The sequence below is a fragment of the Exiguobacterium sp. s7 genome, from assembly GCF_018618195.1.
GTDB classification, from domain to species: domain Bacteria; phylum Bacillota; class Bacilli; order Exiguobacteriales; family Exiguobacteriaceae; genus Exiguobacterium; species Exiguobacterium mexicanum_A.
Genome location: NZ_JACSLO010000012.1, coordinates 1 through 57671, shown reverse-complemented (window position 1 = coordinate 57671; position 57671 = coordinate 1). Strand labels below are relative to the sequence as shown.

General features: G+C 54.5%; 51 protein-coding genes, 2 rRNA genes and 3 riboswitches (1 of these 56 running past the window's edge). Of the genes, 6 read left to right on the top strand and 47 right to left on the bottom strand.

The annotated features are described in order from the left end of the window. On the top strand, window positions 1-23 hold the 3' portion of the coding sequence (locus tag KNP79_RS12935) for a peptide ABC transporter substrate-binding protein (RefSeq protein WP_215192683.1). It extends 1609 nt beyond the left edge of the window; the window shows 23 of its 1632 coding nt (coding positions 1610-1632); the start codon falls outside the window, past its left edge; the stop codon is at window positions 21-23. A 109-nt stretch (window positions 24-132) separates the two neighbouring features. On the opposite strand, the gene KNP79_RS12930 is transcribed toward KNP79_RS12935, so the two are convergent. The 3 genes from KNP79_RS12930 to ade form a co-directional block, all read right to left on the bottom strand. Next, window positions 133-1725 (bottom strand): Na+/H+ antiporter NhaC family protein, encoded by a 1593-nt coding sequence (locus KNP79_RS12930; protein WP_215192681.1) that lies wholly within the window; start codon window positions 1723-1725, stop codon window positions 133-135. Between the two features lie 112 nt (window positions 1726-1837). Further along, window positions 1838-2012, bottom strand: a riboswitch (Lysine riboswitch). 57 nt (window positions 2013-2069) lie between these two features. Next, the gene (locus tag KNP79_RS12925) at window positions 2070-2354 is read right to left on the bottom strand and encodes a hypothetical protein (RefSeq protein WP_034781242.1); all 285 of its coding nucleotides are present in this window, start codon (window positions 2352-2354) and stop codon (window positions 2070-2072) included. Window positions 2355-2471: 117 nt separating this feature from the next. Further along, window positions 2472-4181, bottom strand: a complete 1710-nt coding sequence (gene ade, locus KNP79_RS12920; protein WP_215192679.1) for an adenine deaminase — start codon at window positions 4179-4181, stop codon at window positions 2472-2474. A 120-nt stretch (window positions 4182-4301) separates the two neighbouring features. On the opposite strand from ade, the gene KNP79_RS12915 reads away from it, so the two are divergent. Then, entirely contained in the window at window positions 4302-4838 is a 537-nt protein-coding gene (locus KNP79_RS12915) for a gamma carbonic anhydrase family protein (RefSeq protein ID WP_215192677.1), read from the top strand. Between the two features lie 434 nt (window positions 4839-5272). Here the strand turns inward: KNP79_RS12915 and KNP79_RS12910 are convergent, their stop codons facing one another. The 11 genes from KNP79_RS12910 to KNP79_RS12860 all read right to left on the bottom strand — a co-directional run bounded on the left by KNP79_RS12910 (window position 5273) and on the right by KNP79_RS12860 (window position 15762). After that, window positions 5273-5821 carry a nitroreductase family protein gene (locus tag KNP79_RS12910; RefSeq protein WP_034781247.1) on the bottom strand — a complete coding sequence of 183 codons (549 nt, stop codon included), beginning with the start codon at window positions 5819-5821 and terminating at the stop codon, window positions 5273-5275. 116 nt (window positions 5822-5937) lie between these two features. Further along, window positions 5938-7230, bottom strand: a complete 1293-nt coding sequence (gene lysA, locus KNP79_RS12905; RefSeq protein ID WP_251132966.1) for a diaminopimelate decarboxylase — start codon at window positions 7228-7230, stop codon at window positions 5938-5940. Next, the gene (gene alr / locus KNP79_RS12900) at window positions 7200-8288 is read right to left on the bottom strand and encodes an alanine racemase (RefSeq protein ID WP_215192675.1); all 1089 of its coding nucleotides are present in this window, start codon (window positions 8286-8288) and stop codon (window positions 7200-7202) included. The genes lysA and alr overlap by 31 nt, the downstream gene beginning before the upstream one ends. A 13-nt stretch (window positions 8289-8301) precedes the next feature. Continuing rightward, complete coding sequence (locus KNP79_RS12895) at window positions 8302-9228, bottom strand: branched-chain amino acid transaminase (RefSeq protein ID WP_034781253.1); 927 nt, start codon at window positions 9226-9228, stop codon at window positions 8302-8304. Window positions 9229-9274: 46 nt separating this feature from the next. Beyond that, entirely contained in the window at window positions 9275-9982 is a 708-nt protein-coding gene (gene dapD / locus KNP79_RS12890; protein WP_034781255.1) for a 2,3,4,5-tetrahydropyridine-2,6-dicarboxylate N-acetyltransferase, read from the bottom strand. Continuing rightward, entirely contained in the window at window positions 9960-10709 is a 750-nt protein-coding gene (gene dapB / locus KNP79_RS12885; protein WP_128123933.1) for a 4-hydroxy-tetrahydrodipicolinate reductase, read from the bottom strand. Before dapB ends, dapD begins: the two co-directional genes overlap by 23 nt. Next, window positions 10706-11587 carry a 4-hydroxy-tetrahydrodipicolinate synthase gene (dapA, locus tag KNP79_RS12880; protein ID WP_215192673.1) on the bottom strand — a complete coding sequence of 294 codons (882 nt, stop codon included), beginning with the start codon at window positions 11585-11587 and terminating at the stop codon, window positions 10706-10708. Before dapA ends, dapB begins: the two co-directional genes overlap by 4 nt. Before the next feature lie 12 nt (window positions 11588-11599). Continuing rightward, complete coding sequence (locus KNP79_RS12875) at window positions 11600-12595, bottom strand: aspartate-semialdehyde dehydrogenase (RefSeq protein ID WP_214712263.1); 996 nt, start codon at window positions 12593-12595, stop codon at window positions 11600-11602. A gap of 12 nt (window positions 12596-12607) precedes the next feature. After that, on the bottom strand, window positions 12608-13807 hold the full coding sequence (locus KNP79_RS12870) for an aspartate kinase (protein ID WP_214712264.1): 1200 nt from the start codon (window positions 13805-13807) through the stop codon (window positions 12608-12610). A 114-nt stretch (window positions 13808-13921) separates the two neighbouring features. After that, window positions 13922-14102, bottom strand: a riboswitch (Lysine riboswitch). A gap of 77 nt (window positions 14103-14179) precedes the next feature. Continuing rightward, window positions 14180-14608 carry a GNAT family N-acetyltransferase gene (locus KNP79_RS12865; protein WP_215192671.1) on the bottom strand — a complete coding sequence of 143 codons (429 nt, stop codon included), beginning with the start codon at window positions 14606-14608 and terminating at the stop codon, window positions 14180-14182. Continuing rightward, complete coding sequence (locus KNP79_RS12860) at window positions 14602-15762, bottom strand: alanyl-tRNA editing protein (RefSeq protein WP_214708863.1); 1161 nt, start codon at window positions 15760-15762, stop codon at window positions 14602-14604. The genes KNP79_RS12865 and KNP79_RS12860 overlap by 7 nt, the downstream gene beginning before the upstream one ends. 96 nt (window positions 15763-15858) lie before the next feature. Here KNP79_RS12860 and KNP79_RS12855 point away from each other — a divergent pair, with 96 nt between their 5' ends. Beyond that, window positions 15859-16587 carry a GntR family transcriptional regulator gene (locus KNP79_RS12855; RefSeq protein WP_215192669.1) on the top strand — a complete coding sequence of 243 codons (729 nt, stop codon included), beginning with the start codon at window positions 15859-15861 and terminating at the stop codon, window positions 16585-16587. Between the two features lie 33 nt (window positions 16588-16620). Here the strand turns inward: KNP79_RS12855 and KNP79_RS12850 are convergent, their stop codons facing one another. The 4 genes from KNP79_RS12850 to KNP79_RS12835 all read right to left on the bottom strand — a co-directional run bounded on the left by KNP79_RS12850 (window position 16621) and on the right by KNP79_RS12835 (window position 21325). Continuing rightward, window positions 16621-17724, bottom strand: coding sequence for an LCP family protein (locus tag KNP79_RS12850; protein WP_034781266.1), 1104 nt, complete (start codon window positions 17722-17724; stop codon window positions 16621-16623). A gap of 151 nt (window positions 17725-17875) precedes the next feature. Beyond that, complete coding sequence (gene nagB, locus KNP79_RS12845) at window positions 17876-18640, bottom strand: glucosamine-6-phosphate deaminase (RefSeq protein WP_138860005.1); 765 nt, start codon at window positions 18638-18640, stop codon at window positions 17876-17878. Further along, entirely contained in the window at window positions 18637-19782 is a 1146-nt protein-coding gene (gene nagA / locus KNP79_RS12840; RefSeq protein WP_215192667.1) for an N-acetylglucosamine-6-phosphate deacetylase, read from the bottom strand. Before nagA ends, nagB begins: the two co-directional genes overlap by 4 nt. 172 nt (window positions 19783-19954) lie before the next feature. Then, the gene (locus KNP79_RS12835) at window positions 19955-21325 is read right to left on the bottom strand and encodes an MATE family efflux transporter (protein WP_215192665.1); all 1371 of its coding nucleotides are present in this window, start codon (window positions 21323-21325) and stop codon (window positions 19955-19957) included. 37 nt (window positions 21326-21362) lie between these two features. On the opposite strand from KNP79_RS12835, the gene KNP79_RS12830 reads away from it, so the two are divergent. Then, window positions 21363-22136 (top strand): CHAD domain-containing protein, encoded by a 774-nt coding sequence (locus KNP79_RS12830; RefSeq protein ID WP_034781270.1) that lies wholly within the window; start codon window positions 21363-21365, stop codon window positions 22134-22136. On the opposite strand, the gene glsA is transcribed toward KNP79_RS12830, so the two are convergent. Next, window positions 22133-23074 carry a glutaminase A gene (gene glsA / locus KNP79_RS12825; protein WP_215192663.1) on the bottom strand — a complete coding sequence of 314 codons (942 nt, stop codon included), beginning with the start codon at window positions 23072-23074 and terminating at the stop codon, window positions 22133-22135. The two genes, KNP79_RS12830 and glsA, sit on opposite strands and share 4 nt — an antisense overlap. Before the next feature lie 58 nt (window positions 23075-23132). After that, window positions 23133-23306 carry a hypothetical protein gene (locus KNP79_RS12820; RefSeq protein WP_167491852.1) on the bottom strand — a complete coding sequence of 58 codons (174 nt, stop codon included), beginning with the start codon at window positions 23304-23306 and terminating at the stop codon, window positions 23133-23135. 112 nt (window positions 23307-23418) lie between these two features. Here KNP79_RS12820 and hemG point away from each other — a divergent pair, with 112 nt between their 5' ends. Next, window positions 23419-24783, top strand: coding sequence for a protoporphyrinogen oxidase (gene hemG / locus KNP79_RS12815; protein ID WP_215192661.1), 1365 nt, complete (start codon window positions 23419-23421; stop codon window positions 24781-24783). Then, complete coding sequence (locus KNP79_RS12810) at window positions 24780-25853, top strand: TIGR04053 family radical SAM/SPASM domain-containing protein (protein WP_034781277.1); 1074 nt, start codon at window positions 24780-24782, stop codon at window positions 25851-25853. Before hemG ends, KNP79_RS12810 begins: the two co-directional genes overlap by 4 nt. Before the next feature lie 38 nt (window positions 25854-25891). On the opposite strand, the gene clpB is transcribed toward KNP79_RS12810, so the two are convergent. The 27 genes from clpB to KNP79_RS12675 form a co-directional block, all read right to left on the bottom strand. Then, a complete protein-coding gene (gene clpB / locus KNP79_RS12805) occupies window positions 25892-28483 on the bottom strand; it encodes an ATP-dependent chaperone ClpB (protein ID WP_215192659.1) in 2592 nt (863 codons plus the stop codon). Window positions 28484-28501: 18 nt separating this feature from the next. Then, window positions 28502-29365: a DnaJ C-terminal domain-containing protein gene (locus KNP79_RS12800; RefSeq protein WP_215192657.1), complete on the bottom strand. Its 864-nt coding sequence runs from the start codon at window positions 29363-29365 to the stop codon at window positions 28502-28504. Between the two features lie 141 nt (window positions 29366-29506). Next, on the bottom strand, window positions 29507-30679 hold the full coding sequence (locus tag KNP79_RS12795) for a CamS family sex pheromone protein (RefSeq protein ID WP_034781285.1): 1173 nt from the start codon (window positions 30677-30679) through the stop codon (window positions 29507-29509). A gap of 142 nt (window positions 30680-30821) precedes the next feature. Further along, window positions 30822-32675, bottom strand: a complete 1854-nt coding sequence (locus tag KNP79_RS12790) for a DUF7507 domain-containing protein (protein ID WP_215192695.1) — start codon at window positions 32673-32675, stop codon at window positions 30822-30824. Window positions 32676-32915: 240 nt separating this feature from the next. Beyond that, window positions 32916-34910, bottom strand: coding sequence for an NAD-dependent DNA ligase LigA (gene ligA / locus KNP79_RS12785; protein WP_215192655.1), 1995 nt, complete (start codon window positions 34908-34910; stop codon window positions 32916-32918). Window positions 34911-34919: 9 nt separating this feature from the next. Next, a complete protein-coding gene (gene pcrA / locus KNP79_RS12780) occupies window positions 34920-37136 on the bottom strand; it encodes a DNA helicase PcrA (protein ID WP_214754291.1) in 2217 nt (738 codons plus the stop codon). Between the two features lie 38 nt (window positions 37137-37174). Further along, window positions 37175-37852 (bottom strand): heptaprenylglyceryl phosphate synthase, encoded by a 678-nt coding sequence (gene pcrB, locus KNP79_RS12775; RefSeq protein WP_214797637.1) that lies wholly within the window; start codon window positions 37850-37852, stop codon window positions 37175-37177. Between the two features lie 93 nt (window positions 37853-37945). Beyond that, entirely contained in the window at window positions 37946-38182 is a 237-nt protein-coding gene (locus KNP79_RS12770; RefSeq protein WP_215190647.1) for a hypothetical protein, read from the bottom strand. A 12-nt stretch (window positions 38183-38194) separates the two neighbouring features. After that, window positions 38195-39577 carry a TrkH family potassium uptake protein gene (locus KNP79_RS12765; protein WP_052090282.1) on the bottom strand — a complete coding sequence of 461 codons (1383 nt, stop codon included), beginning with the start codon at window positions 39575-39577 and terminating at the stop codon, window positions 38195-38197. 36 nt (window positions 39578-39613) lie between these two features. Continuing rightward, entirely contained in the window at window positions 39614-39919 is a 306-nt protein-coding gene (locus KNP79_RS12760) for a YerC/YecD family TrpR-related protein (protein WP_034781303.1), read from the bottom strand. Window positions 39920-39987: 68 nt separating this feature from the next. Beyond that, window positions 39988-41730, bottom strand: coding sequence for an adenine deaminase C-terminal domain-containing protein (locus tag KNP79_RS12755; RefSeq protein WP_215192653.1), 1743 nt, complete (start codon window positions 41728-41730; stop codon window positions 39988-39990). A 179-nt stretch (window positions 41731-41909) separates the two neighbouring features. Continuing rightward, window positions 41910-44195, bottom strand: coding sequence for a putative bifunctional diguanylate cyclase/phosphodiesterase (locus tag KNP79_RS12750; protein ID WP_371743434.1), 2286 nt, complete (start codon window positions 44193-44195; stop codon window positions 41910-41912). A 99-nt stretch (window positions 44196-44294) separates the two neighbouring features. Beyond that, window positions 44295-45548, bottom strand: coding sequence for a phosphoribosylamine--glycine ligase (gene purD / locus KNP79_RS12745; protein ID WP_215192649.1), 1254 nt, complete (start codon window positions 45546-45548; stop codon window positions 44295-44297). A gap of 13 nt (window positions 45549-45561) precedes the next feature. Next, window positions 45562-47082 carry a bifunctional phosphoribosylaminoimidazolecarboxamide formyltransferase/IMP cyclohydrolase gene (gene purH / locus KNP79_RS12740; protein WP_215192647.1) on the bottom strand — a complete coding sequence of 507 codons (1521 nt, stop codon included), beginning with the start codon at window positions 47080-47082 and terminating at the stop codon, window positions 45562-45564. Next, complete coding sequence (purN, locus tag KNP79_RS12735; RefSeq protein WP_214708824.1) at window positions 47079-47657, bottom strand: phosphoribosylglycinamide formyltransferase; 579 nt, start codon at window positions 47655-47657, stop codon at window positions 47079-47081. Before purN ends, purH begins: the two co-directional genes overlap by 4 nt. Further along, on the bottom strand, window positions 47654-48688 hold the full coding sequence (gene purM / locus KNP79_RS12730) for a phosphoribosylformylglycinamidine cyclo-ligase (RefSeq protein WP_034781315.1): 1035 nt from the start codon (window positions 48686-48688) through the stop codon (window positions 47654-47656). Before purM ends, purN begins: the two co-directional genes overlap by 4 nt. A gap of 12 nt (window positions 48689-48700) precedes the next feature. After that, window positions 48701-50110: an amidophosphoribosyltransferase gene (gene purF, locus KNP79_RS12725; RefSeq protein WP_034781318.1), complete on the bottom strand. Its 1410-nt coding sequence runs from the start codon at window positions 50108-50110 to the stop codon at window positions 48701-48703. Then, on the bottom strand, window positions 50086-52305 hold the full coding sequence (purL, locus tag KNP79_RS12720; RefSeq protein ID WP_034781321.1) for a phosphoribosylformylglycinamidine synthase subunit PurL: 2220 nt from the start codon (window positions 52303-52305) through the stop codon (window positions 50086-50088). The genes purF and purL overlap by 25 nt, the downstream gene beginning before the upstream one ends. Further along, on the bottom strand, window positions 52289-52969 hold the full coding sequence (gene purQ, locus KNP79_RS12715) for a phosphoribosylformylglycinamidine synthase subunit PurQ (protein ID WP_034781324.1): 681 nt from the start codon (window positions 52967-52969) through the stop codon (window positions 52289-52291). Before purQ ends, purL begins: the two co-directional genes overlap by 17 nt. Next, window positions 52966-53208, bottom strand: coding sequence for a phosphoribosylformylglycinamidine synthase subunit PurS (purS, locus tag KNP79_RS12710; protein WP_016509255.1), 243 nt, complete (start codon window positions 53206-53208; stop codon window positions 52966-52968). Before purS ends, purQ begins: the two co-directional genes overlap by 4 nt. Further along, window positions 53205-53909, bottom strand: coding sequence for a phosphoribosylaminoimidazolesuccinocarboxamide synthase (gene purC / locus KNP79_RS12705; RefSeq protein ID WP_215192645.1), 705 nt, complete (start codon window positions 53907-53909; stop codon window positions 53205-53207). The genes purS and purC overlap by 4 nt, the downstream gene beginning before the upstream one ends. Before the next feature lie 48 nt (window positions 53910-53957). Further along, window positions 53958-55250 carry an adenylosuccinate lyase gene (gene purB / locus KNP79_RS12700; RefSeq protein WP_034781330.1) on the bottom strand — a complete coding sequence of 431 codons (1293 nt, stop codon included), beginning with the start codon at window positions 55248-55250 and terminating at the stop codon, window positions 53958-53960. Beyond that, window positions 55247-56341 (bottom strand): 5-(carboxyamino)imidazole ribonucleotide synthase, encoded by a 1095-nt coding sequence (purK, locus tag KNP79_RS12695; protein ID WP_200881510.1) that lies wholly within the window; start codon window positions 56339-56341, stop codon window positions 55247-55249. Before purK ends, purB begins: the two co-directional genes overlap by 4 nt. After that, window positions 56341-56829, bottom strand: coding sequence for a 5-(carboxyamino)imidazole ribonucleotide mutase (gene purE / locus KNP79_RS12690; protein ID WP_152567786.1), 489 nt, complete (start codon window positions 56827-56829; stop codon window positions 56341-56343). Before purE ends, purK begins: the two co-directional genes overlap by 1 nt. A 69-nt stretch (window positions 56830-56898) precedes the next feature. Continuing rightward, window positions 56899-57000: riboswitch (purine riboswitch) on the bottom strand. A 140-nt stretch (window positions 57001-57140) separates the two neighbouring features. Continuing rightward, window positions 57141-57332, bottom strand: a complete 192-nt coding sequence (locus KNP79_RS12685; RefSeq protein ID WP_034781380.1) for an NETI motif-containing protein — start codon at window positions 57330-57332, stop codon at window positions 57141-57143. Between the two features lie 83 nt (window positions 57333-57415). After that, window positions 57416-57531: ribosomal RNA gene (gene rrf, locus KNP79_RS12680) — 5S ribosomal RNA — on the bottom strand. Between the two features lie 57 nt (window positions 57532-57588). After that, a 23S ribosomal RNA gene (locus tag KNP79_RS12675) occupies window positions 57589-57671 on the bottom strand; the annotation flags it as partial.

Sequence of the window (57671 nt, the reverse complement as noted above, 5' to 3'; positions counted from 1 at the left end):
TCAAGTGGTTGGACGTCAACTAATCAGCAAGCCCTGTCACTCCTGTGGCAGGGCTTGTTTGTGCATCGACACCTATGCCAATACAAAAAAGAGGCGTGCCACGAGCGGTGGCACGCCTTTAATCTAGATGAATTACGCTTCGCGTTCAGCGCGCATATCAGCTGGCACGCGTCCGCGTTTAGAAATGATTTGCGCGATGACAAGGGCCACGACGAACGTCGCGAATGCTGCGAAGAAGCCGATCCACATCGAGCCTGTGATCCCGAGGACCAAATACCCGACCGCTGACACACCAGCCGCAATCAATGCGTATGGAAGTTGTGTCAACACGTGGTCGATATGGTGCGATCCAGCACCCGTCGAACTGAGGATCGTCGTATCCGAAATCGGTGAGCAGTGGTCACCGAACACCGCACCAGCGAGCACCGCCGCGAGTGTCGGGAGCAACAGTTCCGGATCGACGGCCATAATCAAGTCTGCCCCGATTGGAAGCATGAGACCGAACGTCCCCCAGCTCGTCCCTGTCGAGAACGCCATCAGACCGGCGATCGCGAACAAGATGAGCGGCAAGTAAGATGCTGCAATCGAATCTGTAACGAAACTTGCCAAGTAATCACCCGTTCTCATATCTCCGATGACGGCAATGATCGTCCAGGCAAAGAGCAAGATGAGTACGGCGGGCCACATGGCACGGATACCGGCCCAAGTCGCATGACCGTAGTCTTTAGCTGGAATTTTACGACCAATCAAGAGCAAGAGCGCAACGAGCAAGCTGATGACGGCACCGGTCACAAGTGACCGTGTCACATCTGTCGACTCGAACGCACCGAGAAGCGAGAAGCTTTGACCATCGGCAGCAAGCGCTTGTCCGCCTGTGTACAACATGGCTGAAACAGTGGCAATGATCAACACGATGATTGGGACAATCAAGTCGCGGACTTTTCCGCCATCATGTTCGTTCAAGTCTTCACTCATCCCCATCGGTGCACCTTTCGATGTATCGTAGAGCTCCCCTTGGAGGGCACGGAGTTCATGTGTGCGCATCGGTCCGATGGCAAGTCCCGTGTAGGCGACATACGCCGTCAACATAAGTGCGAAGATGGCATAGAAGTTCATCGGGATGATTTGGATGAACGCTGAGAACGATGAGTAGCTATCAATCGAATACTTCGCCAGGATACCTGCGATGATGGCGATGATATAAGCTCCCCAACTCGAGAGCGGGCTGATGACGCAGACCGGTGCGGCAGTCGAGTCAATCATGTAGGCGAGTTTTGCACGTGATACTTTTTTACGGTCTGTGAGCGGTCGACTGATGTTCCCGACGGCTAAACTGTTAAAGTAATCGTCGATGAAAATTAAAATCCCAAGTCCGAACGAGACGAGACGAGCACCGCGGGCTGTCTTGACGTTTGAAGCGGCCCACTCTCCGAACGCGCGGGCGCCGCCCGACGTTTGGATGATCGATGACAAGATGCCAAGCAAGAGCAAGAACGCGATCAACAGCACGTTCCATTCATTGATGGCCCCATCCGCCCAAAATAGCGCAATGATGTTTGACCATAAATACTGAATCGATTCGAGCGGGTTGAAATTGTGAAGCAGTAGCACCCCTGCGATAATCCCGACACCGAGTGACGGAATGACTTTCCGTGTTGTGATGGCCATAATAATGGCGAGTAAAGCCGGTACGAGTGAGAGTACCGAAGTTGAATAATCTACCATGTGATTTCCTCCTCTTTTGTTAGAGATGAGGCCCCCCTATGCTTAAAAAAACGCAAAGCGAGGGCATCGGCAACAAAGCCGACACCCTCGCTGGATGTTCCGTCTTTCTTAGCCGACTTGGAGCGCTCCATACGTAAATATGTATGGCAGTCTGACGGGTATTTCCCGTCAGCCCAGCACAAAGTCAGAGACATGACTTTACACTTCGGCGATCTTGCCTTTCTGTAGTCTTCACCGTTGTCATCCTCGGACTACTTACTCATCAGCATCGCACCTCTACCTCATCGATAGCACGAATATTCATTTAAAGTTACGTCTAAATTATCATAGGTCATAGTGACTAATCAACAGTTTTTTTCATCTCGGATGATTTGTTTTAACACAGCGAGTGCAGCTTGATCGTCAGACTCGACCGCTTTAAAGAAATCACTAAAGAAATGATACAAGACGAATCGTTCGGCGTGTGACGATGTATGGTCTTTAATCGTCAGTAAGACGAGATGACGCAACCGCCGTTTCGTCCGCGTCTCGTCAGGCAATTCTTCACATCGATCCTGGAAGGCACGATATACAGAATTGATCAAATCCTCATGTTCATCATACGACCGGTTGTAAGCAACTTGTTCCATCTGTTATATCCCCCCTTTCCATTTGTACCGATGAAACTTGTCGTAACTATACCAACTTAACCAAGAGCGTTCAATCGTTTCGGGTCGTTCTTAACAAAAATCATACGTTAGACTGACTTACGACTCGATGAATGAGAACGTCGTCACATCGAATAGTCCCATATCGGTCAACTTCAAATCCGGGATGACCGGGAGCGCGAGGAACGACATCGTCAAATATGGATTGAAATGACGATGGGCGCCGACGACGTCGAGCGCATCGTTCAACTGTTCGAGCACGTCCGCCACTTCCGCATACGGACGTTTCGTCATGAGTCCTCCAATCTCGAGCGGCAAGACCGCCAGCACCTTCCCTTCTGACACCGCGACGACACCACCGCCCACTTTTTCAAGTGTTTCCGCAGCGAGCAACATGTCGTCCGGGCTCACCCCGGCGATGACGAGGTTGTGGCTATCATGGGCGACCGTCGCCGCGAGCGCGCCCCGCTTCAAGCCGAACCCTGTCACCGGGGCCAGGGCCATGTGACCCGTCCCGTGATGGCGTTCGATGACGGCGAGCGTGGCAATGTCTTGGGCGAGGTCGGCTCCGGACGCGTCAGGTGTGAAGACAAGACGCTGTCGCTTCGTCAAGAGACTGTTCGGCAATACTTGAATCACATCGACCGCTTCTTCTTTCACGGCTAAACGGAACGAGTCCGCCGTCAAATCGGGTAGTTTGAGTTCACCTTTCATCGGTTTCGGCACTTCAATCCCGTCGGCTTCGAACGTCGCCTTGCCTTCTTCGGCGACGACTTCCCCGTTCACGTAGACGGTTTCGATTTTTACCGATTGGACGTCTGACAAGATCACAAAGTTTGCTCGTTTGCCAGGAGCGATGGCACCCACATCTTTGAGTCCGTACGCCTCGGCCGCGTGCAGACTAGCGACGGCATAGGCCGTTTCTGGTTTGACACCTTGTTTGATTGCCATGCGAATGTTGTAGTCGATCCCGCCTTCGGCGACAAGGTCGTCCAAGTGTTTATCGTCCGTACAGAACAGGAAACGGTGAGCGTTGCTTTCCGTGATGGCCTGACTGACTTTCTCCACGTTCCGCGCGACCGACCCTTCTCGAATTTGAACATAAAAGCCGCGCCGGACCCGTTCGAGCGCTTCTTCGGCCGTCGTGCATTCGTGATCGGTCATGATCCCTGCCGTCCGGTATACGTTCAGCTGGTCCGGACCGAGGCCCGAAGCATGGCCGTCGACGACTTTCCCGACGTGTTCGGTTTGTGCGATTTTTTGAAGCATATCCTCACTTCCGGACTCGACAGACGGATAGTCCATCACCTCGCCGAGACCGTGGACGCCCGGGTCCCCTAAAAACGGCGCCAAGTCCTCGGCGTATAGCTTCGCCCCGGCGTGCTCGAACGGCGTCGCCGGCACACAGCTCGGGAGCATCATCCGCACGTCGAGCGGCAACCCTTTAGCGTCGGCGAGCATATACTCGATGCCGAGTGCCCCGTTCACGTTCGCAATCTCGTGCGGATCGGCGATGACCGTCGTCACCCCGAGCGGAAGCACCGCTTTGGCGAACTCGTGAGGGGGTACCATCGACGACTCGATATGGACATGCGCATCGATGAATGACGGTGCGAGCGTCCAAGACGGGTCATGGTATTCGGTCTCCCCTTCGTAGCCGTCCCCAATGGCCACAATATAGCCGGCGTCGATGGCGACGTCGGTGCGAATCGTCTCACGGCTGTAGACGTCGATGACCGCCACATCTTTAAAGACGACCGCTGCTTTCTTTTTTTTCGCCGCGATGTCGATCAAATGTTGTTTCTCCATCTGTGTGTCTCCTTTTTTCTACGTATTTTTACTATCTTAACAAGAATAATCTTTCCGGTGCAATTTCTTTTTCAACTTATGCGACAATGAAAGCATATCCGTTTGAAAGGGGTTACACATATGCAATACAAATTAGGAGAATTGATTCCACATGTTGATGAGACGGTGTTCATCGCACCAGGGGCGCACGTCATCGGCGATGTCACGATTGGCGCCCATTCCGGCGTCTGGTTCAATACGATCATCCGCGGCGATGAAGGACCGATTCAAATTGGTTCGTACGTGAATATTCAAGACGGATCGATGGTCCATCAATATGAAGGGTCCCCGACCATCATCCATGACCGGGTGTCGATTGGACACATGGCGATGATTCACGGATGCGAAATTGAAGAAGGGTGTCTCATCGGCATGCATGCGACCGTCCTCGACGGAGCCAAAATCGGCAAAGGTTCATTCATCGCAGCCGGTGCACTCGTCACACCGAACATGCAAATCCCGGAAGGCGTCATGGTCATGGGCGTGCCCGCCAAAGTCGTCCGTCCGCTCAATGACGAGGATCGCTTCATCATGGAACGGACCGTCAACAAATACGCGAAACGGGCTGAGCAGTACTTGACGACATGCGAGCCACTCACATCGACACAAAGTTTGTGAAAGCGTTTACAAGATTCATAAATTGTTAACGATTATCCCGATTTTTCTTCATGTTTCCTTTGTATACTGAGGATGTAGTCAAGCCGACGTGTCGAAAGGGGCCAATTGTAATGTATCCAAACCATGCCGAACTCATGTTAGACTTGTAACGCCTCGTCCGTTAACCCAAGCTATTGCCTGCATATCGAGGATTCGTTCGACGATACGCTGCAAGGAACACATCGAGAGGTTTGGGAACGATTGCAATCGGATAATACTAAAGAGGAAGAAACTAAAGTTAAGGGAACGTGAACAAAATGATTCCAACGAATGTCATTCAAGACTGGCTCGCAACCAAGTTAAAAAAATAAACTGAGCGCTCACATGAACGGCTCAGTCGCATTGACCTATAAATACTGGTCCGATCGTAGTCACCTACGCTCGGACCTTTTCGTTCACTCAAAAATCGTCAAGCAAGCGTCAATCGATTGACGTTGCTTCGTCGGCGGTACGTCTTCGTAACGACCGAGCTGGAGCAGTCCGACAAACGTCTCACCCTCAGCCCCAATCATCTCTTGAAGCCTGGCATCCTCAAAAATACCGCCCGTCCGCCAGACGAGGCCGATCTGTTGCTCACTACACAATAAATGAAAGTTTTGAATCATCGTCGCCGTCGCGAGTAGCGCATCTTTCTTCCCTTTGTCCGTCTCGAAATGCTTCGTCGTCACGTAGACGCAAGCTGCGGCGTTCCGGATGCGTCCCGCGATTTTCTCGCGCTTCGCCTCTGGTCCATCTTGAAACGCCGGTTCGAGCGCCTGAAGCAAGACGTCTTTTCCATCCCCGTTGAACAAATAAAGATTCCACGGTTCGACTTTGTTATGAAACGGTGCCTGATGCGCCGATGCCAACAACTCATAGAGTACTTTCGTCGCAATCGGTTCTTCAGTGAACATCCGAATCGTCCGCCGCGACTCAATCAACTGTTGTCCTGCTGTCTTTTCCATTGAAGTCACTTCCCCCTCTGTTATCTATTCCATCATAATTGAAAACATTTCTCATTTGAAGGAGAATGACTTCGACAAAAAGAACGCATCCCTGAGTCAGGAATGCGTTCGTTCTATCATGTCGATTGCCCGACGACCTCACAGGCGACCAAGTCCTCGAGCGTCTGTCTGCGGACGACGAGACGATGTGTCCCGTCTTTCACGAAGACGACGGCCGGGCGGAGCATCTGGTTATAGTTGCTCGCCATCGAGAAATTGTACGCTCCCGTCGCTTTGACGAGGAGGAGATCGCCAGCTTCGACCGGCGGGATGAGCGAACGGTTCGAGATGATGTCTCCCGACTCGCAACACGCCCCGACGATTTTTGCTTCAATCGTCTTCGGCTCATCCATCCGTGTCGCCACAATCACATCATACTCGGCATCATAGAGGGCGGGACGAATGTTATCCGTCATGCCTCCGTCGACCGAGACATACGTGCGGACACCGCTCACTTCTTTCACCGTCCCGACTTCATAGATCGTCGCACCGGCGTTGGCGACGAGCCAACGGCCTGGTTCGATCCCAATTTTCGGGAGCGGCAAGCCGAAGCGTTCCACTTCCGCGACGAGCGTGTCCATCACTTGCGTCATCGTATCGGCGAAGTCGAGCGGGTCGTCCGACTCGAGATAGGCGACACCGAAGCCGCCACCGATATTCAAGACGTCGGCCGTATATCCTGTCTCTTGACGGATCGTCTCGATGAAGTTGACCATCGTCTTGACGGTATTGATGAACAACGTCGGTTCTTGAATCTGCGAGCCGACGTGACAGTGGATGCCTTGCAAATGCAGACGTTCCGCCTGCAGCGTCGCCTTGATCGCTTCGAGATACGTGTCGTCGTGGGTCGGGAAGCCGAACTTCGTGTCGACCCCACCCGTCTGAATCGCCTCATGGGCGCCTCCGACGACTTGTGGGACGATGCGGAGCAGGACGTCGACGTCGACATCGTGTTCGACAGCGAGGCCCGACAACAGTCCGATTTCGCGCATATTGTCAATCGTGAAATGGGTGATGCCGTTCTCGAGTGCGAACGTGATGTCCTGCACCGTCTTGTTCGACCCGTGGACGTGAATCCGGTCAGCCGGGACACCTGCGTGGAGCGCGACGAACATCTCACCGCGTGAGACGACGTCGATGCTTAAGCCCGCTGCCATCACTTTGTCGTACACGGCCGCGATCGACATCGCTTTTGATGCGTAGAGCGCGTATGTGTTCGGATACTTGTCGAGGAACGCGTTCCGGACGAGGCCGAGGCGACGCTCGAGTTCAGGCTCGCTCATGATATAGAGCGGTGTCCCGTACGTCGCTTGAAGTTCACGGACGGACACGCCTTCGATCATACAAACTGATTGGTTGGTGGTGTACATACATTGCCTCCTTCAAAGCGATGCGGGACACGCCATGAGCGTGCGCATAATTGTTCTGAGTTATTGGCGTGCCCGGTACGGGTCACGTCATCGATTTTCGTGAGATGGCCGTACAGCTCCACACGGTCTCCGACTTGAATCGTGTCATCGACGCGCAAGAAACTGTGGCTCATGAAGATGTTGCTGATGAACGGATAGGCCCGTCCTTCGATGTGGGCCGGTAAGAAGCGCCGGGCTCGCATAAGTCCGTCGCCATAACCGACCGAGAGAACAGCGATGCGTTCATTCGTCTCGGCCGTGTAGCCCGTACCGTAACCGACGTGGGCACCGGCCTCGATGTCATGGACGGCGACGACTTCCGCATCCCAGTGAAACGCCGGGATGAGCCAATCGACCGGTTCGACCGAAGAGTAGCCATAAAGGAAGATTCCCACGCGCACATGGGTGCAATGCCCGAGGCGCGGATCCGCTTGTAGTGTCGCGGCGCTATTGGCCGCATGCACGATGTCGAACGAATGCCGTTCGATGAGACGATTCGACCAGTCGGCGAACCGTTCCACGTGCACACTGTGTTCGATTTCTGCGTTGTCGGCGTCAGCGAGCGGGAAATGAGTACATAACCCGACGAGGTCGAGCCCCTCGTCTTGGCAAAACGCGACGATGGCCAGCGCTTCTTTGAACGTCTTGGCACCGAATCGGTTCATCCCGACGTCGAGCTTTAAATGAAGGCGGACACCGTCCAACTGATCCCGTTGCGAGACGAGCCAGTCATAGGAACCGATGGCGACGTCAAGTTGGTCACGATGGACGGTTGCCCAGTCGTAAACCGGGTTCATGACGAGGACGCGCGCTTCCGGAGCTGATGCCCGGACCTCGCTCGCCTCGTCCAGCGTCGTCACCATGAAGTGACGCACCCCTTCTTCATACAGTGTCGTCACAACTGGCTCCATCCCTAAGTTATAGGCGTTGTTTTTCACGACGGCGAACACTGGTCGGCCAAGCGCTTCAATCCGACGTTTGTTTTCGCGAATCGCATTCAAGTCAATTGTGACTCCCATACAAAAAACTCCTTTATTCTTTGACTCCAGCTTTGACGAACGTGATCCAATCGCGGTGTGTCGGAATTTGACCCGTCACAGCCTCACGGTAACGCGCGAGCATGTTCGTCGCGACCGTCTGGACGCCGCCGCCGATTGAGATGTTGTCGATTTCGATGACGCTCGTCACTTCAGCCGCCGTCCCCGTTAAGAAGATTTCATCTGCGACATATAGTTCGTCACGTCCGATGTGGCGTTCGATGACCTCGAACCCTTCCTCACGGGCGAGTTCGATCACCGTTTGACGCGTGATGCCGTCGAGCACCGAGCAATCGAGTGACGGTGTGAAGATTTTGTTTCCTTTGACGAGGAAGATGTTGGCGACGCTCGCCTCGCTGACGTTTCCGTTCATGTCGAGGGCGATTGCTTCATCATATCCATCGCGCACCGCTTCTCCTTTAAGGAGTTGCGAGTTCATATAGTTCGCCGCCGCTTTCGCTTGCATCGGCATCATCGTCGAAGACACGCGACGATACGAGGCGACTTTCGCGCGAATCCCGACCGTCTTGCTGAAGTATTCGCCGAGCGGCCAGCACGAGATCGCGACGTGTACTTTCGTTTCCTGCGTCGGCATGAGTGCCTGCCAAGGTGTGCCGAGGAAAACGAATGGGCGGATGTAACAAGCCTCGAAGCCGTTGCGTTCGATCAATTCGATTGTCGCTTGTTCGAGCTCATCGACCGTGTACGGCAAGTCGACGTGATAGTATGCACACGAACGAACGAGTCGCTCCAAGTGTTCACGGAGTCGGAAGATGGCCGGGCCTTCCTCTGTGTGGTATGCCCGAATCCCTTCGAAGAACCCGCTACCGTAGTGAATCGCGTGCGTCATGATACTCGTGTTCGCGTCACTCGGCTCGATCCAAGCCCCGTCTTGCCACATCCATTGTCCATACTGTTCCATTGTTCAACTCTCCCATTCATTGTTTATATTTTCTGTCTATTATACGTTACAGGGAGCGTAAGTCATCAACAAGTTGTGTTTTTTCTGCGGTTTTTTCATCTTTTTGCTTAATGACACGGGCTGGTGTACCGGCGACGACGCTTCCTGCTGGGACGTCTTGCGTGACGACACTCCCTGCTGCGACGACTGCGTTTTCACCGACACGGACGCCTTCCAAGATGACGGCGTTCGCACCGACCATGACACCGTCTTCGATGATGACCGGGTCTTTTGAAGGTGGCTCAAGGACACCCGCCACGACAGCGCCGGCTCCAAGATGGACGTTCTTCCCGAGCGTTCCACGTGCACCGATGACCGCGTTCATGTCGACCATCGATCCGTCACCGATGACGGCACCGATATTGATGACGGCACCCATCATGACGACGACGTTATTGCCGATTTGAACGTGGTCCCGGATGAACGAACCTGGTTCGATGCGCGCGTTCAATTTCGTCGTGTCGAGCATCGGCACGGCGCTGTTCCGGCGGTCGTATTCGAGATGCGTATCTGTGATGACCGCTGCGTTCGCTTCAACGAAAGCGGCTGCGCGTTCGGCCGTCGTGAGGAATAATTTCGATTCGTCGGTCCCGAATGCTTTCGCCCCTTCGATGTCTAGACCGGCCAATTGACCGTTGACGTATAGTTTGACAGGCGTTTCTTTCTTGGCATCTTTAATGTATTGCGCGATTTCATAAGCGTTTGTGAGTAACATGAGTGGCCTCCTCGTATAGGTTCGTTAAATTATATAGTCCGGCCGGGCGGTCGAGAATCGTCGCCGCCGCGGCGAGGGCCCCGTTCGCGAAGACACGTTTGGACAGGGCCGTATGTTTCAATTCGAGCATTTCGTCGTCTCCGGCGAAGAGCACCGTGTGTTCCCCAAAGATTGTGCCGCCGCGCACCGAGTGCATGCCGAGTTCATCGGCTGCACGCGCTTCGCGACGCGGTGTCCGGTCATATACCGGTGTCACATCGCGTTTGGCTTCGATGGCACGGGCGAGTAATTCCGCCGTGCCGCTCGGTGCGTCGACTTTCTTGCGGTGGTGCGCCTCAATCACTTCGATGTCATAACCGAGCGTGAGCGGGACGAGTTGGTCGAGCAACTGTTTCAGGAGCGCGATCCCATAAGACGTATTATACGACTGGAAAATCGGGATCTCCTGAGACGCCGCTTCAATTTTGGCGAGTTCCGCTTCCGAGAAACCCGTCGTCGCGATGACGAGCGGGATTTGCTTGGCTTTCCCGAAAGCGAGCACATCATCTAACAGTGCCGGGTTCGAGAAGTCGATGACGACATCGACGTCGGCCTCGACGTCTTGCAACGAGACGGGATGCTCCCCTCCGGCCGGTGAGACGATGGCCGCAACGTTCAAGTTTTGTGTCCGGGCGACTTCTTCGACGATCTGTCCCATCGCTCCGTAGCCATGAATGAGTAAGTTCACTGTCTCACCTCATTGAACTGCTCCATCGCCGACAACAAGCGGGCCTCGGCCGTCGCGCTCATCGGGACGAGCGGGAGACGTGGTGCACCGAACTCGAAGCCGCGTGCATTGAGTGCCGCTTTGACCGGAATCGGGTTCACTTCCGTGAACAATTCGTCGATGACCGGGAGCAGTCGGAGCTGCCATGTGCGGGCCGTCTCTAAATCTCCGGCGAGGAGCCCTTCGGCTAAAGCGACCGTCGCACCCGGATAGACGTTCGAGAGGACCGAGACGACACCTTGCGCGCCCCAAGCCATATAAGGAAGGATTTGATCATCGTTCCCGCAATAGACTGGGAAGCCTTCCGGCACGTGCGCCATCATTTGAGCCATCACCGAGATATCCCCGCTCGCTTCCTTGAGGGCAGCGATGCGTGGGTGGTCGGCGAGTTCTCCAACCGTTGCCGGATCAAGGGCGACACCCGTGCGTGACGGTACGTTGTAGAGCATGAGCGGAATCGGTGACGCGTCGGCGATCGCTGTGAAGTGGGCAATCAGACCCGCTTGCGTCGACTTGTTGTAATAAGGCGTGACGACCATCGCCATCTCGGCTCCGAGTTCGGCGGCCCGTTTCGTCTTTTGAATGCTGAGCGCCGTGTTGTTCGACCCGGTCCCGGCGATGATAACGGCGCGGCCGGCCGCGACTTCAATCGCTTTGACGAGAAGCGTCTCGAACTCGTCGTCCGTGATGGTCATGCCTTCACCAGTCGTTCCCCCGATCACGAGACCGCTGACACCTTCTTTAATTTGATCTTCAATCAACGCTTCCCACGCTGTGAGATTTAGCTGACCGTCTGCTTGAAACGGCGTAGCGAGTGCAGTTGCGACTCCTGTGAACATATAATCTCCCCCTTATTTCGTAGCTGTCTGCCCAATCATGCATTGGGCGATTTGGACGGCGTTCGCCGCGGCGCCTTTTCGAACGTTATCAGCGACACACCAGAGATGGAACGTGTTCGGTTGCGACTCGTCGACACGGACACGACCGACGTACACGTCGTCTGTCCCGTTCGCATCGAGCGGTGTCGGATAGACGAGTTCGCCCGGGTTGTCCATGAGGACGACACCTGGCGCGTCCGCGAGCACGGCTTTCACTTCGGCTAGCGTCGCCTCGCGGTCGAGCGTGACCGTGATCGAGACGGCGTGGCTATTACGGACCGGGACACGGACGCATGTCGCCGTCACCCCGAGGTTCGGCGCGTTCAAAATTTTACGTGTTTCCTCGATCATCTTCTGTTCTTCTTTCGTATAACCGTTCTCTAAGAACACATCGATGTGCGGCAAGACGTTATCGTAAATCGGATACGGATAGTTTTTCGGTTCCTCGCCGCGTGCTCCGCGTTCCAAGTCTTCAATCCCTTTTTGACCCGACCCGGAGACGGCTTGATACGATGTGTAAGCGACGCGCGTCAACCCGTATACTTCCGCAAGCGGTGCGAGTGCGACAACCGATTGGATCGTCGAACAGTTCGGATTGGCGATGAGTGTCTTGTCCGGGCTAAGTTCGACTCGGTTCACTTCCGGGACGATGAGCGGGATGTCCGCTTGCATCCGGAACGCGCTCGAGTTATCGATGACGATGACCCCTTGCTCACTCAGACGAGGTGCATATTGTTCACTGAGGCTCCCCCCGGCTGAGAAAAGCGCGATATCGATCGGGTCGGCATAAATCGTGTCCGACAGTTCCCGGATGACGACATCTTTTCCGTTCACGTTCACGGTCTTTCCGGCTGAACGGGCTGAAGCGTAAAGCAATAATTCGTTGATTGGAAACTCGTATTCGGTCAAGACTTCAATCATTTTTTGACCGACGGCTCCGGTCGCGCCGACGACGGCTACGTTATACATGGTGACTCCCCCTTATAAATGGAAACGTTCGGCGATAGCTGCGACCGCCGTTTCAACGTCTTGATCGTTAATCGTGTACGAGATGCTGATCTCGGATGTCGTGACTTGATAGAATGGGATCCCGCTTTCACGGAACGTGGCGAACAATTCGGACGCGACTCCGGTCGCGTCACGCATCCCGATGCCGACGACCGAGATTTTCGCATGTTCGGTATGACGGTCGATTTTGATTTGCGGGAACGTCTCGGTCAATTCCGCGAGCGCTTCTTCGAGGAACGCCTCTTCATCGAGCGGACACGTGAACGATAAGAACACTTCTCCATCGAACGCCGTCTGACTGATCATATCGATATTGACATGACGCTGTGACAACTTCTCGAAAATGTCGGCAACTCCTGCCACCGAATGTGGAATGTGTTTGATTGAGACACTGAGCACGTTTTTCACGACGCTCACGCTCGTCACCGCTTTTTGTTCCATCGCCTGTGTCATATCCATGATCCATGTTCCTCCTTCGCTTGCAAGCGTCTTCCCTACAAAGATGTTCACATCAAATTTTTTCGCGAGCTCTACGCTGCGCATCTCCATCACTTTCGACCCGAGCGCGCTCATCTCCATCATCTCGTCATACGAGACGGTATCTAATCGGCGGGCCGTCGGATGGATGCGCGGGTCAGCCGTGTAGACCCCGGCGACGTCTGTGTAAATCTCACAGCGTTTGCTGAGCACTGCGGCCAAGGCGACGGCCGTCGTGTCCGACCCACCCCGTCCGAGCGTCGTCACGTCACCGAACTCGTTGACACCTTGGAAGCCGGCGACGATGACGACGTCATACGTCCGAAGTTTTTCTTCTAACACTTCTTTTCGAATCGCTTTGATTTTACTTTTCGTGTGAATGCCCATCGTGTCGATGCCGGCTTGTTGTCCGGTGAGCGAGATGGCGGCCACGCCCCGAGAGTTCAAAGCGATGCTGAGCAGGCTGATCGTCTGCTCCTCACCGACCGCGAGCAAGCGGTCAAGTTCACGAATCATCGGACGTTCCGTGATTTGTTTGGCGAGTGACAAGAGTGAGTCAGTCGTTTTCCCCATCGCGGAAACGACGACGACGAGCTTTTCACCGGCGGCGGCCCGAGTCTGTAAATATTCAGCAATGGCCTGGATTTGTTCAATCGTGGCAACGGAGCTGCCTCCGAATTTCAATACGGTTGTCATCAGGTTCCCCACTTTCATGATGTCCACCAACAGAAAAAGCGGCAGACCGGTAGGAAGCACTCTCCCTACGGTCTGCCGCTTGTACGCGCAGTTGAAAAACGATTAAAGAATCGTTCCGTAGATAGCGCTCCATGGCATTTCATCCATGGCAGTGTAGGCGTTATTCACGACTACCCCAGCCTTCGTTCGTACGCATGCGAACGTCGACTTCGGCGAATTTCCCCTTTCGGCTCGATCCGGAATGCGTCCGTGTCGATCAAGCTTACTCATGTCATTCGCAACCTCTATCTGTCAGTTGTTAGTTTTAGTTATAACAAATGCTTCCCGGCTTGCCAACCTTTTTTTAGAAAAAAGGAAAATTTCAAACAATGGTCACCACGCCTTGTGCATCATCCGATGTGGAATGTCAGCATCTAAAAATTCATCGCCGTACGCCTCGTACCCGAGTCGTTCATAGAACGGGAGTGCCGTCAGTTGCGCCCCTAGTTTGAGCTCGTGTAACTCCCTCGCCCGCGCGACAGATTCGATGGCGAGCATGATCTCCTTGGCATACCCGTTACCGCGTTTCGCGGCAAGTGTGGCGACCCGTTCGACTTTCCCGACCCCGTCACCGATTGGGCGCAGACGTGCCGTCGTGACAGGCTCAGCGTCCACCATTCCGACAAAATGGATACAGTCCGGGTCGAGTTCATCATACTCAAGTTCCGGCGCGATCCCTTGTTCGCCAATAAACACCGTTTGCCGCACAGACCGGGCCAGTTCAATCAGTTTCGAGTCGTTCCCGTGTTCAATCTTCAACATGATACCATTCCTTCCTGTAGCCGCTTCACAATCTCCGCTGTCGCTCGTTCTAACTCGAGGACAGACTCGAAGCGGGCTTGCGCTTGTTTGTGACTGCCGCCCCCTCGACCGATGCCGAGGTCGTCGAGCGTCCGTTTCAAAAACTTACCGATGGCGATGTCGTGTGTCCCGTCATGCATGAGCCACAGCTTTTGACCCGTATGATTGGCTCCGACGGCAATCCGTCCGGTCGCGGCGATGCGTTCGACGATCGTCGTCGTGAGCGTCTCTGCTTCCGTTTTGCCGATGTGGGTGATGACATAATTGTCTTCTTGCAGGAAGGCAGCGACTTTCGCTTTTGCGACGCGGGCCTCGAGCGCCTTCACTTCTTTGTCCCGCTCGAGCCGAAGATTCCGTTCTTCGATGACACGGGCGGCGACCGTCTCGTTCGTCGTCGACAACGTTTGGTGAATCGTGCGTAGTGCGGTCCGGGACGAATGGACCGCGGCCAAGGCCCGAAGACCGGCGACGTACGTCAAACGGACGTTACCGCGGACTTTCTTCATCGAGGTCACATGGACGATTCCGAGTTGACCCGTTGAATCTACATGGGTCCCGCCACAGGCGTTGTAATCGAGGCCGTCGATGGCAACGATGCGAACGGTTCCGGTGCGGTCGGTCGCTTTTCGTAAACGGTCTTGTTCGACTTCTTCGGACGACAGTTCATATGTGGAGACGGGGCGATTTTCAAAAACGATACGTTGCACGTCCCGTTCTAACGATTCGATTTGATCCCAATCGAACACGTCCGTCTCGATCTCAAGCGACGATTCCTCAGGCCCAATCCCAAAACTGAGCGTCTGAATACCGTACTCATCCTCTAGCAAAGCCGTCAACACGTGCTGGGCCGTATGTTGAATCGAATGGTCGCGTCGGACAGCGTCGTTGACGATGCCGGTCACAAGCGTTCCAGGTTCAAGCGCACGTTCGATCAAGTGCCAGACGATCTCATCGACTCGTTGCACATCGAGCACGGGCTCTCCGTTGAGTGTGCCGGCATCCGGTGGTTGTCCCCCGCCTTCTGCATAAAATAATGTGGATTCAAGCGCGATCCATGTCCCGCGCGCATCGGTGCGGGTCTCGGTCACCGTCGTTTCAAATTGCCATGAATTCATTGCTGTCGCCGCCTTTTCTGTAGGATATGTTCAGACAACTAGTCTAATTTGGTCTATAATAAGAAACACTTACTTTCGAAGTCAGGAGCGATATGCATGTTACAGATTGATAAACAATCACCGCTACCTATTTATTATCAAATCGAAGCTTATTTAAAGCAACAAATAGATGCCGGCATTCTTCAACCGGGTGAATCGATCCCATCCGAACGAGAGTTTTCCGAGCGCTATAACGTCAGTCGGATGACGGTCCGACAAGCGATCACGAACTTGGTCAACGCCGGTTATTTAAGCCGGCAAAAAGGCCGGGGAACGTTCGTCGCCAACAAGAAAATCACGATGGCCTTGTCTGGATTGACGAGTTTCTCAGAAGAAATCAAACATCGAGGCATGCGACCGTTCAGCCGCCTGTTATCGTTCCAGACGATTCCAGCCCCGGCGAAAATCGCTCAAAAGTTGAGCGTGTCCCTCGATACCCCCGTCTATGAGATGCGACGGTTGCGTCTCGCCGATGAGAACGTGCTCGCCCTCGAGACCGCGTATATCCCGGTCGCCTTGTTGCCAGAACTGACCGAGACGGTTGCCGTCGGTTCAATCTATGAGTTTGCCGAGCAATCCGGCCTTCGATTAAAGAACGCGACCCAAACGCTCGAGGCACGGAGCGCGGGGCCGGAAGAAGCGAAGCTGTTGACGATTTCTCCGAACGCCCCTGTCCTTTTGATCGACCAACGGACGTATCTCGAAAACGGAGACATGTTCGAATATAGCCGTTCCTTGTTCCGTGGTGACGCCTACTCGTTCACCGTCTCCATGGATCGGACGTAAAAAAATGGTTTGCCGCGGACGGCAAACCATTTTTTATTGTGCTTCGTACGTGATGCCGGCAGGGTCATACATATACGTTTCGAGCTCTGTATCGGTCATCGGCTCCACTTCATTGCCCGCATCGGCCTGTTGGACACGATAGCGGACTTCTTCGAGTAACGGCTCGTTCAAGAAGTAATAGAAATGGCCGTCGTTGCCGCGGGCCCCTTCACCGGTCAACTGATACTGGACCGTGTTGTTGAGGGCACCAACGTCTTCGATCAGGCGCATATAGTCGTTTGGACCGAGCGTCGTCTGCATGTTGTCACCGACCGCCTTCAACACCTTGTCATAGTTGTTGATGAGTGATGTGCCGAGCGCTTGGTCAAGGACGGCGTTAATGACTTCCATCTGGCGCTGTCCGCGTCCGATGTCACCGCGTGGGTCGTCATAGCGGTTCCGGACGTAAGCAAGCGCCTCTTCACCTGACAACTGTTGCAATCCTTCTTCGACTTGGACGACTTCACGGGAAGCGTCATAACTCTTCTGTTCCGACGAGAACGGGACATCGATTTCGACGCCGCCGACGGCATCGATGAAGTCGACGAACCCTTGGAAGTTGAGCGAGACGACGTGATCGATATCGATACCGACCAAGTCTTCGATCGTGTTCGTCGCTACTCGCATCCCGTTGTTCGGGTTCGATTCATCCATCGACCCGAAATAGTACGCATGCGTGATCTTATCTTGATCGAGTCCGGTCTTGCCGTACGGGATGTTGAAGCCCGTGTAGTCGATATTGACGTACGAGTCACGCGGGATGCTGAGCATCGTCGTCTGCTTATTTTTCTTGTTCAAAATGACGACGATCATGACGTCTGAACGACCGTACTCCCCGCGTGCTTTCTTTTGCGGGGACAAGTCCGTCCCGAGTACGAGGAAGCTCTCGGTATCCTCTTTATCGAATCGCGTCGGTTCGAGGGTCGGATCATCTTCAAGCGTCACTTGCGTACCGGACAACATGTTATGTGCTTTATAAAACGCTGTCCCATACATGCTCGAGCCTACGATGACGGCAATCAATACAAGGGCGCTGAACAGCTTATAAAACGCAGACGGGCCTTTGCGCCGTCTACGAGCCTGAGTTCTTGAATTCATGAGTTTCTCCTTCGCGATCGAATGATATGAGCTTCACCTATTATAGAGGAATCCTCGACTTTTGTCGAAAACGTTTTGATTACAAATCCATTTCCATACAATTTCCCACAGTTGACGATGAAAAAACCTGGAGACAGTTGTCTCCAGGTCGTTAAGCACGGATAGAAAAAAATCGGTCGGCCGCTTCGCTGCCACGTGCCTGTAACACGTCACTGCATCCTGAAGCCGCTTCGGCGTCGAGCACGATGGTGACGCTTGGATGCGCCTGTAAGATGGAAGCCGGCCACTCGATCGTCGGTACGCTCTCAATCATGTGGTGCACGGCTTCCGCTTTACGAGCACCTGTTGCGACGAGTACAATTTCTCGCGCGTTCATGATCGTATCAAGCCCCATCGTGATGGCATGTGTCGGCACTTCTTCAATCGTGTCAAAGAAACGACGATTCGCTTCCCGCGTCGACTCGGTCAGTTCGGTCACGTGCGTCTTCGCATCGAGCGCGGTACCCGGCTCATTGAAGGCGATATGTCCGTTCTCTCCGATGCCGAGCAATTGAAGATCGACCCCGATCGACCGGACGAGCTGTTCGTATCGTGCCGCTTCCGCTTCCGGATTTTCCGCGTCCCCACGAGGCAGATGGCTCTCTTTGAACGGGACGTCATTGAACAGGCGTTCTTCCATGAAGTGATGATAACTTTGCGGATGACTCGGTGCGAGTCCGATGTACTCATCTAAATTGACGCTTGTCACATGACTGCAGTCAAGCTTGTCACGTTTGAACATCTGATACATGCCGACCGGCGTGCTCCCCGTCGCCAGCCCGAGCACGAACTCTCGTTTCCCGGCCAATCGTTCAGTGATGAGTGTATAAGCGATCGTTTCTGCATCTGTCGGTGTTTTTGCAACTAGTATGTTCATTCCATATCCTCCTTCGAATAAGCGATACGTCCTTGAAGAATCGTTGTCGTGACCGACAGCGCATCGTCCCAAATGACGAGGTCCGCATCAAAGCCGGCCGCAATCGATCCTTTTTTCGTCAATCCGAATTCACGCGCTTGGTTCGTCGACGTCATCTTCACCGCTTCAGGTAATGTGCATCCTGTGAACGTGACCACGTTTCGGAACGCCGCGTCCATCGTCAAGACGCTACCGGCCAAGTTTCCGGCTTCAAGGCGGGCTGCCCCGTCCGCAACGATGACCGGTTGGCCTCCGAGTTCATAGCGACCGTCCGGAAGCCCCTTCGCCCGCATGGCGTCCGTAATGACGACGAGCCCGTCCGCCCCTTTCATGCGATAGGCGAAGTCGACCATCTCGTGACGGCTGTGAATCCCGTCTGGAATGATTTCGACCATGACGTCCCGCTCCAATAAACAATAGCCGACCGTTCCCGGCTCCCGATGGTGAAGTCCGCGCATCTGATTGTATAAGTGCGTCGCATGTTTGACGTTCGCTTCCTTGTTCTCGGCGAACGTGGCGTTCGTGTGCCCGGTCGACCCGACCGCCCCGGTCTCAAGCATCGCTCGTTCGAGTTCACGTGCCCCTGGACGTTCCGGCGCATACGTGACGAGACGGATGTGCCCGCCGGCCTCTTGTTGCCATGTCCGGAACTGCTCCGCGTCGGGGTCGATAATATATTCTGCCGGTTGCGCCCCCGCGTTATCGACGTTGACGAACGGTCCTTCTAGATGGATGCCGACGAGCGACGTGTCTCCCGCCTCGATGACAGTCCGGGCTGATTGTAGCGCCTTCGTGATAGCAGTCGGTGACTGCGTGATCGTCGTCGCAAAGAATGATGTCACTCCTTCAGCAAGCATCGACTTGGCGAGATGACGCAATCGGTCTTCATCCGCATCCATCGTGTCGACGTCATACCCGCCGTGGATATGAACGTCGATCATGCCCGGCGTCACAAGCGCCCCGTCCACATCGAGCTCCGTCTCACCTTCTGCTCTATACTCATCCATCGAACCGACGCTCTCAATCGTCGCTCCTTCGAACCGGATATATCCTCGTTCCCATGTCTTGTCCCCCGAAACGATCTGTGCGTTGATGATCACCATGATTGGTCATCCACCTTTCCTCAAGTAGCTTCATCGTCATCATAACAAAAATCAGTATAGTTGTATAGACCAATTTTGTTTTATAAAAAGGATTGATTCCCTCAATCCTTTGCCCGACTTATTCATGCCTAAAACAACAAAAGTTGACGTCAGTGACGTCAACTTTTGCAGGTTATGAGATCTCGTTCATGAGCGGTTTCCCCTCATACCGTTTGACGATATGAATGAGACGCATGAACAACAAGACGGCGCCTGCCGCAAGACCTGCGATCAACCCGATCCAGTAACCATCCGGTCCGAAGCCGAACTGTTCGGCGAGTGTATAGCCGAGCGGGAGACCGATCACCCAATAGGCGATAAGCGACAAGACGAGCGTCACGTTCACGTCTTTGAAGCCACGCAAAATCCCTTGAATCGGTGCGGCGACCGCATCCGACAGTTGGAAAAAGACCGCGAAGATCATGAAATGGGCCGCGAGTTCCACGACGGCCGCGTCGTTCGTATAAATCGCGGCTACCCGTTCATTTTGCCAGAACAAAAGACCACCCGAGAAGAGCGAGACGGCCAGACAGAGTACAATCCCGATTTTAGCATAGCGCACCGCATCCTTGAGTCGCCCGGCCCCGAGTTCGTACCCGACGACGATTGTGAGCGCGCTCGATGCCGACAACGGCAACATATAGACGAACGAGGCGAAGTTGATGGCCGCTTGGTGGGCCGCGACGATATTGTCACCATAGGCGCTAAGGAGCAATGTCACTGCCGCGAAGATGCTGACTTCGGCAAAAATGGCGAGACCGATCGGCGTGCCGAGCTTGAGCAACTCTTTTTGTCTCGGCCACATAAGACGTTCCACCGAGCGCAGGAAGCGATATTCGAGGAACGGTTTTCCGTTCCGGACGAACGCGAACGCCATAAAGAACAGCAACCAGTAGGTGATCGCTGAGGCAATCCCGGCCCCGACACCGCCGTATGCCGGCACACCAAGTTTTCCAAAGATGAAGATGTAGTTTAACCCGACGTTAATGGGTAACCCTAATAATATAAGCAGCATCGAAATTCGTGTTTTGCCGAGCGAGTCCATGAGTGTGCGCAGCACGTTGAACAAAAACATCGGCAATACTCCGAATCCGAGTGCGAGCAAATACCCTTTGGCAATCCGTTTGCCTTCTTCACTCAGCCCCATGCCGTCGACAGCATTTGGGACGAGAAAGAAGCCGAGAACGAGCGTCGCAACGCTCAACCCGATCGCTAAGTAAACACCTTGATACAGTGTCCGTTGAATCTGTTGGATGTTGCGTGCCCCGAGCGCCTGCGCGACGATCGGTGCGACAGCGAGCAAAATCCCGCTTAACCCCGTATAGACGGGCATCCATAGACTCGACCCGACACCGACGCCTGCCAAATCGACGGCACCGGCACGGCCTGACATGACCGTGTCAAAAAAGCTGATTAAGTAAAAGGACACTTGTGTCACCAAAATCGGGAAGAAGATGGTGAAGAACAGTTTAATTTTTTCATTAAGTGAATGTGTTTGATACATGGACAACCTCATCTCATTTCAGAAAGGAAAAATTAGAATGAATCAACGGAATGCGGAGAAATTAAAATACGAGCTTTTGGAGACGTGGAACACGTTCAATCATTATATGACCGAGGCGCTCACGTTCCAAAACAGCGAAGACATCCACCAAGCGCGGGTCCATCTTCGGAAACTATTGACGTTCATGCAACTGTACGACACGAAACCTTCCACGTATCGTCAGTTGAAACAGTTGATGGAGGCGCTCGGTGCAGTGCGTGACGGGGACGTTCTTCTCGAAGGGCTCGCTGTCGAGACCGAGCTCGAGCAGGCTTTCGCCGATCACGTCGAAGCGAGCCGCGCCAAAGACCGCACGATTTTAAATACGCGCGTCACGGAGAAGATGACCCCATCGCTCGACCAACAAGTTCGCCGCTTTATCGGCGGACAGTTGTTCCGTGCCTTCAAAAAGCAGGACGCCTCGTCATTTATCGATAAAGCGAGGAGCGACCGCAAACGACGGATCGACGCCCATCACGACGCGACGGAGATGTCCGACCGGCTCGAGACGCTCCACAAGGTCAGGCTCGCCGTGAAACGCGAGCGCTATTTGAACGAGTACTTATTGAACTATGAGACGAAAGCCTCAAAAGATCAAATTCAAAAACTGAAGCGGCTCCAGACCGAGCTTGGCGACATGAATGACCGACATCAACTGTTATTGCGTTGGAGCGATTTCACACCACCCGCCGCCTTGGCCGACGATTACGAACAAGTCGTGCACGAGCTGCAATCTCGGCTCGACGAATCGGTCGACGCCATCCAGCTTTAGCGGGACGTGTAGCGTTCGACGAGCAGTTCGAGCATTTTCATCCCGGCAATTGAGTTCCCTTTTGAGTCGAGCGCCGGTCCGAAAATCCCGAAGCCGACATCGCTCAGTCCGAGCTCGTGTTTACCGGTCGCAAGGATGGCCCCGGACACCCCGCTCTTTCCCGGGAGACCGACACGGACGGCAAATTCCCCAGACGCATCGTACATGCCGCACGTCGTCATGATCGCTTTGACGATTCGGACGACGCGACGCGGGATCAGCTCTTCGCCCGTGACCGGGTCTTCCCCGTTGCCCGACAAAATTCGGCCAATGCGGGCCAAGTCAAAGCAATCGATTTCAATCGCACACTGCTTTGTGTACACGTCGATGATTTCATCGACATCACCCTCGACAATCCCGTGATGGCGCATGAAATAGAGCAAGGCCCGGTTCAAGTCGGTCGTCTCGTATTCCGAGCGGGCGACTTTTTCGTTATACGTGATTTCCTCCACCGGCACGTCGAGCAACGTCGCCAAAAACTGGCGGAACTGATAGATTTTCAGTTCCGCCGTGTCCCCTAAAATCATGCTCGTGACAGCGAGCGCCCCTGCATTGATCATCGGATTGAGCGGCTTTGACGGCACCGTCTCTTCAAGCTTGGCAATCGAGTTGAACGCGTCGCCGGTCGGCTCCATCCCGACTTTCGAGAACACGTAATCTTCTCCAAACTCCATCAAGACGTAACAGAGCGTCAACGCCTTCGAGACGCTTTGGATTGTGAACTTATGGTGGACGTCCCCCGCATGAATATATGAACCATCAGGCAAACAAATCGCCACGCCGAGCAAATCATCCTGTACATGCGCGAGCTCAGGAATATAGTCGGCGACTTTCCCTTGTGCTGTGTACGGACGACACTCATCGACCAAATGCGCCAACTGTTGTTCCAATACGTTCATCCAATCACCCCATGTCCGATAGTTTTCAACCGGGTCATCTTATCATATTCGAAGACGGTTAACCATCAAGTGGTCCGTCTTCCTTTTCTGGCTTATACCATTCCTCATCAGCCCAAAGGACCGACGGGCTGTCTTCATCTCCGTCGAGCTTCTCCCCGTACCGATTCATCGATGCAATGAAGGCAATAATGCCGACCACGACGACTGTCGCCGTTATGCCGAACCAAACCATATGGAGCCTCTCCTTCCCAATCGTGACGAATTTGTCTAGAACCATGTGAGACTTATCCTATGTCTACGTCAATATTCTCGGTACCGTTAGGAAGAACACTACATAGAAATGGGTGAATGGATTGAACAAAATTGCAATTATCGGTGGAGGAATTACAGGCATGGCCGCCGCCTATTACGCGAAACAAGCCGGGGCGCACGTCACCATGTACGAAGCGAGCGATCGAATCGGCGGAAAAATCAAGACCGTCTATCAAGACGGCTTCGTCTTAGAATGTGGACCGGACGGATACATGGCCCGAAAACCGACATTGACCGAACTGATCACCGAGCTCGGACTCGACGATCATCTCGTCCGGTCGATGACCGGGACATCGTACATTTATGTCCGGCAACAGCTTCGACAAATGCCGGACGGATCGGTCATGGGCATCCCGACCAAGTTTTGGCCGATGGTCAAGACCGATTTGTTCACGTGGCGCGGTAAACTTCGGGCCGGGATGGACCTCGTGCTGCCACGCGTCTATACGGGAACAGACATCTCGCTCGACAAATTCTTCCGGACCCGGCTCGGATCAGAAGTCGTCGATGCGATGATTGAACCGCTTCTCTCGGGAATCTACAACGGGACGCTCGACGATATGAGCATCGAGTCTACTTTCCCTCAGTTTATCACGATTGAACAAAAAACACGCAGCCTGATTCTCGGTATGAAAGCATTGACACCACCTGTTCAAGCCGGCGTCAAGCCACGTGAAGCCGGGAAGTTTCTATCCCTTCAGCAAGGTCTCGGTGTCCTCATCGAGGCGCTTCGCCCGTCGATTGACCGCCTCTATACAGAGACGAAGGTCGCGGCGGTCCGGCCCCATGAAGTCACCCTCGCCGACGGGACGACCGAGTCGTTCGACGGCATCATTTTGGCCACTTCGCCGAATGCGCTCGGTCCGATCCTCGGTCTCCCGGAAGCAGAAAAATTGTCCGAGTTGAAACGGACGTCTTCCATCACCGTGCTCGCGGCGTTCGATGAAAAAGAGGTCGCGGCACTCGACGGGACCGGTTACGTCATCGCCAAAGCGGAAGGGAACGCCTTGACGGCCTGCAGTTGGATGCATAAGAAGTGGCCCCACATGGCACCAAAACATAAGGCGCTCTTACGCGTCTACATCGGATCTGAGTTCGTTCCCGACTTGTTGACGGAATCCGACGAGGCCATCGCCGACTTCGCGCTGCGTGAACTGCGGAAGATTCAACGCGTCGGTACCCCGATTTTCACAAAAGTCGAACGGCACATCGATACGATGCCGCAATATGAGGTCGGACATAAACAATCCGTGCGCGCTTTCGAAGAGCAGCTGTCCACACTCGACGGGATTGAGGCATGCGGCGCCATCTTGCATGGCGTCGGTCTCCCCGACTGCGTCGACTCGGCCAAACAGGCCGTCTCCCGGGTGATGGCGAGACAGGCGGTGTCCGTATGAAACGAGTCGACTACAACGAAAATCCATTCATCGTCATCTGGGAAGTAACACGTGCCTGTGCGCTATCGTGCGTCCATTGCCGAGCCGAGGCCCAGTTCCATCGCTATCCGGGTGAACTCGATACCGAGCAAGGCAAGGCACTCATCCGAGACATCCAGGCGATGGATAATCCGATTCTCGTCTTCACCGGGGGCGACCCGCTCATGCGTGAGGACTTGTTCGAACTGACCGAATATGCCGCTTCGCTCGGCATGCGTGTGTCGATGACCCCGTCGGCGACACCTCGCGTGACCCATGACGCCGTCAAACGGGCGAAAGACGCCGGCTTGACGCGCTGGGCGTTCTCACTCGACGGTCCGGACGCCAAATCGCACGACTACTTCCGGGGTACGCGTGGCAGTTTCGAACGGACGCTGCGTGGCATCTCTTACTTCCGAGAAGAAGGGATGTCATTCCAAATCAATACGACGGTCACGGAGTATAACGTCGACCAACTCCCGGAAATCGCCAAACTCGTCGGCGAACTCGGCGTCTCGGTATGGACGTTGTTCTTCCTCGTGCCGACCGGTCGCGGGTCACTCCTCCAACCAATCTCGCCAGAACGGCATGAAGATGTACTCCGCTGGGCGTTCGCGTTGCAAGAGCACGTCCCGTTCATCATCTCGACGACTGAGGCCCAGTTTTATCGGCGCATCGCCCGCCAAGAGAATTTGAAACGAAAACAAGTTGGATTGCCGCCTATCGGCCATCCGCATGACGACCTCGCCAAGGCGCCCCGCGGCACGAATGACGGGAACGGCTTCGTGTTCATCTCGCATACGGGCGACGTCCAGCCGTCCGGCTTTTTGCCGATCACGTGCGGCAACGTGAAAGAGACACCGCTCGCTGAGATTTATCGGCACCACCCGGTCTTCAAATCGCTGCGTGACCCTGATACACACCACGGGAAATGCGGCTACTGTGAATATCGATACGTCTGCGGAGGGTCTCGGGCCCGCGCTTATGCCGTCACCGGCGACTATAAGGCCGAGGAACCGTACTGCGTCTATCAACCCGAACCGATTGCATAAACAAAGAGCGCCGGCGTCAGCCAGCGCTCTTTCGTGATTCAGTGAGTGACCGTCGCGGGACGAAGTGTCAACTCGTCGTTCTCGACGTCGATGACGACCGTCTGGCCGTCCTCGATGTCTCCGGCGAGAATGCTACGGGCGAGTTTCGTCTCAATCGTCCGTTGTACGTACCGGTTGATTGGACGGGCCCCGAACTGTGGCTCATACGCCTCGTCGGCGATGAACACCTTCGCGGCATCCGTGATCTCGATTTGAATCGAACGCGCCGTCAAGCGACTGCCCATGCGCGCGACCGCTTTTTCGACGATTTGGCCGATTTGAGCCCGCGTGAGTGGATGGAACAAAATCGTCTCATCGACCCGGTTCAAAAACTCGGGACGGAAGTGGCGGCGGAGCCGCTCGATGACTTGGCGTTCTTCCGCCTCATCGATGACGCCATCTTTCGCCGCTTCGAGCAAGATGTCGGCCCCGATATTCGATGTCATGATGACGATCGTGTTTTTGAAGTCGACGACACGCCCGTGCGAGTCGGTCAAGCGACCATCATCGAGCAGTTGCAGCAAGATGTTGAACACATCGGCGTGCGCTTTCTCGACCTCGTCGAGCAGGAGCACCGAGTATGGGTTGCGGCGGACCGCTTCCGTCAACTGGCCGCCTTCTTCATAGCCGATATAACCCGGAGGCGCCCCGACGAGACGCGACACGGCGTGTTTCTCCATATACTCGCTCATGTCGAGGCGAACGATATGGTCCTCCGAGTCGAACATCGCCTCGGCGAGCGCTTTCCCGAGCTCGGTCTTCCCGACACCGGTCGGTCCGAGGAACAAGAACGAGCCGATCGGACGGTTCGGATCTTTGATGCCGGCCCGAGCCCGAATGACGGCGTCGCTGACGAGCCGAATCGCATCGTCTTGTCCGAAGACGCGTTGATGAAGTACCGTCTCGAGGTTGAGCAACTTATCTCGTTCTCCTTCGGTCAATTTCGTCACAGGGATGCCCGTCCATTTCGAGACGACCTCGGCGATTTCTTCCTCGGTCACTTCTTCCCGGACGAGTTCACGTGTCACCGAACCAGCGAGCCGCTCTGCTTCTGCAAGCTCGCGTTCGAGTTCCGGGATACGGCCATATTTGAGCTCGGAGGCCCGATTCAAATCGTAGCGGCTCTCAGCTTCTTGCAGTTCGAGCTTCACTTTCTCCAAGTCGCCACGGATGTGTTGCACGCGATGCGTCGACTCTTTCTCGTTCTCCCAACGGAGTCGGAGCGCGTCTGACTGTTCGCGGATCGAGGCGAGCTCTTGCTGCAGCGTATCGAGTCGTTTCTTCGAGGCGTCATCACTTTCTTTCTTCAAGGCCGCCTCCTCAATCTCGAGTTGCATGACGCGGCGTACGAGTTCATCGAGTTCGGCCGGCATCGATTCCATCTCCGTCCGAATCATCGCACACGACTCATCGACGAGATCAATCGCCTTGTCCGGCATGAACCGGTCGGTGATATAGCGGTTCGATAACACGGCCGCTGCGACGAGCGCGTTGTCGTGAATGCGGACACCGTGGTGAATCTCGAAGCGCTCTTTTAATCCACGCAAGATCGACACCGTGTCTTCGACGTCCGGTTCGTCGACGAGCACTTGTTGGAAGCGGCGCTCGAGCGCTGGATCTTTCTCGATATATTGCCGATATTCATCGAGTGTCGTCGCACCGATACAGTGGAGTTCACCGCGGGCGAGCATCGGTTTGAGCATGTTCCCGGCGTCCATCGCGCCTTCGGACTTGCCGGCCCCGACAATCGTATGCAGTTCGTCAATGAAGAGGATGATTTTCCCTTCCGCTTCTTTCACTTCGTTCAAGACAGCTTGGAGCCGCTCTTCGAACTCGCCGCGATATTTGGCCCCGGCGACGAGCGAACTCATATCGAGACTGAAAATCGTCTTGTCTTTCAAGCTCTCCGGCACGTCGCCGCGGACGATGCGTTGGGCGAGCCCTTCGACGATCGCCGTTTTCCCAACGCCCGGTTCCCCGATCAAGACCGGGTTGTTTTTCGTCTTCCGGCTCAAGATGCGGATGACACGCCGAATCTCGCTATCGCGCCCGATGACGGGATCGATTTTTCCGGTCTTCACTTCTTGGATCAAGTCGCGTCCATACTTCGTCAAGACGTCATACGTCGCTTCCGGTGATTTCGACGTGATCCGTCGATTGCCCCGGACGGCGACGAGTGCCTCACGCAATCTCTCCTCGGTCACACCTTTGCGTTCGAGCATGTTCTGTGCTTGACTCTTGTTCATGATGATCCCAAGCAGAATATGCTCGACCGAGACGTATTCATCGCTCATCCCTGTCGCTTCACGTTCCGCCGTCGTCAACACGTTCAACAACGAGGCCGAGATCATCGGCGTCGTCGGCGTTTGAAGTTTCGGTGCGTTCTTAAGCGCCATCGCGACTTCGGCCTCAATATCGGCCACGCTCAGTTCCATTTTTTGCAGTAAGAGCGGCGCGATACCGTCCGTTTGTGAGATCATCGACGCCAAGACGTGCCATTCGTTCATCTCGCTATGGTGGTACTGTTTCGCAAGTGCCTGCGAGCTGACGATGCCTTCATGTGCTTTATCGGTAAATCGATTGAAATCCATTCTGCTTCCTCCTTAGGCTCAGCGTTCGAGTTGTTCGTAAACAGATCGGTGGGCGGCGTCTAGCGGCAAATCGACTTCAAGTTGGACGAATAGATCCGATCGGACTTTCGAAGCGGTCATGAATCCACGTCCCGGGATGCGCATCCGTTGACCAGGCCGCGACCCCGGTTTGACTTTCAGCTTGACTCGACCACCATCGAGTGTCGCCACGACGACTTCCGCGCCGTCGAGGAAAGCGAGCGGACGCAACCGTTTGACGGTGATGACGTTCGCCCCTTCGCGCCGGTACGTGTCGTCATCGGTGAAGTGGAGCTCGACGTACACATCGCCTCGATCGCCCGACTGTCCGACTTTACTGCTCTTGCCTTTGAGCCGCAGCTTTTGTCCTTCATGGGCGCCTTGCGGGATTTTGACGTTGACCGTCCCCGTCTGTAGGCGCAGGCTCACTTTGGCATCACTCGTCAACTGACTGAGTGGGACATTGACTCGGACCGTCTCATCGAGGTCTTCTTCGACCGCCTGGTCAAAGAAGCTGCCGAACATATCCTCAAAACCGAATGTGCGCGACGTCGTTCGTGACCCACCGCCGAATTGACGGAACAAGTCCTCGAATTGGGCCGACCCTTCCCCGTATCCATCACCACTGTACCCTCCACCGAACGTCGGCCCTTCCGGACTTCCGTAACGGTCATAGTTCGCTTTTTTGTCAGGATCGCTCAACACGTCGAAAGCCTCTTGGATTGCTTTGAACTTGTCTTGGGCACCCGGGTCTTTGTTCACGTCCGGATGGTATTGTTTTGCCAACTTTCGATACGCTCGTTTAATGTCTTGGTCGGACGCCTGTTTCGTCACGCCAAGGACGTCATAATAGTTTTTTGCCATCTCGTTTCACCTCACCTATCCCTTTCCCGATTCTGTTAAGTCTATTCTACCTATTTGGTCAAAGAAGGTCAAAGAATTTCCTCGTTACTTGTCATACGAAAAAAAGAAGGCATTCGTTTCATCACGATGCCTTCTTATCGGTTAGAAATATACTTTCGGACTATCCATGCCCTCTTCAAACACGATCGTCACTTCTTGTTCGCCACCGAGCGAGGTGACGTTGATTCGGACGGGTACGTTCCGGTTGTATTCCCAGCGGTTCTCGAGCAGGCCGACGACGTGCTGCGTGAAGCCGACGAGTTCGGCCCGGCTATAGAACTGGATCGGAATATCGATCTCAATCCGTGACAATTCCCCGTTCTGATAAAAACCTTTCCCGATCATCCCGCTGAAATCTGGGAACACATCAGCGATTCGGTCGCTGAAGAGGGAGAATTTTTGAGCGTCATCGCGCACTTCCGTCGTCGCTTTGGCGGACGGGAAGTAATAATACGTCTCGTCGACATCTTTCCAATCACTCGCCGTCACCTCGCCAGCCGTGCCAACGAATGCCGATTTGACATAGTTCCCCGGCGTCGGTGACCCTTGCGACGCTTTCATATACAATGCGACGTTGATATCGAGATCTTTGAAGTCCTCGCGCTTGCGCAGTTGGGCGACGAGTTCATTCGCCATACGCTCTCCTTCAGCGATGACTTTCTTCTCGTCCAACTTTTCCGTATACGTCGGACCGAAATTCGGCGCTTGGAACACGTACTCCCGGTTCAAAATCAAAGCGAACGAAACACCGCCGAGTTGATAGCCGTTATCCGTTTTCGTCATATAGTTCTGTTCGACGAGCGACGCCAAATAGAGTGGCGACTTTTTATTCTCCTCGACGAATTGGTCTTCGGCCACTTCGGCCGTGCCGTTCGCATACGCCGGGTTGAGCGGGACGAGACCTTCTGACGTTTTGTCTTTACGGCCAAGCAGACGCGATACATCTTCACTCGTCAATAGCTGTCCTTCTTGATACGCATAGTTTTCCGGTTTGAACGCGCCGGTCGAATGGCGCATGAGGCCGAGCTCCACTTCTTCGAGCTCGAGCGACGAGCTCACTTGGCGCTGGGCCAAACCTCGGGCTGCCGCCGGTTTAAATGGAATGACCATCTGGTAATATGAATCACGCGCTTGAATCGCTTCTGTGACGCCTTCGGCTGCCGTCTCTTCACCCGTCGGTGTGACTTCCTCTTCCCCCATCGGGATTTTCATCGAGCACCCGCCGAGGAAAACCGTCGCGGCGAGAGCTGGGATAATCAATTGTTTCCATTTCATCTATGTCTGAACTCCTTTGATGATTCGATTCGTTACACTTCGTCCATTATAACAAAATCGTCCGTCGAAAAAAGTGTCGAAGCGGAATCAGTCCCGATTCAAAGAAAAGCACCCCCCGACTCGTGTCGGAGAGCGCCTGCAATCATGCTTTTGTGGATGGACGGCGCCGATGCGTCACGAACAAGAGCCCGAGCACGATTAAAACGAGACCAATGACCGTCCCCCACGTTTCCGTCGAACCTGTCATCGGTAGCGTCGCTTGGTCAGGTGTCACCGGGGTCGTCGGTTCAGGCACATACACAGATTCGTCGCGTTCAGGTTCCGGGATGGCTTGTTTCACATGCACCGTCGCCTCGGCCGTTCGGGACACACGCGCCTCACGATTGACCTCGAACGTGAACGTCGTCCGGTTCGTCAGTACTGCGCCCGCTCGCACATCATAGGATGGTAACAACACTTTCTCCACTTCAAGCACGACTTCCTCACCTGGGATGAGTCCGTTCTCGACTTCAGCGAGAGCCTGCATGCCGTCTCGAAGCGTCTCGGTTGTCTCGCGCTGTTCTTTGGTCGTCAACGCCCCGCTCGTCCATTCATCGATGACATCGACAAAGTACAAGGTGACATTCGACGTGTTTGTGATTGTATACGTATAGCGAATCGCCTCGCCCGGGTGCACCGTCCCTGGGCTCGCCACTTTCGTGACCGTGAAATCAGCTTGGTTCAATAAGACGATCTGTTGACTCTCGGCATCGACGACCCGTCCATAGGAATCGGTCGCGCCGACCCGGAACACGTTCCCGATCTCAGGAGCGTTCGTCCGGTCATAGTCGCTCGGGATTGTTAAGTTGACCGTCGCCTCGACGCGTTCACCTGCCGCGAGGCCGTTCTCCCCGATGAGCGCCATCAACTGCTCACGCACGTCGGCATTGAATGCTTCGACCTTATCAGCATCGATGTCGCCGCTAAAGAACTCATCTTCGATGGAGGTGATCGTGAGCACCGTCTCGCCTGTGTTCTCGATGACGAACGTATACGGAATCACTCCGCCGACGACGGCTTGATCAATATTTGCCTCTTTACCGACCTCGAGGCCAATCGTCTCATTCGGTACGACCGTGACGGTCGCCTCGGCACATTCGGCCGGAATCAATTCATCTGCTCCTTCAACACCGATACAAAACGTATTCGTCACCACCGTCTCATCTGTCACGTCTGGTGCGAACACATCGAACTGGATTGTCGTCGTCCCGACCGGTATCGTCGGAAACGTCCAATCGAAGGCGGGTGGTCCACTCACGGTCGTCGGGGGTACCGAACCTTCCGGACCGAGAACTTCAACCGAGTCCGCGACGACGGTCAACGCTTCCGGGACCGTGTTGGATACGGAAAAATTCTCGACAGGGGCGCCCGTCACATCGATGACGAGCCGATACGTCACTAAATCTCCGCCTAACACACGCTCGATTGGCCCGTCGGCACCGAGCACCAATTGATCGATGGCAACTACTGGGGTGGCGGAGGGTGCGGTCACTTCTTCTGTGACAGGTTCTTCTGGCGATGGCTCTGATTCAACGAGCGGAGGCTCGACCGGTGTTTCAACGTCTGGAACTGTCTCTGTCCCGTCATCACCCGGCTCAGTCGACTCGCCCGCAAGTTCCTCAACATGAAATGCATAGACGGCGTCCGGGAACGAATAAGGAACGCCCTCACCATTATATAACGTGACTTGATCGATGGTCGTAACGTCAACGTCGGCCGCATCCACCATGAACCGCCAAATCGTTGACGATTCACGCGCCCCGTAGTACGTCACGTCGTCGTAAATCAGGCTTGCGTCGTCGTACGCTTCGATTTCTTCAGGGCTCAAATCAATTTGTGCATAAATTGGCGTTGGTGTCATTGTCGTGTTCGCGTAAACGCCATTCGGTGCCCACATGCCAATCAATACGAGGACGAATGTGATGAGTGCAAAGATGCGTCGGTTAGTGTTTCGCATGATGGTCCCCTCCTCTAAGGTGTCTGCCAAACTGTGACGAATGTCTGCGATGACACGCTCCGGCACGGGAGAGGGATAGAGGATGATTGTGCGCGAGTCGTGGTGTGAGTTCTTGGTGTCAAAAAGTATTTGTAGATACTATTCATTACCCTTCGCACGTTCCCACGAACCCGCCGTCATCCTAAAACAGTTGAAAATTAGGTCAATGAAAAAAGGCCTTCCACACGGAAGACCTTTCCTTTAGGATTGTTCTGCCAAGAAGGCGAGCAACGCCGCCTCGTCCCACACTTCGATGCCAAGCGATTCGGCTTTCGTCAGTTTCGACCCGGCTTTCTCGCCGGCGACGAGAAGGTCGGTGTTCTTGCTGACGCTTCCCGTGACACTCGCACCGAGCAATTCGAGCTGCTTACCGGCTTCTCCGCGCGTCATCTCATGCAGTTTCCCGGTCAAAACGACTGTCTTACCGGCGAGCGGCGCATCCGTATCGACCGGTCGTTTCGTACCTTTGAACGTCAGGTTGACACCTGCCGCGCCGAGGTCACGGACGAGGTCACGAGCTTCCGGCTTCTCAAAGTATAAGCCGATCGATTCAGCCATCTTCGTACCGATACCATCGATTGACGTCAAGTCGTCGATCGATGCCTCCATGACCGCTTCCATCGTCTCGAACCGTTCCGCAATCAACGCGGCCGCTTTTTGTCCGACGAGGCGGATACCGAGCGCGAACAAGACGCGCTCGAGCGAGTTCTGTTTCGACTGCTCAATCGCCGCGAGCAAGTTCGTCACCGACGTTTCGCCCATCCGGTCGAGCTCGAGGAGCGCGTCCCGGTCGAGACGGTACAGGTCGGCCACGTTATGAACGAGCCCGGACGCGTGGAGTTGTGTGATTACTTTCTCGCCGAGCCCATCGATGTTCATCGCCGGGCGTGACACGAAATGAATCAACCCTTCGAGCAGTTGGGCCGGGCATTCCGGATTGACGCAGCGGTGGTCCGCCTCTCCTTCTAAACGCACGAGTTCAGATTCACAAGCTGGACAATGCGTCGGGAAGACGATTTCCGTCTCCTCCCCGGTCCGCTCACTGACGAGCGCCGAGACGACGGCTGGAATCACATCGCCGGCTTTCTTGATGACGACACGGTCCCCGATGTGAAGGTCCTTCTCTACAATGAAGTCCTCGTTATGGAGCGTCGCATACGTCACGGTCGACCCGGCGACCGAGACTGGTGCGAACCGTGCGCGTGGCGTGACTTTTCCGGTCCGCCCGACACTGAAATCGACGTCTTCAATCGTCGTCACGACTTCTTCAGCCGGGAACTTATACGCGACGGCCCAACGCGGGCTCTTCGCCGTGAAGCCGAGCTGTTCTTGCTCTTCGTAAGCTGCGACTTTAATAACGATGCCGTCAATCTCATATGGTAGCTCCGACCGCTTCGTCACATACGTTTCGATATAGTCCCATAACTCATCGGCCGTATGACACGTCGTGTATTCTTGGCTGACGGCGATGCCAAGACGGCGCAAATACGCGAGCGACTCGTCATGTGAGGCGACGAGGTCGTCCGTCGAGACGAGCCCGTAGGCGAAGAACGCCAAATTTCGCGACGCCGCGATTTTCGAGTCGAGCTGCCGGAGCGAACCTGCCGCCGCATTGCGCGGGTTGGCGAATAAAGGTTCTCCAAGACGTTCTCGCTCGTCGTTCAAATGTTCGAACGACCGTTTCGGCATATATGCCTCACCGCGCACCTCGAACGTGACGTCCTCGTTCAACCGGAGCGGAATCGAGCGGATCGTCTTCAAGTTTTGCGTGATGTCTTCTCCGGTCGTCCCGTCACCGCGCGTCGCGCCACGGACGAGCCGACCGTCTTCGTATTTCAGTGACACAGCGAGCCCGTCAAACTTGAGCTCGGCGACGAAGAGCGGACTGTAACCGAGATCTTTCTCGATGCGTTCGACCCATTCGACGAGCTCTTCTTTAGAAAACACGTTCCCGAGTGAGAGCATCGGCGTATCATGCGTCACTTTGACGAACGCATCGAGCGGGGCACCGCCGACCCGTTGCGTCGGAGAGTCTGGACTCCGAAGTTCCGGATAGTCCGTCTCGATTTCAATCAATTCGTTCATGAGGCGGTCGTATTCAGAATCCGGGACACTCGGGCGGTCGAGCACATAATATTCATATCCGTATTGGTTTAACTTTTGACGAATCGCTTCAACACGTTCTGCCATCTCCATGTGATCACCTCACGCTTTTTCGATTGGGGCAAACTTGGCGAGCAGGCGCTTGATGCCGACTGCAGGGAAAGCGATATCGAGTTCGAGCTGATCGCCTTCGCCACGCGTCTGGACGACCGTGCCTTGACCCCATTTTTTATGATTGGCCTTATCCCCAACGTTCCAACCGATCGATTCGGCGCCGGACGACTGGGCGAGCTTCGGTTTTGGTTTCGAGCTGAAGCCGTTCACCGGAAGTTTCCCCGGCGACTCGACCGGATTCCATGGCATCGCCTTTTTCGCTTTGCCCGAACGCTCCAAGAGCGTCTCTGGCAACTCGTGCAAGAAGCGCGATTCCGGGTTGTTTTGGAAACGACCGTACAACATGCGGGACTGGGCCCGCGTCAAATAGAGACGTTTCTCGGCCCGTGTGATCCCGACGTAGGCGAGGCGACGTTCTTCTTCCATCTCTTCCGGATCGTTCAAGGCACGGCTGTGTGGAAACAACCCTTCTTCCATCCCAATCAAGAAGACGACCGGGAACTCAAGTCCCTTGGCTGAGTGGAGCGTCATGAGTGTCACTTGGTGCAACTCGTCGACTTCTTCGAGCGTGTCGAGGTCCGAGACGAGCGTCAAATCGGTTAGGAAGGCGACGAGTGTCTGCTCGTCACTCTCTTTCTCGAAGTTTTGGGCGACTGAGAGGAACTCTTGCAAGTTCTCGAGGCGGCTCTCGGCTTCAAGCGTCTTCTCGATTTTGAGCATCTCTTCGTAGCCTGACTTCTTCAGCACTTCTTCAATCAATTCGGAAATCGACAAGTAGTCGGCCATTTGACGCAAATCGACCATCAATTGACGGAACTCGGCAAGCTTCGTTGCTGTGCGTGGGGCAATCCCGGACAGTTCGATGTCACGGATCGCTTCCATGAGCGACACACCCTGCATCCCGGCGAAGTCGCCGAGCTTATCGACCGTCGCGGCGCCGATACCGCGTTTCGGTTCGTTGACGACACGGACGAAGGAGATGTCCTCGTCCGGGTTGGCGATCAAGCGTAAATACGCCAAGATGTCTTTGATTTCTTTTCGTTCATAGAACTTCGTCCCGCCGACCATCTTATACGGGATGTTCGACTTGAGGAGCATCTCTTCAAGTCCACGCGATTGAGCGTTCGTCCGATACAGAACGGCCATTTCGCCGTAATCGATGCCTTCTTGGCGGAGTTCTTTCATCTGATTGATGATAAAGAACGCTTCATCCCGGTCATCCGAGGCGACGTGAAGGAGCAGTTTCTCCCCTTCGACGTTCTCGGTCCATAGCTTCTTATCTTTTCGGCTCGAGTTGTTTTGAATGACACCGTTCGCCGCTTCCAAAATCCGTTTCGTCGACCGATAATTTTGTTCGAGTAAGATGACGTGTGCACTCGGGTAATCTTTCTCAAACGTCAAAATGTTGGCGATGTCGGCCCCGCGCCAGCGATAGATCGACTGGTCCGAGTCACCGACGACACACAAGTTCTCATGCGCTTGCGCGAGCAGTTTAACGAGTGTATATTGGGCCCGGTTCGTATCTTGATACTCGTCGACGTGGATGTATTGGAACTTCTTCTGATAAAACGCAAGCACGTCCGGCGCTTCTTGGAACAGCTGAATCGCCTTCATGATCAAGTCATCAAAGTCGAGCACGTTGTTTTGCTTCAACTTTTTCTCATACGCCGTATAGACGTCCGAGATGACTTTCTCGTATGGGTTGTTACCGACGAGTCCAGCCGCGTCTTGCGGCGTACGGAGTTCGTTCTTATGGTTCGAGATCATGCCGAGGAGCGTCCGCGGCTCATATTTTTTCGGGTCAAGGTTCAGCTCTTTGAGCACTTGCTTGATTGCCGTCAACTGATCGGATGAGTCGAGAATCGAGAAGTTCCGGTCATAGCGGATGCGATCGATGTCGCGGCGCAAAATCCGGACGCACATCGAGTGGAACGTCGAAATCCAAATATCGTCCGCGACACCGCCGACGAGGCGGGCGATCCGGTCTTTCATCTCGCGGGCCGCTTTGTTCGTGAACGTAATCGCGAGAATGTTCCACGGCGCGATTTGTTTCGACGCCATCAAGTAGGCGACGCGATGCGTCAAGACACGTGTTTTACCAGACCCTGCCCCGGCCATGATGAGGAGCGGGCCGTCCGTATATTTGACCGCCTCCGCTTGCGGGGGGTTCATGCCTTTGACTAATTCTTCACTCAAGTTATACATAATCGTTTCCTTTCTCTAACCAAACATTTGTTCTTATTTTATCGGAGTGCCGCGACAGTCGCAAGCGCTCCTTCGAAATTGTCATAAATCACATTACCGACGACGATCGTGTCCGCGTATGCGGCCATCGTCTGAGCTGATTCAAAATCGGTGATGCCGCCCCCATAAAACAAGTGGGCGTCCGGCACCGCTAAACGTACTTCTTTAACGAGCTCGACGGATCCCAGTGTGCCGCTATACTCCACGTAAAGCGAAGGCAAGCGGAACAAGCGATGACCGGCTTCTGCGTAAGCGACCGCCTCTTCGATGGAAAGGTCGGTTTTCGCCTCGGTCACACGGGCCACTTTCGCGTCCGGGTTCAAAACGATATAGCCTTGTCCGGTCACCTGATCATGAAACAAGTGTCCGTGTCGTTCAAACGCCTTCACTTGATGACCGATGAGCCAGTCGACAGTTCCTGCATTCAGGACGGTCGGAATAAAATAGTGATCGAAGCCTCGAACCACTTGCTCGGGATGGCTCATCTCAAGCGCGAGCGGAATGCCGCACCCTTCGAGTCGGGCATAGAGCGCGAATGTGTTCTCCGCATCGACCCCGTCGGTCCCTCCGATGAGGAAGGCGTCCGTACCGGAGCGGATGAGCGCCGCGAGCGCCGAATCATCGAGCGGTTTATTCGGATCTAGTTTAAACACGTGGCGCCACGATTGAAAATCCATTCGGCTTCCCTCCCCTTCGATACCTTCTCTAGTGTAGCGATTTTTCCCGCCACTTGCATCTGTTGAACAAAAAAAGACTTGCCGAGGCAAGTCTCAAGCACGTCTCGCGTGCGTCTTTCGTTCGCGGGCCGTCATCCACTTGGCGACGAGCAGAGCGAACAGCCCGTACACCGGGATGAACCAGAGCGGATTGGCCAAGAAAAAGCCGAGCACGGGAATATCAAGTAGCGGAGAATCCGGTGAACAGAGCGCCGTTCCGTTCACAACCGCGATGAACGGCAACACCGGGACGGCGAACACATAACCGAAATTGATCCAAAAAGCTTTCATGTTCTGAGCTCCTTACCCTAAGATGATTGATTCTTTCGGATAGTTGTACATCCGTTTCGGCTGTCTCCGCTGCAAAATCAAGATGAAGGCGATGACACCGATGCGTCCAATGAACATTAAAATGGTGAGCACCCACTTGCCGACGTTACTAAATTCGGACGATAGCCCGACCGACAACCCGGTCGTCCCGAACGCCGAGCACGCTTCGAACAAGATGCGCGTGAGCGATGCGTCTTCGAAGAACGTCAGCACCATGACCCCGGTCAACAGGACGGCCAGAGACACGGTAATGATGACGAACGCTTTCCAAATGTCCTCAAGCACGATCTCACGTCCGAAGATTTTGATGGACGAGTCCCCGCGAATGAACGCGACGACCCCGAGCACGGCGACGGCGAACGTCGTCGTCCGAATCCCCCCACCGACCGAGGACGGTGACGCCCCGATGAACATCAGAATCGAGAGCAGCAACATGCTGCCTTCCGAGAACAAGTTGACATCAACGGTCGACAACCCCCCGTTTCGCGTCGTCACGGACTGGAACAACGAGTCCGAGAGTGCGAGCCAGAGCGGCAACTCTTTGAACGCGTTGTCATACTCAAACAGGAACAAACCGACGGTCCCGATGGCAATCAAGATGAAGAACGTCGATACCGTCAGTTTTGTGAACAGTGAGAACCGGCGCGGGAAATTCTCGCGCTTCCGAATGATTCGGTTCGTCAAATACGTGCGAATCTCGACGAGGACCGGGAACCCGATGGCACCGCCGGTCATGAGCGCGATTTGGGTGAAGATGACGAACGGGTCTTCCCGGAATGGTGCGAGCGAGCTGCCGGTGATGTCGAAGCCGGCGTTCGTCGTCGCACTGATCGAACCGAACAGGCCTTGCAGGAACGCCTCGCTGGCCGTATCGAAGTAATTTAAGTAATGGACCCCAAGCAACACCGCACCGACCGCTTCAATCGCGATAACGGTGATGACGATCTCGGTGATGTACTTGACGATCCCAGACATCGACGTCTGGTTTTGGTCACGTAAAATCAGCTGGCGCTCGCGAAAACCGATGCGCTTGCCAAGCAAGATCCACATGATGACGTGAAGACTGATCAACCCGACCCCGCTCACTTGAACGATGAACAAGATGATAAATAATCCGAACGTCGAGAACGTATCGGTCACGACGATCGGGGTCAATCCGGTAACGCTGACACAGCTGACCGCGAAAAAGACGAGATCGGTGAACGTGATTGAGACGCCCGGTTGTCGCGCAATCGGTAAAGCGAGCAAAATGACGGCCAACACGACCGCCGCGCTATAAATCAACACGAGTGTCTGGACCGGTGTCAGCTTCCGAAAGAACAGCTGTAAATTTCGCTTCATAAACTTGTCTTGCATCTCGCCCCTCCTCTCCCATCAAAAACAAGATGACTCTTACGAGTCACCTTCTGATTGTTGTAGACGTTCAAGGGCAAGATCATAGCCGCCTGACCCGTAGTTCAAGCAACGCTTGACGCGGGAAATCGTGGCCGTCGAAGCTCCTGTCGCTTCTTCAATTTTATGGTACGTGCTACCTTCACGAATTTGGCGGGCCACTTCTAGCCGTTGGGCGAGCGCCTGCACTTCGTTCACGGTCGCTAAATCTTCAAATAGTTGATAACAATCTTCGAGTGTATCGAGCTTCAAAATCGCCTCAAACAGCTGATCGAGCTCTCGTCCTCGTAATTTATCGAGTTGCATCCGCAAGCATCCTCTCTCCATCGTACTTCTTTATCATTCTAAAGCACGACCGGCTCGGACTCAACTGTTCATCGTAAAATCGCCGGAAATAGTATTTGTTTCTTCATCACTTCGTAAATTCCGAGCGGTGTGGCCCGCACATATGGCAAGTGCGTCGACGCCAAGAACAAGAGCGTATAGATTGGGTCTTCAAACTTGTACCCGCGCGTGAGCAGTTCGGACCGCAACACTTCTTCCTGGACGATCAACTGTTCAATCGGCTCCTTCGACGTCATGCCACAGAGCGGGAGCGGAATTTCCGCGATAATTTCACCACGGTCGACGAGGACGATACCGCCGCCGAGCTGTTTCATCCGTTCGAACGCCGTCAGCATGTCTTGTTTACATTTCCCTAAGATCAAGTAGTCGCCACTAATCGAATACGAGCTGACGAGCCCGCCAAAGTCGTTGGCAAACCCTTTCAGCACCGTGTTGAGGCGCCACTTTCCTTCTTTATCAAGCAACATGAGGAACGACTCGTCCCCGTCACGCGGCAATTCGTCTTGACCAGTGTCGTGCGAGATTTTGAACAGTTTCATGATGACCGAGTTGACCATGTCGAGCCCGACAGGCATGCTGAACGACAGATCGTTCGGCGTCAGTTCGATGTCGACGTCCGTCGACGGCATGAGCGCGAGCGCCGCATCGACGAGCTCGTTTGGGAACAACGATGCCCCGTCCCGGTAAATCCATTGCCCTTTGGCGATGACGGCGGACGGGCGCGGCTCGTCAATCGCATCAAGAATATTCAGATGGGCGATGCGTCCCGGCGCAATCGAACCGAGGACGTGATCGAGCCCAAAGTGTCGCGCCACGTTCAATGACACGATGCGGTACGCCTCAATCGGCGGCAATCCGGCCTCAATCATGATCTTGATAAGCGCGTCTTGCAGCCCGTCTTGATAAAATCCTGGCGTCGACCCGTCCGTCGTGACCATCACATGATCGAACGCCTCGAGTCCGGCGTCGAGCAGACCACGGATGAGTCCCGGAAGGTCAGGACGAATCGAAGAATGACGGAGTGTCGTCGTATAGCCGTGTTCGAGCCGGCAGAGCGCTTCTTCGGCCGTCATCGCTTCATGGTCGCTGTGAACACCCAGCAGCGCCATCTTCGTCAACGTCTTCGCCGAGGCACCCGGGAAATGCCCTTCGACCGGGATCCCGCACGTCTCCGCGTCGAGCATCCACTGCAACATCTCGTCATCGCCTTTCAACGTGCGCGGCCATGCCGTCAATTCACCGGCCATGATGACGTCCGGATGATTGAACCAGTCGTGAATCCGCTCGGAATCGACAAGGACACTGTCCCGGTCGAGCTCGGTCTGTGTATCGAGACGCGCCCACCAATATGTGCTCGTCGGAAGCTGTTGGATCGCATCGAGTTGCGCAAACGCTTGCTCCTTATTTTGTAAAAAAAGAAGCATGTTGTCATTCACGAGCGTCGTCGTCCCCCGCTCGCCTGCATACTTCGACAGCGTCGCCGGATTATAAAGTTGGAATGGATGCGCATGTGGCTCGATATAGCCAGGCACGATATATTTTCCGGATACGTCCACCGTCTCGACGGCCGCTTTCGGTACATCTGGCCCGACATAGACGATCCGGTCATGCTCGATCCAAATATTTGCTTGTTTCCACTGCTTCACGTACATGTTCAAGTACGTGGCATTCGTCAATACGAGCGAAGGTGGCCTGACTTGGCTCACGACTTCTAGTTGTGACCGAATCATCGCTTTAGACCACGGTGCCCGCGCCGATCGTTTTGTTGGCATCGAACCCAATCCTCCCTTAATCGCCTCGCCATTATTATCAGACAATAATTTTGTAAGCGTTTTCTTTCATCTGTTTCAAGTTTACCTTTTCTATGAAAGGGTCGCAAGTTATGTTGCTAATTGTAACGGAATTCACATGAAATTCACACAAATAAAGACACCTCCCGCAGGAAGTGTCTTCACCAGTCATACATCGTGACCGTTTTCTTCAAGTAATGCTCAAGTTGTGCCAGCGGAACCGGTTTGCTGTAATGGTAACCTTGGATGAGCGAACTGCTATGTTCGAGCACGAACGCGAGCTGCTCCGGACGCTCCACACCTTCCGTGACGATATCGAGACCGAGTGTATGGAACGTTTGATATAACCCTTCGAGCAAGGCCCGATCGAACGTGTTCTCAGGAATCCCTTTGACAAAGTTTTGATCGATTTTAATAATATCGAGTTGAAGCGACTGCAAGAACGAGAGCGACGATGTCCCGACACCAAAGTCATCGAGCGAGATTTTGACGCCGATCGCTTTGAGCGCGTGAATGAACTGCTGAAGCTCATACAAATTCCCGCCGACCTCACTCTCGGTGATTTCGACATGAAGGCGATGAGGGTCAAATCCCGTTTCGGTCAGCACGTGTTCCAATGAAGCTAAAAACGACCCGTCGGCGATTTGGCGTTTCGATACGTTGATCGAAAGGAACAAGTGATGTCGTTCCACATGATCCTTCATCTCCGTGACCGCCTGTACGAGCACCCAGCGTCCCAAGTCCGAGATAAGGCCGAGCTGCTCGGCGACCGGGATGAACAGGCCTGGGGAAATCTGACCTTTGCCCGGATGATTCCAGCGAATGAGCGCCTCGACTCCCCGTACTGCAAACGGCCGTGGCGATACGATCGGCTGATAATACAGTTCAAACTCATCATGTTCGAGGGCATGGCGCAAATCGCGTTCCATCTCGAGCGTCTGTAAATAATGGCTCCCGTCCTCGATTTCTTGGAACGTCAAGACACGGTTCTTCCCTGACAGTTTCGCCTCGTGAATGACCACGTCGAGCCGCCCCATCATGACCTCATACGTGTGTTGCGGCTCGGCATAGGTGAACACATCGATGCCGATTGTCGCCGCCATCCCTTTCACACCGTTGACATGGGCCCAGTCCTTCAAGTCTTTCGTCAAGTGCCGGGCGACCGGTTGGAGCTGGTCAAGTGTCCAGCCCGGATGGACGAGCATGAACTCATCGGCACCGATGCGAGCGACGAACCCGTCTTCTTTATAGAAGTTGAGCCGTGAGGCGAGATAGATGAGAACAGAATCACCCGTCCGATGTCCGTATTGGTCGTTGATTCGTCGGAAGTCATCCAAATCCAATCCGAGCACTCCGATCCGTTCCTGCTTTCCACGCACGGTCGAGAAATAATCTTCTAGCGCGAGCCGGTTCGGAAGAAGCGTCAATGCGTCTCGGAACGCCCGGTCGATCACTTCGGCGCGCGTATCTTCGAGTGCCGCGAGCACCTCGTTCATGCTCGTCGCCATCTGTTCGATTTCGTCGTGGCTGTGCGCGTCCCGACTGAGACGGAGTCGGCTGTCCCGCTCGAGTGTGATGATCTTCAACTCACTCACGATCTCCATCAGCCGCCGAATCACGACCCGGTGAATCGTCCATAACAAAGAGAAGAACAGACCGAACCCGAGGATAACGAGCGCGAGCATGCCGAGCCGCAACATCGTGACCGTATTTTCGTAGTGCGTTTGCGCGACGGTGAACCCGACTTCATAATCGGATTGCTGAAACACCGTGTCGAGTGGGATCACCACATCGGTCCCGTCCGTCCCGCTCTTGATGGCCGTCTCTTCTCGACGAACCGGCTGAATCGTCAATGGTATCTTCGTTTGGGCACTTATATCTGCCATGACCGTCGAATCGACGAACTCGAGCATGATGAGCGTTCCTTGGCGTGGTCCACTACTGTCACTTCGTAGAATCGGATGACTGACATATAACGTCGGGCCAAAATCACTGGCGTATACGCCGTTCTGTGCATCGCTCCGATTGGTCAAGCGAGAGGTAACCGCCCGGATGATCGCTTGTTGGTCGGCTTTCGACAATGACATGGCTGTCGAACGAAACGCCGAGTAGAAAGCTTCCCCCTCGTTGTCCAAATAGACGATAGCGTTGACGCTCAAGTTCTCGAGCGACTGTTCACTGATGTTACTTTGGATATAAGCGGCATTTCGTCGCTGCACGAACGTGTACGTATCATTCCAGACAGCCCAGTCGATGAGTGTGCGCTCGAGTGTGCTCTTCCGATTGGCGAGCGTCTCAGATACGCTCGCGATTTGACTCTCGACCGTTCGACGATCTTGCTCCATGCTTTTCTCGATGAAATATGGTCGTACCCCAAAAAAGATGACACCGACAAACACAATTATATTCACGGCCACCGCAATCATGAGCTTCGTCCGAATGCGCACGTCGACCACCTTCTTCCTTCAATCTACTCCATTATTGTAGAGCAGGAAGTACGGATTCCCTTCTTTTCGCATGAAAAAAAGGACGGGTTGACCCATCCTTTAAAAAATCTGAGCCAACGCCCGCCCTCCGATATCACGCCGGTAAAACGTCTGTGGCAAATCAAGTTGTTCGAGTGCCGTATAGACGGCCGTCTTCGCTTCAAGCAACGTCGGTTTCGTCGACGTGAGGACGAACAATCGCCCTCCGTTACCGATGATGTGGGTCCCGTCCCGGGTCGTCCCCGCATGGAACACGAGCACATCATCTCGTAAGTCACCGAAGCCTGACAGTACCTGCCCGGTCGTCGCTCGATCAGGATAGCCTTCTGCCGCGACGACGACTCCAATCGTATAGCCTTCTACCCATTCAATCGGATACGGTTTTTGGTCCACGACCGCCTCGATGACGCCGAGGAGAGGAGATGCCAAGTTAGGAAGAATGACCTCGGTCTCGGGATCGCCAAATCGAGCGTTGAACTCGATCACTTTCGGGCCATCCGCCGTCAAGATGAGGCCCGCATACAAGAACCCTTCAAACGGGGTGCCCCGCTCGACCATCGTCCGCGCCAGCGGGAAGAGCACACGTTCGACCGCCTCTTGATACACAGCATCATCCAAGTGGGGCATCGGACTGTAGGCGCCCATGCCGCCCGTATTCGGTCCTGCGTCTCCGTCATAGGCACGCTTATGATCTTGTGACGTGATCATCGGGATAACGTGCTCCCCTGACACGAACGCCATGAGCGAGAACTCTTCTCCATCCAAAAATTCTTCGATGACGACACGTGATTGGTCCCCGAACTTATCGGTATCGAAAATGTCGTGGATGGCTGCTCTCGCCTCTTCAAGTGTGAACGCGACGGTCACCCCTTTACCGGCGGCGAGTCCGTCCGCTTTGACGACGAACGGTGCTTCGAGTTGATCGATCTGTCGGAGCGCTGACTCGGCGTCGGTGAACGTGTCGTACCCTGCGGTCGGGATATTGGCTTCGCGCATCACTTCTTTCGCAAACGCTTTACTGCCTTCAAGCAACGCCGCCGCCTTAGTCGGTCCGAAGATTTTTTGTCCTTGAGCTTGAAACACATCGACGACACCAGCCATGAGGGCCGACTCTGGACCAACGATCGTCCAGTCAACCGCCTCGCGCTTCGCAAACTCGACGAGGCCAGAGACATCTGTCTCTTCGATTGGTACACACGTCACGTCGCCCATATTAAGATTACCCGGAGCGACGAACACCTCATGTCCGTCTTGTCTCAACTTCCAAGCGAGCGCGTGCTCACGCCCGCCGCGTCCAATGACGAGTACGTTCATCTTATCGCTCCTCTCAATGTTTGAAGTGTCGAACTGACGTGAACACCATCGTGATTCCGTGACGGTTCGCCGCTTCAATCGACTCCTCGTCACGAATTGATCCGCCTGGTTGAATGATGGCCGTGATCCCGGCTGCGGCTGCGGCTTCGACCGTGTCCCCCATCGGGAAGAATGCATCGCTACCGAGCGCGGCACCCGTAGCACGTTCACCTGCTTGTTCGAATGCGATTTTCGCCGCGCCGACGCGGTTCATCTGTCCCGCTCCGATGCCGATCGTCGTCTCGTCTTTGGCGACGACGATGGCGTTTGATTTCACGTGTTTAACGACACGCCACGCAAGTTTCAAGTCTTCCCATTCAGACGCCGTCGGGCGACGGTCGGTCACGATTTGGCATGACGCATCATCGAGTGTGACGTCGTCCCCATCTTGTACGAGGAGACCGCCCGCGACGGCTGTCAAGCGCATCCCTGTCATCTGGCCCATATCAAGCGTCAATAACCGAAGATTCTTTTTCTCTTTCAATCGGTCAAGTGCTGCCTCACTAAAGGATGGCGCGATGATGATTTCTAGGAAGATGTTACGGAGGGCCTCTGCCGTCTCCACATCGACTTCACGGTTCAAGGCGACGATGCCACCGAAAATCGAGACCGGATCGGCCGCATGGGCTCTTGAGAACGCTTGGCTGATTGTCTGTCCGACAGCGACACCACATGGGTTCATATGTTTGACGACGACCGCTGCCGGCTCCGTCAATTCACTGAGCGCCTCGAGCGCCGCGTTCGTATCTTGGATATTGTTATATGAGAGTTCTTTTCCATGGAGCTGCTCCGCGTTCGCGAGCGTCATCCCGTGATAGAGCGGCGTCTTATAAAACGCTGCCTGCTGGTGCGGGTTTTCCCCGTAACGGAGGTCTTGTACTTTCTCATACGTGACCGTGAGCTGTTCCGGGAACGTCTCGCCGATCTGCTGCCCTAAATAGTCGGCAATCAAGGCGTCATACGCCGCCGTGTGACGGAACGCTTTTGTGGCAAGACGTTGACGTGTTTCGAACGTCGTCCCGCCGGCACGAACCGCTTCGGCCACATGACCGTAGTCGGCCGGGTCAACGACGACCGTCACGCTGGCATGGTTTTTCGCGGCCGAACGGAGCATGCTCGGTCCGCCGATATCGATATTCTCAATCGCTTCATCATACGTCGCGTTCTCTTTCGCAATCGTTTCTTTGAACGGATACAAGTTGACGACGACATAGTCGATTGGCTCGATGTCGTGGTCTTTCATCTGTTCGACGTGCGAATCTAAATCGCGGCGTCCGAGAAGTCCGCCATGTACGAGCGGATGGAGCGTCTTCACGCGACCGTCGAGCATCTCTGGGAACGATGTCACTTCCGAGATATTTTTTACGGGAAGACCGGCCGCGATGAGCGCCGCTTCCGTCCCGCCTGTCGAAATGAGTTCGATGCCTGCTTCATGCAACGCATGCGCGAGCTCGACGATTCCTGTTTTATCTGACACACTCAGTAATGCTCTCACTTGAAAACCTCCTGTTGGATAAACACTTGTTGTAGTACGCGCGGATAGAGCTGATGCTCGACCGCTTGGATGCGTCTTGCCGCTTCGGCCGCATCACAGCCTGCGATGGCGACGTCTTGTTGGGCGATGATTGGTCCCGTATCCATCCCGGCATCGACGTAATGGACGGTGACACCGCTCGTCGGCACGTTCGCCGCGAGCGCCTGACCGATGGCGTCTTTTCCTGGGAACGCCGGTAAGAGCGACGGATGGATGTTGATAATATGGTTCGGATATGCTGACAGCAATACGTCCCCAATCAACCGCATATACCCGGCCAAGACGATATAGTCGGCGCCGAGTGTCTGTAACAAGACGAGAATCTCTTGTTCGAATTCCGCTTTTGACGCATATGCCTTCGGTTCGAACGAGAAGCTCGCGATGTTGAACCGATCCGCCCGCTCGAGTACTTTCGCTTCTGGTTTGTCCGTGACGAGCAGGACACATTCCCCTGACAAGTCGCCTCGGTCGATGGCTTGCCAAATCGCTTCGGCGTTGCTACCGGACCCGGAGGCGAAGATGGCAAATTTTTTCACTGGTCGACCCCCATGATGCGGACGCCCGGTTTGGCATCAACTTTCCCGATACGGTGCGACGTCTCTCCAGCGCGTTCGAGTGCGGCTTCGACGGCTTCGACATCTTCAGGCCGGACCGTGATCATGAAGCCGATGCCCATATTGAATACGTTGAACATCTCTTGTTTCGAGACGTGCCCGACTTGCTCGAGCCAGTCGAACACGGGCAGACTCGGCCAATTCGATGCGTCGAACGTGACACCGAGACCTTCCGGCAACATGCGTGGCACGTTCTCGTAAAAACCGCCGCCCGTGATGTGGGCCATGCCTTGGACACGCCCCGTCGCGATGGCCGCTTTCGCCGCCTCGGAATAGATGCGTGTCGGCAACAAAAGGGCGTTCCCGAGCGTCGTATCGAGCATGGCGATCTCGTCAGTGTAGGCAAGGCCTTGTGACTCGACGATATGGCGGACGAGCGAGAATCCGTTCGAATGAACACCGGATGACGCGAGTCCGAGGACGATGTCCCCCGCTTCGATTGTCCGGCCATCGATGAGTGCTTCCTTCTCGACGACACCGACGGCGAATCCAGCAATATCGTACTCGCCGTCCGGATACATACCCGGCATCTCGGCCGTCTCGCCTCCGACGAGGGCACAGCCCGCTTGGACGCAACCTTCGGCGACCCCTGCGACGATGCGCTCGAGTTTGGCCGGTTCTGCCTTGCCGGTCGCGATATAGTCTAAGAAATAAAGCGGTTCGGCCCCGTGGACGAGACAGTCGTTGACACACATCGCCACACAGTCAATTCCAATCGTATCATGTTGGTCGAGCGCGAACGCGAGTTTGAGTTTCGTGCCGACCCCATCCGTTCCGCTGACGAGAATCGGATGTTTCAACTGCATCGAGCCGAGGTCGATCATCGCCCCAAAACTGCCGAGCCCGGTCATCACTTCTGGACGCATCGTCCGTGCAACGTGACGCTTCATGCGTGATACTGCTTCATAGCCTGCTTCTAAATTCACACCCGCTTGTTCATATCTTAAACTCATCGTCAGTCCCCCTCAAGCTTTTGTCTCTGTTACAAGTTCCGCCAGTTCAGTTGGATAAAGTCCGGTGAAGCAAGCGGCACACTGCCCGCGCAAGTTCCCTTCGAACGGCCGGTCGATCGCTTCGACCGTTCCGTCCAATGTGAGGAACGCCAGTGAATCGGCCCCAATCTCTTCTTTAATCTCTTCGATGGATTTGGTGGCCGCAATCAACTCTTCCTTTGATGATGTATCGATACCGTAATAGCACGGATGCTTGATTGGTGGTGACGTGATGCGAACATGCACCTCGGTCGCCCCGGCTTCACGGAGCAACTTGACGATGCGTCTGCTCGTCGTACCGCGGACGATCGAATCGTCGACCATGATAACCCGTTTTCCGTTCACGACGCCTCGAAGCGCTGACAGCTTCATCTTGACACCGCGCTCCCGTAGTTCTTGCGACGGCTGAATGAACGTCCGGCCGACATAGCGGTTTTTGATGAGTCCCATCTCGTACGGGATTCCGCTCGCCTCAGCGTAACCGATGGCCGCCGAGATGCTCGAGTCCGGGACGCCGGTGACGACGTCCGCTTCGACCGGTGCCTCGTCGAACATCTTCTTCCCCATCGCCTTACGGGCCGTATGCACGTTGACGCCATCGATGATCGAGTCCGGCCGCGAGAAGTAGATGTATTCCATTGAACACATCGCGCGGACCGATGCCTCGCTGTACCGCTCCGACACGATCCCGTCTTGCGTGATCATGAGGAGTTCCCCTGGCTCGACATCGCGTACGTACGTCGCCCCCACGACGTCAAACGCACATGTCTCTGAGGCGAATACGTAAGCTCCATCCTCGGTCTGGCCGAGCGAGAGCGGGCGCAAGCCGTGAACGTCGACGCCGACGTAGAGCGCGTCTTCCGTCAAGAAGAGGAAGGCGAACGCGCCGACGAGACGGGCCAAGCTATCTGCAATCCGCTCTTTCATCGAGTTGCCGCGGCTTCGTTTAATCAAGTGGGCGACGACTTCCGTATCGGACGTCGTCTGAAAAATCGCACCTTCCGCTTCGAGCATATGTTTCAACTCGTTGGCGTTGACGAGGTTACCGTTATGCGCCATCGCCAAGTCGCCCGTAAGCGACTTGAAGTGGAGCGGTTGGACGTTCTCGAGCGTGTTGCCGCCTGCCGTCGAATAACGGACATGACCGATGGCGTGATGCCCGGTCAATGCGTCGAGCGACGGTTCGTCGAACACTTCAGCGACGAGGCCAAGCCCGCGTTTGGCGTGCAAGCGCTCGCCGTTAGCCGTGACGATGCCTGTCCCTTCTTGTCCCCGGTGTTGCAGGCTGTGGAGGCCGTAGTAGGCGAGGTGTGACGCTTCGTGGTGATTAAAAACCCCGAATACCCCGCACTCCTCGTTCATGCCTCGGATGTCATATAACATGGAATAGCTCCTTCCCATACCCGTTCAAGTTCCGTGACGTCCATTTCGATGAGGCGGTCGCTCGCACGGACCGTCAATTGTGGCGTGTCTGTCACCTGTCCGATGCGTGTCGCCTTCGTCAACTTCGCGAACGCATCAGCCTGATGTGGCGCGACTGTGACGAGGAACCGTGACTGTGATTCGCTGAAAAGTGTCGTCACGAGATCGGCGTCGACTGTGACATCTGCGCCGAAGCCCGTGCCGAACACGAGCTCAGGGAGTGCCGCGGCGAGTCCGCCTTCCGATACGTCGTGGGCCGCTGTGACAAGACCTTCCCGAATCGCCGTAAGCAATACTTGTTGCTGACGGCTCTCTGTCTCGAGGTCAAGCATCGGCGCCTGTCCGCTCACTTTACCGTCTTGCAGCATTTGGAGCGCACTACCGCCGAATTCTGGTTTCGTCTCCCCGAGTAGGAAGATGATGTCGCCTGCTGCTTTCGCGAACGACGTCGTGATATGTTCCGGCTTGTCGATCAAGCCGACCATGCCGACGACCGGCGTCGGATAAATCGCCGTCCCGTTCGACTCATTGTAAAGCGAGACGTTTCCGCCGATGACCGGTGTATCGAGGGCACGGCACGCTTCGGCCATCCCTTCGACAGCTTGGTCGAGCTGCCAGAAGCCTTCTGGTTTGTCCGGGCTACCGAAGTTCAAGCAGTCGGTGAGGGCGAGTGGTGTGGCACCGCTGGCGACGATGTTGCGCGCTGCCTCTGCGACCGCAATCGCACCACCGACACGTGGGTCGAGGTACACGTACTTGGCGTTGCAGTCCGTCGTCATCGCGAGTGCTTTGTCTGTGTCGCGAATGCGGATGACGGCCGCATCACTTCCTGGGGCGACGACGGTCGACGTTTGGACCATATGGTCGTATTGCTCATACACCCAGCGTTTCGAAGCGATTGTCGGCATGGCGAGCACGTCTTTCCATGTCGAGAGGACGTCCGAGACAATCGGTTGGATTGGTGTCATCGCTTGGAACGTTTCATAGTACGCCGGTACTTTCGACGGCTTATGGTAGACCGGTGCGTCTTCTGCGAGCGCATCGACTGGTACTTCGGCCGCGACTTCCCCGTGATGGAGCAGGCGGAGCACCTTGTCTTCGATGACTTCACCGACTTTGATCGCATGAAGTCCCCACTTCGTGACAATCGCTTCGATCTCATCTTCATGTCCTGCCTTGACGACGAGGAGCATCCGCTCTTGTGACTCGGACAACATCATCTCGTAAGGCGTCATGTCGGCCTCGCGTTGTGGGACGAGGTCGAGGTTCATCTCGATGCCCATGCCTGCCTTCGATGCCATCTCGGCCGAAGACGACGTGAGACCGGCTGCCCCCATGTCCTGGATGCCGACGAGGGCCGGGTGCTTGATGACTTCCAAGCACGCCTCAATCAACAGTTTCTCCATGAACGGGTCACCGACTTGGACGGCCGGGCGTTTCTCGTCCGCGTCCTCACCGAGTTCTTCCGAGGCGAACGTCGCTCCGTGAATGCCGTCGCGTCCTGTCGTCGCTCCGACATACATCACTGAGTTACCGACGCCTTCGGCAATACCTTTTTGAATGTCTTCATGGCGGATGAGCCCGACACACATCGCGTTGACGAGCGGGTTACCCGCATAGGCCGGGTCGAACGCGACTTCCCCCCCGACCGTTGGGATACCGACACAGTTGCCGTACCCGGCGATGCCTGAGACGACATGACCGAAGAGATGTTTCACACGTGATTCGTTCAAATCTCCGAAGCGGAGCGAGTTGAGGAGTGCGACCGGTCGCGCGCCCATCGAGAAGATGTCGCGGATAATCCCGCCGACACCTGTCGCCGCACCTTGGTACGGCTCAATCGCCGACGGATGGTTATGGCTCTCAATTTTGAAAGCGACGGCCTGGCCATCGCCGATATCGACGATGCCAGCACCTTCCCCAGGTCCTTGAAGGACATGTTTCCCGGTTGTCGGGAATTTCCGGAGGACAGGCTTCGAGTTTTTGTACGAACAGTGTTCAGACCACATGACCGAGAATAACCCAATCTCGGTGTAGTTCGGCTCACGACCGAGCAGTGAGACGACGAGCGCGTATTCCTCATCGGTCAATCCCATCGTGGCGTAAAGTCGCTCTTCACGGATGTGTGTTGCTGTCGGTTCAGTTGTAAGTAGCATGTCGAGTCCCCCATTTCACCATCGAAGTGAATAATCGTTTGCCGTCTTCCCCGCCGAGCAATGCTTCGACCGCTCGCTCCGGGTGCGGCATCATTCCGAGTACGTTGCCTTGTGCGTTCGTGATCCCTGCAATATTCGCGACCGATCCATTCGGGTTGTCGGTATATGTGAAGGCGATCTGCCCATTGCTACGAAGCGTCTCAAGCGTCGCCTCGTCACAGTAGTAGTTGCCTTCCCCGTGCGCGATCGGGACTTGGATCGTTTCCCCGAGTGCATAATCGTTCGTGAACATCGTCTCGTTCGTCTCGACTTTCAATTCGACCGTCTTGCACATGAACTTCAAATCACGGTTACGCATCAACACGCCCGGTAGGAGTCCCGCTTCGACGAGCACTTGGAAACCGTTGCAGACGCCGAGTACCGGACGCCCTTCTTCTGCGAACCGTTTGACTTCACTCATAATCGGTGAGAACTGGGCGATGGCACCGCAGCGCAAGTAATCCCCATATGAGAATCCGCCTGGCAGGAGCACACCGTCGTAACCGTCAAGCGACGTTTCCGTATGGAACACATAGTCCGCTTCTTCACCGAGGACATCTTTTACGGCGTGATACATGTCGAGGTCACAGTTTGATCCCGGGAAGACGATGACAGCGAATTTCATGCGAGTACCCCCATCTCGATCCGATAGTTCTCAATGACCGTGTTGACGAGCAACTTCTCACACATGTCACGCACCATCGCTTCGGTAGTCTCATCGGCGACTTGAAGCTCGATGACTTTCCCGATGCGTACCGACTCTACCCCTGCAAAACCGAGATGTTCGAGTCCGCCTTTGACGGCGACGCCTTGTGGATCGAGTACACTTTCACGTAATGTCACGTACACGTTTACTTTTTTCATCGGTCCATTCCCCCTATGCGTGTTAACAGTTGGCTGTATGTGTCTGTCAGAGATCCGAGGTCTCTGCGGAAAACGTCTTTATCGAGCTTTTGTTTCGTCTCTTTGTCCCAAAGCCGGCACGTGTCTGGTGAAATCTCGTCAGCAAGGATGATCGTGCCGTCGACTTTACCGAATTCGAGTTTGAAATCGATCAAATCAATGCCATGGTCATTAAAGAAATCGAGCAATACATCGTTGACCCATAGGCCGAGTTGTCGCAATGTTCCGACTTCTTTGTGTGTGGCAACTTGCAGTAAACGGATATGGTCCTCTGTTAAGAGTGGATCTCCGAGTGCGTCATCTTTATAGTAGAACTCGACGATTGGTGACAGGAGCGGTGTCCCTTCTTCCCAACCGAGTCGTTTCGCAAGGCTTCCGGCGGCGATGTTACGCACGACGACCTCAAGCGGGATGATGTCGACACGGCGCACGAGCTGCTCGCGATCCGATAGTCGCTTAATGAAATGCGTCGGAATCTTGTTATCGTGCATGAGTTCGAACAAGCGCGTCGTGATAGCATTGTTCAACACGCCTTTGCCGGCGATTGATTCTTTCTTCTCCCCATTAAATGCTGTCGCGTCGTCTTTATAATAGACGCGGAGCACACCCTGTTCTTCTGTCTCGAATAACGCTTTTGCCTTACCTTCGTAAATTGCTTCCATCTGTATCGTCCCCCTTAAAAGTGAGAGGGGCATGACGCCCCTCAACGATCACAAACCACAGCGTTCAAAAATGATATCGACACGGCGCACGTGATGGCTCGGGTCGAATAGGTCGTCGAGCTCGTCACTCGTAAAGAGCGCGCCCATCTCGGCGTCTCGTTCAATCAAAGTGCGGAACATCGTCTCTTCTTCCCACGCCTGCATCGCCTTCGGTTGAACGGCGTCATACGCCGCTTCGCGCGACCATCCTTTTTCGATCAAGGCGAGCAAGATGCGTTGGGAGAAGATGATGCCAAACGTCCGATCCATGTTCCGACGCATATTGTCCGGGAAGACCGTCAAGTTCTTCACGATATTGCCAAAGCGGTTCAACATGTAGTTGAGGAGACTCGTCGCATCCGGAAGAATGATCCGTTCGGCTGAAGAGTGTGAGATGTCACGTTCATGCCAGAGTGGGACGTTCTCATACGCCGTCACCATATGACCGCGAATGACACGGGCCAGGCCGGTCATGTTCTCTGAACCGATCGGGTTACGTTTATGCGGCATCGCTGACGACCCTTTCTGACCTTTGGCGAAGAATTCTTCGACCTCACGTGTCTCTGTCTTTTGGAGGCCGCGAATCTCTGTCGCCATCTTCTCGATCGATGTAGCGATTAAAGCAAGTGTCGACATGTACTCGGCGTGACGGTCACGTTGTAACGTCTGCGTCGAAATTGGTGCCGCTTGAATCCCTAATTTGTCACATACATACGACTCGATGAACGGATCGATGTTTGCGAACGTGCCGACCGCACCACTCATCTTGCCGAACTCAATCGTCTCACGGGCTGCCATGAACCGCTTCTTGTTGCGCTTCATCTCTTCGTACCAAAGGGCGAGTTTCAATCCGAACGTCGTCGGTTCTGCGTGAACACCGTGTGTACGGCCCATCATGATGTCATACTTATGTGCTTTCGCTTTCTCAGCGAGGATGTCGATGAAGCGGTCGATGTCAGCTTCTAAAATATCGTTTGCTTGCTTAATCAAGTACGATAAGGCCGTATCGACGACGTCTGTCGAAGTCAGTCCGTAATGCACCCACTTCTTCTCTTCTCCAAGCGTCTCTGAGACGGCACGCGTGAAGGCGATGACGTCATGGCGCGTCTCTTGCTCGATCTCCAAGATGCGTTCGACATCAAACGATGCTTTGTCCCACAGGACCGCGACATCTTCTTTTGGAATGACGCCTAGCTCGCTCCACGCCTCACATGCGTAAAGTTCTACTTGAAGCCATGCCTCAAATTTGTTTTGGTCTGTCCAAATCGCCGCCATCTCGGGACGGGTATAACGTGAAATCATAAAACGGTCTCCTTCCAGATTGCCAATTGTTCGATGGTCTGAAGCGCTTCTTCGACGGAATCGGCGAGCACGTTCAAGTGCCCCATCTTCCGACCAGTCTTCGCTTCTTCTTTTCCATACAAATGTAGTTTAACATTCGACGGTAACGTTTGCGGATTCAGCTCATCCATATGTTCGCCTAACAGGTTAACCATCACGACCGGGGTGTGGAGTGTCGTCCGGCCGAGCTTCATACCAGTGATTGCCCGTACATGTTGCTCGAACTGGGACGTCTCACAGGCGTCAATCGTGTAATGCCCTGAATTGTGGGGACGAGGAGCAAGTTCATTCACATACAAGGAACCATCTTCCATGATGAACAGTTCAACCGCAAGCGTTCCAATCAATCCGATGTGGTCAGCGAGTTGAAGGGCCAAATGCCGAGCCTCTTCCAAAATGTCTTGTTCTACTCGGGCTGGCACTATCGATAAGTGTAAAATATTTTGATGATGAATGTTCTCGCTGATCGGGAACGTTGTCGTCGCGTGAGCCCCTCTCGTTACGATGACCGAAATTTCTTTTTTAAAAGGCAGCCAAGCTTCGGCCACGTACTCCGTCTCTTCGAACTGATCCGTAAATGTGCGAACATCTTGCTCCGTCCGCAAGACCGTTTGACCTTTTCCGTCATATCCGAATCGGCACGTCTTGATGACGAATGGGAGGCCTAACACGTCTCTTGCTCGAGTGACGTCTCGGAGGGAACGAACTGGAACATATGGAGCGACGTGAAGGCCCGCACCTTCAATCATTTGCTTCTCATAGAGCCGATGCTGTGTCGCCTTTAAGACATCCATCCCTTGCGGACACTTGTCAGCGATAGCCTCAATCATCGCTGTATCGATATTTTCGAATTCATATGTGATGACGTCTGAACGCTGAGCGAGTTCGCGAGCTGCTGTTACGTCGTCAAATGTAGCCACGATGCTTGGCGCGACTTGAGCGGCCGGTGCGTTTGGGTTTGGATCAAGACTTAGCGTTTCGTATCCCATAGCACTCGCGCTGAGTGACATCATCCGACCTAGCTGGCCTCCGCCTAAAATTCCGATTCTCATCAAATCAGCTCCTCTGTCGCTTTGAGTGCCATATCTCGTTTCACTTGGCGGTAAACCTCGAGACGTTCAATCAATTCAGAAGATTGGAGGCTCAAGATTTGCGCCGCGAGAAGACCTGCGTTCGTCGCCCCAGCTCGACCGATGGCGACGGTTGCGACCGGTACACCTGCAGGCATTTGAACAATCGAGAGCAATGAATCAAGTCCGTTTAACGCCTTCGATTGTACTGGTACCCCGATGACGGGTAATGTGGTCTTTGCAGCGACCATACCTGGTAAGTGAGCTGCGCCTCCCGCTCCTGCGATAATGACCTGTATGCCCCTTGCCCGAGCTTCCTCAGCGTAGTCGAACATTAAGTCCGGCGTCCGATGCGCCGAGACAACTTGTTTTTCATATGGAATACTCAACTCTTCAAGGATTTCACAAGCATGGCTCATTGTTTCCCAATCGGAAGAACTACCCATGATCACACCTACTGTTGCCTTCACTTAAATGTCCCCCTTAAAAAAAGAAATCCCTAAACCGAATAACCAGTTTAGGGTATAGACCACGACAAAAAAATGTCGACTATACCCCATAGTCTGATCAGAGTCGGCGATCAGGTAGAAACTTGCGAGCCATTTCCTCGCGATTATATGGAGCACTATTTAATTTGTTCTTAACTCACACGCCTATCGTACCTTGTTCATTCAAAACATGTCAACAAACGGCGAACAATTTAATTGTCTGAATATTTATCGTTCGTCTTTAGGTTCATTAAAACACAAAAAAACCGCCACTCATTCGTGACGGTTTGGCATTATGGTTTGAGAGCAACGCACTCAAATAAAATCGACTGATGGGAATGTACAGGTTCGTCTTTGGTTCCCGTTTGTTCAAAGACAGGCTTCTCAATCCTACGTACCGGGCGATACCCCATTTGAGCAATTCGATTTAAACACTCATCGATTGTCTCGTTTGGCTCGACGTATACTTTGATTTTTTTGGCCATCTGTTCTTCCTCTCTTTCATTTGAATCGCGATATAAATAAAAAAAGCGGCGGCCCTTGAGCGAATGCTCCAGAACCACCGTTTGCCTGGCGACGTCCTATCCTCACAGGGGGAGACCCCCAACTACTTTCGGCGCTGAAGTGCTTAACTTCCGTGTTCGGCATGGGAACGGGTGTGACCACTTCGCCATCGCCACCAGACAAGAGAGATCGTTCTCTCAAAACTGAAGACTCATCAATTCATACAAACCATTAGACTAGATCAAAGCCTCGACCGATTAGTATCATTCAGCTCCACACGTCGCCGTGCTTCCACCCATGACCTATCTACCTCATCGTCT

Excerpts from the sequence above, each read along its gene's own strand:
- KNP79_RS12930 (WP_215192681.1), bottom strand. The coding sequence starts at position 1,725 with ATGGTAGATTATTCAACTTCGGTACTCTCACTCGTACCGGCTTTACTC.
- KNP79_RS12925 (WP_034781242.1), bottom strand. The coding sequence starts at position 2,354 with ATGGAACAAGTTGCTTACAACCGGTCGTATGATGAACATGAGGATTTG.
- ade (WP_215192679.1), bottom strand. The coding sequence starts at position 4,181 with ATGGAGAAACAACATTTGATCGACATCGCGGCGAAAAAAAAGAAAGCA.
- KNP79_RS12915 (WP_215192677.1), top strand. The coding sequence starts at position 4,302 with ATGCAATACAAATTAGGAGAATTGATTCCACATGTTGATGAGACGGTG.
- KNP79_RS12910 (WP_034781247.1), bottom strand. The coding sequence starts at position 5,821 with ATGGAAAAGACAGCAGGACAACAGTTGATTGAGTCGCGGCGGACGATT.
- lysA (WP_251132966.1), bottom strand. The coding sequence starts at position 7,230 with ATGTACACCACCAACCAATCAGTTTGTATGATCGAAGGCGTGTCCGTC.
- alr (WP_215192675.1), bottom strand. The coding sequence starts at position 8,288 with ATGGGAGTCACAATTGACTTGAATGCGATTCGCGAAAACAAACGTCGG.
- KNP79_RS12895 (WP_034781253.1), bottom strand. The coding sequence starts at position 9,228 with ATGGAACAGTATGGACAATGGATGTGGCAAGACGGGGCTTGGATCGAG.
- dapD (WP_034781255.1), bottom strand. The coding sequence starts at position 9,982 with ATGTTACTCACAAACGCTTATGAAATCGCGCAATACATTAAAGATGCC.
- dapA (WP_215192673.1), bottom strand. The coding sequence starts at position 11,587 with ATGTTCACAGGAGTCGCAACTGCACTCGCTACGCCGTTTCAAGCAGAC.
- KNP79_RS12875 (WP_214712263.1), bottom strand. The coding sequence starts at position 12,595 with ATGTATAACGTAGCCGTCGTCGGCGCGACCGGAGCCGTCGGTCAAAAA.
- KNP79_RS12870 (WP_214712264.1), bottom strand. The coding sequence starts at position 13,807 with ATGACAACCGTATTGAAATTCGGAGGCAGCTCCGTTGCCACGATTGAA.
- KNP79_RS12865 (WP_215192671.1), bottom strand. The coding sequence starts at position 14,608 with ATGTTGAAGATTGAACACGGGAACGACTCGAAACTGATTGAACTGGCC.
- KNP79_RS12860 (WP_214708863.1), bottom strand. The coding sequence starts at position 15,762 with ATGAATTCATGGCAATTTGAAACGACGGTGACCGAGACCCGCACCGAT.
- KNP79_RS12855 (WP_215192669.1), top strand. The coding sequence starts at position 15,859 with ATGTTACAGATTGATAAACAATCACCGCTACCTATTTATTATCAAATC.
- KNP79_RS12850 (WP_034781266.1), bottom strand. The coding sequence starts at position 17,724 with ATGAATTCAAGAACTCAGGCTCGTAGACGGCGCAAAGGCCCGTCTGCG.
- nagB (WP_138860005.1), bottom strand. The coding sequence starts at position 18,640 with ATGAACATACTAGTTGCAAAAACACCGACAGATGCAGAAACGATCGCT.
- nagA (WP_215192667.1), bottom strand. The coding sequence starts at position 19,782 with ATGGTGATCATCAACGCACAGATCGTTTCGGGGGACAAGACATGGGAA.
- KNP79_RS12835 (WP_215192665.1), bottom strand. The coding sequence starts at position 21,325 with ATGTATCAAACACATTCACTTAATGAAAAAATTAAACTGTTCTTCACC.
- KNP79_RS12830 (WP_034781270.1), top strand. The coding sequence starts at position 21,363 with ATGAATCAACGGAATGCGGAGAAATTAAAATACGAGCTTTTGGAGACG.
- glsA (WP_215192663.1), bottom strand. The coding sequence starts at position 23,074 with ATGAACGTATTGGAACAACAGTTGGCGCATTTGGTCGATGAGTGTCGT.
- KNP79_RS12820 (WP_167491852.1), bottom strand. The coding sequence starts at position 23,306 with ATGGTTTGGTTCGGCATAACGGCGACAGTCGTCGTGGTCGGCATTATT.
- KNP79_RS12810 (WP_034781277.1), top strand. The coding sequence starts at position 24,780 with ATGAAACGAGTCGACTACAACGAAAATCCATTCATCGTCATCTGGGAA.
- clpB (WP_215192659.1), bottom strand. The coding sequence starts at position 28,483 with ATGGATTTCAATCGATTTACCGATAAAGCACATGAAGGCATCGTCAGC.
- KNP79_RS12800 (WP_215192657.1), bottom strand. The coding sequence starts at position 29,365 with ATGGCAAAAAACTATTATGACGTCCTTGGCGTGACGAAACAGGCGTCC.
- KNP79_RS12795 (WP_034781285.1), bottom strand. The coding sequence starts at position 30,679 with ATGAAATGGAAACAATTGATTATCCCAGCTCTCGCCGCGACGGTTTTC.
- KNP79_RS12790 (WP_215192695.1), bottom strand. The coding sequence starts at position 32,675 with ATGCGAAACACTAACCGACGCATCTTTGCACTCATCACATTCGTCCTC.
- ligA (WP_215192655.1), bottom strand. The coding sequence starts at position 34,910 with ATGGAGATGGCAGAACGTGTTGAAGCGATTCGTCAAAAGTTAAACCAA.
- pcrA (WP_214754291.1), bottom strand. The coding sequence starts at position 37,136 with ATGTATAACTTGAGTGAAGAATTAGTCAAAGGCATGAACCCCCCGCAA.
- pcrB (WP_214797637.1), bottom strand. The coding sequence starts at position 37,852 with ATGGATTTTCAATCGTGGCGCCACGTGTTTAAACTAGATCCGAATAAA.
- KNP79_RS12770 (WP_215190647.1), bottom strand. The coding sequence starts at position 38,182 with ATGAAAGCTTTTTGGATCAATTTCGGTTATGTGTTCGCCGTCCCGGTG.
- KNP79_RS12765 (WP_052090282.1), bottom strand. The coding sequence starts at position 39,577 with ATGCAAGACAAGTTTATGAAGCGAAATTTACAGCTGTTCTTTCGGAAG.
- KNP79_RS12760 (WP_034781303.1), bottom strand. The coding sequence starts at position 39,919 with ATGCAACTCGATAAATTACGAGGACGAGAGCTCGATCAGCTGTTTGAG.
- KNP79_RS12755 (WP_215192653.1), bottom strand. The coding sequence starts at position 41,730 with ATGCCAACAAAACGATCGGCGCGGGCACCGTGGTCTAAAGCGATGATT.
- purD (WP_215192649.1), bottom strand. The coding sequence starts at position 45,548 with ATGAACGTACTCGTCATTGGACGCGGCGGGCGTGAGCACGCGCTCGCT.
- purM (WP_034781315.1), bottom strand. The coding sequence starts at position 48,688 with ATGAGTTTAAGATATGAACAAGCGGGTGTGAATTTAGAAGCAGGCTAT.
- purF (WP_034781318.1), bottom strand. The coding sequence starts at position 50,110 with ATGTTATATGACATCCGAGGCATGAACGAGGAGTGCGGGGTATTCGGG.
- purL (WP_034781321.1), bottom strand. The coding sequence starts at position 52,305 with ATGCTACTTACAACTGAACCGACAGCAACACACATCCGTGAAGAGCGA.
- purQ (WP_034781324.1), bottom strand. The coding sequence starts at position 52,969 with ATGAAATTCGCTGTCATCGTCTTCCCGGGATCAAACTGTGACCTCGAC.
- purS (WP_016509255.1), bottom strand. The coding sequence starts at position 53,208 with ATGAAAAAAGTAAACGTGTACGTGACATTACGTGAAAGTGTACTCGAT.
- purC (WP_215192645.1), bottom strand. The coding sequence starts at position 53,909 with ATGGAAGCAATTTACGAAGGTAAGGCAAAAGCGTTATTCGAGACAGAA.
- purB (WP_034781330.1), bottom strand. The coding sequence starts at position 55,250 with ATGATTTCACGTTATACCCGTCCCGAGATGGCGGCGATTTGGACAGAC.
- purK (WP_200881510.1), bottom strand. The coding sequence starts at position 56,341 with ATGAGAATCGGAATTTTAGGCGGAGGCCAGCTAGGTCGGATGATGTCA.
- KNP79_RS12685 (WP_034781380.1), bottom strand. The coding sequence starts at position 57,332 with ATGGCCAAAAAAATCAAAGTATACGTCGAGCCAAACGAGACAATCGAT.